This is a genomic window from Gudongella ferriphila (genome assembly GCF_046224405.1).
GTDB lineage: Bacteria > Bacillota > Clostridia > Tissierellales > Tissierellaceae > Gudongella.
The window spans coordinates 1-52,642 of sequence record NZ_JBJXRK010000014.1 but is presented as its reverse complement, the minus strand read 5'-3'; the positions used below and the strand labels follow the sequence as shown (position 1 = coordinate 52,642).

At 42.9% G+C, this 52,642-nt stretch carries 54 protein-coding genes, 2 tRNA genes, 1 pseudogene and 1 other annotated feature; of the genes and pseudogenes, 7 read left to right on the top strand and 50 right to left on the bottom strand.

The window, feature by feature from the left end:
• Nucleotides 1–123 precede the first annotated feature (123 nt).
• From ACKVDP_RS08875 to rpsF, 20 genes are all read right to left on the bottom strand, one after another.
• A tRNA-Ser gene (locus ACKVDP_RS08875) sits at nt 124–215 on the bottom strand.
• A 76-nt stretch (nt 216–291) separates the two neighbouring features.
• Nucleotides 292–2,283 carry a molybdopterin-containing oxidoreductase family protein gene (locus tag ACKVDP_RS08870; RefSeq protein ID WP_409228466.1) on the bottom strand — a complete coding sequence of 664 codons (1,992 nt, stop codon included), beginning with the start codon at nt 2,281–2,283 and terminating at the stop codon, nt 292–294.
• An 11-nt stretch (nt 2,284–2,294) separates the two neighbouring features.
• Complete coding sequence (gene tadA / locus ACKVDP_RS08865) at nt 2,295–2,741, bottom strand: tRNA adenosine(34) deaminase TadA (RefSeq protein WP_409228465.1); 447 nt, start codon at nt 2,739–2,741, stop codon at nt 2,295–2,297.
• A 21-nt stretch (nt 2,742–2,762) separates the two neighbouring features.
• A tRNA-Arg gene (locus tag ACKVDP_RS08860) sits at nt 2,763–2,838 on the bottom strand.
• Nucleotides 2,839–2,939: 101 nt separating this feature from the next.
• Complete coding sequence (locus ACKVDP_RS08855) at nt 2,940–5,021, bottom strand: TRAP transporter fused permease subunit (protein WP_409228464.1); 2,082 nt, start codon at nt 5,019–5,021, stop codon at nt 2,940–2,942.
• On the bottom strand, nt 5,018–5,575 hold the full coding sequence (locus ACKVDP_RS08850) for a DUF1850 domain-containing protein (protein WP_409228463.1): 558 nt from the start codon (nt 5,573–5,575) through the stop codon (nt 5,018–5,020). The genes ACKVDP_RS08855 and ACKVDP_RS08850 overlap by 4 nt, the downstream gene beginning before the upstream one ends.
• The gene (locus ACKVDP_RS08845) at nt 5,556–6,563 is read right to left on the bottom strand and encodes a TAXI family TRAP transporter solute-binding subunit (protein WP_409228462.1); all 1,008 of its coding nucleotides are present in this window, start codon (nt 6,561–6,563) and stop codon (nt 5,556–5,558) included. The genes ACKVDP_RS08850 and ACKVDP_RS08845 overlap by 20 nt, the downstream gene beginning before the upstream one ends.
• A 199-nt stretch (nt 6,564–6,762) precedes the next feature.
• Complete coding sequence (gene serS, locus ACKVDP_RS08840; RefSeq protein WP_409228461.1) at nt 6,763–8,037, bottom strand: serine--tRNA ligase; 1,275 nt, start codon at nt 8,035–8,037, stop codon at nt 6,763–6,765.
• A gap of 47 nt (nt 8,038–8,084) precedes the next feature.
• Nucleotides 8,085–8,252, bottom strand: a binding site (T-box leader).
• A gap of 44 nt (nt 8,253–8,296) precedes the next feature.
• Nucleotides 8,297–9,097 carry a glutamate racemase gene (gene murI / locus ACKVDP_RS08835; protein WP_409228460.1) on the bottom strand — a complete coding sequence of 267 codons (801 nt, stop codon included), beginning with the start codon at nt 9,095–9,097 and terminating at the stop codon, nt 8,297–8,299.
• A gap of 15 nt (nt 9,098–9,112) precedes the next feature.
• A complete protein-coding gene (locus ACKVDP_RS08830) occupies nt 9,113–10,132 on the bottom strand; it encodes a PTS transporter subunit IIC (protein ID WP_409228459.1) in 1,020 nt (339 codons plus the stop codon).
• 19 nt (nt 10,133–10,151) lie between these two features.
• Nucleotides 10,152–11,132 (bottom strand): ATP-binding protein, encoded by a 981-nt coding sequence (locus tag ACKVDP_RS08825; RefSeq protein ID WP_409228458.1) that lies wholly within the window; start codon nt 11,130–11,132, stop codon nt 10,152–10,154.
• Nucleotides 11,125–12,213, bottom strand: coding sequence for a DnaD domain protein (locus ACKVDP_RS08820; RefSeq protein WP_409228457.1), 1,089 nt, complete (start codon nt 12,211–12,213; stop codon nt 11,125–11,127). The genes ACKVDP_RS08825 and ACKVDP_RS08820 overlap by 8 nt, the downstream gene beginning before the upstream one ends.
• A complete protein-coding gene (locus tag ACKVDP_RS08815) occupies nt 12,210–12,827 on the bottom strand; it encodes a GNAT family N-acetyltransferase (RefSeq protein WP_409228456.1) in 618 nt (205 codons plus the stop codon). Before ACKVDP_RS08815 ends, ACKVDP_RS08820 begins: the two co-directional genes overlap by 4 nt.
• A 148-nt stretch (nt 12,828–12,975) precedes the next feature.
• Entirely contained in the window at nt 12,976–14,322 is a 1,347-nt protein-coding gene (gene dnaB, locus ACKVDP_RS08810) for a replicative DNA helicase (protein WP_409228455.1), read from the bottom strand.
• Nucleotides 14,323–14,334: 12 nt separating this feature from the next.
• Nucleotides 14,335–14,781, bottom strand: coding sequence for a 50S ribosomal protein L9 (gene rplI / locus ACKVDP_RS08805; RefSeq protein WP_409228454.1), 447 nt, complete (start codon nt 14,779–14,781; stop codon nt 14,335–14,337).
• Nucleotides 14,778–16,772, bottom strand: a complete 1,995-nt coding sequence (locus ACKVDP_RS08800) for a DHH family phosphoesterase (protein ID WP_409228453.1) — start codon at nt 16,770–16,772, stop codon at nt 14,778–14,780. The genes rplI and ACKVDP_RS08800 overlap by 4 nt, the downstream gene beginning before the upstream one ends.
• 10 nt (nt 16,773–16,782) lie before the next feature.
• On the bottom strand, nt 16,783–17,748 hold the full coding sequence (locus ACKVDP_RS08795; protein WP_409228452.1) for a DUF2232 domain-containing protein: 966 nt from the start codon (nt 17,746–17,748) through the stop codon (nt 16,783–16,785).
• A 139-nt stretch (nt 17,749–17,887) separates the two neighbouring features.
• Nucleotides 17,888–18,112, bottom strand: a complete 225-nt coding sequence (gene rpsR, locus ACKVDP_RS08790; protein WP_409228451.1) for a 30S ribosomal protein S18 — start codon at nt 18,110–18,112, stop codon at nt 17,888–17,890.
• A 17-nt stretch (nt 18,113–18,129) separates the two neighbouring features.
• Nucleotides 18,130–18,561, bottom strand: coding sequence for a single-stranded DNA-binding protein (locus ACKVDP_RS08785; RefSeq protein WP_409228450.1), 432 nt, complete (start codon nt 18,559–18,561; stop codon nt 18,130–18,132).
• Nucleotides 18,562–18,580: 19 nt separating this feature from the next.
• Nucleotides 18,581–18,865 (bottom strand): 30S ribosomal protein S6, encoded by a 285-nt coding sequence (rpsF, locus tag ACKVDP_RS08780; RefSeq protein ID WP_409228449.1) that lies wholly within the window; start codon nt 18,863–18,865, stop codon nt 18,581–18,583.
• A 227-nt stretch (nt 18,866–19,092) separates the two neighbouring features.
• On the opposite strand from rpsF, the gene phoU reads away from it, so the two are divergent.
• The 3 genes from phoU to ACKVDP_RS08765 are packed head-to-tail and all read left to right on the top strand — an operon-like array spanning nt 19,093 to nt 21,479.
• Nucleotides 19,093–19,743 carry a phosphate signaling complex protein PhoU gene (gene phoU / locus ACKVDP_RS08775; protein ID WP_409228448.1) on the top strand — a complete coding sequence of 217 codons (651 nt, stop codon included), beginning with the start codon at nt 19,093–19,095 and terminating at the stop codon, nt 19,741–19,743.
• Between the two features lie 5 nt (nt 19,744–19,748).
• Nucleotides 19,749–20,420: a winged helix-turn-helix domain-containing protein gene (locus ACKVDP_RS08770; protein WP_409228447.1), complete on the top strand. Its 672-nt coding sequence runs from the start codon at nt 19,749–19,751 to the stop codon at nt 20,418–20,420.
• The gene (locus ACKVDP_RS08765) at nt 20,421–21,479 is read left to right on the top strand and encodes a sensor histidine kinase (protein ID WP_409228446.1); all 1,059 of its coding nucleotides are present in this window, start codon (nt 20,421–20,423) and stop codon (nt 21,477–21,479) included.
• Nucleotides 21,480–21,528: 49 nt separating this feature from the next.
• On the opposite strand, the gene ACKVDP_RS08760 is transcribed toward ACKVDP_RS08765, so the two are convergent.
• The 3 genes from ACKVDP_RS08760 to ACKVDP_RS08750 form a co-directional block, all read right to left on the bottom strand.
• Complete coding sequence (locus ACKVDP_RS08760) at nt 21,529–22,422, bottom strand: glycine betaine ABC transporter substrate-binding protein (protein WP_409228445.1); 894 nt, start codon at nt 22,420–22,422, stop codon at nt 21,529–21,531.
• 65 nt (nt 22,423–22,487) lie between these two features.
• Nucleotides 22,488–23,327: an ABC transporter permease gene (locus ACKVDP_RS08755; RefSeq protein ID WP_409228444.1), complete on the bottom strand. Its 840-nt coding sequence runs from the start codon at nt 23,325–23,327 to the stop codon at nt 22,488–22,490.
• Nucleotides 23,320–24,513, bottom strand: coding sequence for a quaternary amine ABC transporter ATP-binding protein (locus tag ACKVDP_RS08750; RefSeq protein ID WP_409228443.1), 1,194 nt, complete (start codon nt 24,511–24,513; stop codon nt 23,320–23,322). Before ACKVDP_RS08750 ends, ACKVDP_RS08755 begins: the two co-directional genes overlap by 8 nt.
• Nucleotides 24,514–24,890: 377 nt before the next feature.
• Between ACKVDP_RS08750 and ACKVDP_RS08745 the strand changes: the two genes are divergently transcribed.
• Complete coding sequence (locus ACKVDP_RS08745; protein ID WP_409228442.1) at nt 24,891–25,433, top strand: GbsR/MarR family transcriptional regulator; 543 nt, start codon at nt 24,891–24,893, stop codon at nt 25,431–25,433.
• A gap of 2 nt (nt 25,434–25,435) precedes the next feature.
• Here ACKVDP_RS08745 and ACKVDP_RS08740 read toward each other — a convergent pair whose 3' ends face one another.
• The 14 genes from ACKVDP_RS08740 to ACKVDP_RS08675 all read right to left on the bottom strand — a co-directional run bounded on the left by ACKVDP_RS08740 (nt 25,436) and on the right by ACKVDP_RS08675 (nt 37,077).
• On the bottom strand, nt 25,436–25,867 hold the full coding sequence (locus tag ACKVDP_RS08740; RefSeq protein WP_409228441.1) for an HNH endonuclease: 432 nt from the start codon (nt 25,865–25,867) through the stop codon (nt 25,436–25,438).
• A gap of 49 nt (nt 25,868–25,916) precedes the next feature.
• Complete coding sequence (locus ACKVDP_RS08735) at nt 25,917–27,101, bottom strand: aminotransferase-like domain-containing protein (RefSeq protein WP_409228439.1); 1,185 nt, start codon at nt 27,099–27,101, stop codon at nt 25,917–25,919.
• Between the two features lie 84 nt (nt 27,102–27,185).
• Nucleotides 27,186–28,244 carry an S-methyl-5-thioribose-1-phosphate isomerase gene (locus ACKVDP_RS08730; RefSeq protein ID WP_409228438.1) on the bottom strand — a complete coding sequence of 353 codons (1,059 nt, stop codon included), beginning with the start codon at nt 28,242–28,244 and terminating at the stop codon, nt 27,186–27,188.
• 10 nt (nt 28,245–28,254) lie between these two features.
• Nucleotides 28,255–29,076 (bottom strand): purine-nucleoside phosphorylase, encoded by an 822-nt coding sequence (locus ACKVDP_RS08725; protein WP_409228437.1) that lies wholly within the window; start codon nt 29,074–29,076, stop codon nt 28,255–28,257.
• Between the two features lie 85 nt (nt 29,077–29,161).
• A complete protein-coding gene (locus ACKVDP_RS08720) occupies nt 29,162–30,325 on the bottom strand; it encodes an iron-containing alcohol dehydrogenase (RefSeq protein WP_409228436.1) in 1,164 nt (387 codons plus the stop codon).
• Nucleotides 30,326–30,389: 64 nt separating this feature from the next.
• Nucleotides 30,390–32,543 (bottom strand): hypothetical protein, encoded by a 2,154-nt coding sequence (locus ACKVDP_RS08715; protein WP_409228435.1) that lies wholly within the window; start codon nt 32,541–32,543, stop codon nt 30,390–30,392.
• A complete protein-coding gene (locus tag ACKVDP_RS08710) occupies nt 32,540–32,854 on the bottom strand; it encodes a hypothetical protein (protein WP_409228434.1) in 315 nt (104 codons plus the stop codon). The genes ACKVDP_RS08715 and ACKVDP_RS08710 overlap by 4 nt, the downstream gene beginning before the upstream one ends.
• Entirely contained in the window at nt 32,847–33,380 is a 534-nt protein-coding gene (locus ACKVDP_RS08705; RefSeq protein WP_409228433.1) for an RNA polymerase sigma factor, read from the bottom strand. The genes ACKVDP_RS08710 and ACKVDP_RS08705 overlap by 8 nt, the downstream gene beginning before the upstream one ends.
• A 91-nt stretch (nt 33,381–33,471) precedes the next feature.
• Nucleotides 33,472–33,702: a DUF951 domain-containing protein gene (locus ACKVDP_RS08700; protein WP_409228432.1), complete on the bottom strand. Its 231-nt coding sequence runs from the start codon at nt 33,700–33,702 to the stop codon at nt 33,472–33,474.
• The gene (locus ACKVDP_RS08695; RefSeq protein WP_409228431.1) at nt 33,702–34,577 is read right to left on the bottom strand and encodes a mechanosensitive ion channel family protein; all 876 of its coding nucleotides are present in this window, start codon (nt 34,575–34,577) and stop codon (nt 33,702–33,704) included. The genes ACKVDP_RS08700 and ACKVDP_RS08695 overlap by 1 nt, the downstream gene beginning before the upstream one ends.
• Before the next feature lie 9 nt (nt 34,578–34,586).
• A complete protein-coding gene (locus tag ACKVDP_RS08690) occupies nt 34,587–34,847 on the bottom strand; it encodes a DUF3343 domain-containing protein (RefSeq protein WP_409228430.1) in 261 nt (86 codons plus the stop codon).
• A gap of 5 nt (nt 34,848–34,852) precedes the next feature.
• Nucleotides 34,853–35,458, bottom strand: coding sequence for a sulfurtransferase-like selenium metabolism protein YedF (gene yedF / locus ACKVDP_RS08685; RefSeq protein WP_409228429.1), 606 nt, complete (start codon nt 35,456–35,458; stop codon nt 34,853–34,855).
• A complete protein-coding gene (locus ACKVDP_RS08680) occupies nt 35,455–36,534 on the bottom strand; it encodes a DUF5711 family protein (RefSeq protein ID WP_409228428.1) in 1,080 nt (359 codons plus the stop codon). Before ACKVDP_RS08680 ends, yedF begins: the two co-directional genes overlap by 4 nt.
• Before the next feature lie 54 nt (nt 36,535–36,588).
• Entirely contained in the window at nt 36,589–37,077 is a 489-nt protein-coding gene (locus tag ACKVDP_RS08675; RefSeq protein ID WP_409228427.1) for a Csac_0668 family 2Fe-2S cluster-binding (seleno)protein, read from the bottom strand.
• A 173-nt stretch (nt 37,078–37,250) separates the two neighbouring features.
• Between ACKVDP_RS08675 and ACKVDP_RS08670 the strand changes: the two genes are divergently transcribed.
• Nucleotides 37,251–38,171, top strand: coding sequence for a carbon-nitrogen hydrolase family protein (locus tag ACKVDP_RS08670; RefSeq protein ID WP_409228426.1), 921 nt, complete (start codon nt 37,251–37,253; stop codon nt 38,169–38,171).
• 2 nt (nt 38,172–38,173) lie between these two features.
• Here ACKVDP_RS08670 and ACKVDP_RS08665 read toward each other — a convergent pair whose 3' ends face one another.
• Both ACKVDP_RS08665 and ACKVDP_RS08660 read right to left on the bottom strand, forming a co-directional pair.
• Nucleotides 38,174–38,932, bottom strand: coding sequence for a hypothetical protein (locus ACKVDP_RS08665; protein WP_409228425.1), 759 nt, complete (start codon nt 38,930–38,932; stop codon nt 38,174–38,176).
• A gap of 20 nt (nt 38,933–38,952) precedes the next feature.
• A complete protein-coding gene (locus ACKVDP_RS08660) occupies nt 38,953–39,195 on the bottom strand; it encodes a hypothetical protein (RefSeq protein ID WP_409228424.1) in 243 nt (80 codons plus the stop codon).
• A 239-nt stretch (nt 39,196–39,434) separates the two neighbouring features.
• Between ACKVDP_RS08660 and pdxR the strand changes: the two genes are divergently transcribed.
• On the top strand, nt 39,435–40,889 hold the full coding sequence (gene pdxR, locus ACKVDP_RS08655; protein ID WP_409228422.1) for a MocR-like pyridoxine biosynthesis transcription factor PdxR: 1,455 nt from the start codon (nt 39,435–39,437) through the stop codon (nt 40,887–40,889).
• A gap of 28 nt (nt 40,890–40,917) precedes the next feature.
• On the opposite strand, the gene ACKVDP_RS08650 is transcribed toward pdxR, so the two are convergent.
• The 6 genes and pseudogenes from ACKVDP_RS08650 to ACKVDP_RS08625 all read right to left on the bottom strand — a co-directional run bounded on the left by ACKVDP_RS08650 (nt 40,918) and on the right by ACKVDP_RS08625 (nt 45,970).
• Entirely contained in the window at nt 40,918–41,739 is an 822-nt protein-coding gene (locus tag ACKVDP_RS08650; protein ID WP_409228420.1) for an alpha/beta fold hydrolase, read from the bottom strand.
• A gap of 26 nt (nt 41,740–41,765) precedes the next feature.
• Nucleotides 41,766–42,716 carry a glutaminase A gene (gene glsA / locus ACKVDP_RS08645; protein ID WP_409228419.1) on the bottom strand — a complete coding sequence of 317 codons (951 nt, stop codon included), beginning with the start codon at nt 42,714–42,716 and terminating at the stop codon, nt 41,766–41,768.
• A gap of 93 nt (nt 42,717–42,809) precedes the next feature.
• On the bottom strand, nt 42,810–43,457 hold the full coding sequence (locus tag ACKVDP_RS08640; RefSeq protein WP_409228468.1) for an agmatinase family protein: 648 nt from the start codon (nt 43,455–43,457) through the stop codon (nt 42,810–42,812).
• Between the two features lie 3 nt (nt 43,458–43,460).
• Nucleotides 43,461–43,787, bottom strand: coding sequence for an arginase family protein (locus ACKVDP_RS08635; RefSeq protein ID WP_409228417.1), 327 nt, complete (start codon nt 43,785–43,787; stop codon nt 43,461–43,463).
• Nucleotides 43,788–43,833: 46 nt separating this feature from the next.
• Nucleotides 43,834–45,018: pseudogene (locus ACKVDP_RS08630) on the bottom strand (Nramp family divalent metal transporter).
• A 274-nt stretch (nt 45,019–45,292) separates the two neighbouring features.
• Complete coding sequence (locus tag ACKVDP_RS08625; protein WP_409228415.1) at nt 45,293–45,970, bottom strand: maleate cis-trans isomerase family protein; 678 nt, start codon at nt 45,968–45,970, stop codon at nt 45,293–45,295.
• A 177-nt stretch (nt 45,971–46,147) separates the two neighbouring features.
• Between ACKVDP_RS08625 and ACKVDP_RS08620 the strand changes: the two genes are divergently transcribed.
• Entirely contained in the window at nt 46,148–46,930 is a 783-nt protein-coding gene (locus ACKVDP_RS08620; protein ID WP_409228414.1) for an IclR family transcriptional regulator, read from the top strand.
• A 69-nt stretch (nt 46,931–46,999) separates the two neighbouring features.
• On the opposite strand, the gene ACKVDP_RS08615 is transcribed toward ACKVDP_RS08620, so the two are convergent.
• The 5 genes from ACKVDP_RS08615 to ACKVDP_RS08595 form a co-directional block, all read right to left on the bottom strand.
• Nucleotides 47,000–47,950 (bottom strand): 3-hydroxyacyl-CoA dehydrogenase family protein, encoded by a 951-nt coding sequence (locus ACKVDP_RS08615; RefSeq protein WP_409228413.1) that lies wholly within the window; start codon nt 47,948–47,950, stop codon nt 47,000–47,002.
• Between the two features lie 64 nt (nt 47,951–48,014).
• A complete protein-coding gene (locus ACKVDP_RS08610) occupies nt 48,015–48,674 on the bottom strand; it encodes a 3-oxoacid CoA-transferase subunit B (protein WP_409228412.1) in 660 nt (219 codons plus the stop codon).
• Nucleotides 48,674–49,330: an acetate CoA-transferase subunit alpha gene (gene atoD / locus ACKVDP_RS08605; protein ID WP_409228411.1), complete on the bottom strand. Its 657-nt coding sequence runs from the start codon at nt 49,328–49,330 to the stop codon at nt 48,674–48,676. Before atoD ends, ACKVDP_RS08610 begins: the two co-directional genes overlap by 1 nt.
• A 28-nt stretch (nt 49,331–49,358) precedes the next feature.
• Complete coding sequence (locus ACKVDP_RS08600; RefSeq protein ID WP_409228410.1) at nt 49,359–50,537, bottom strand: acetyl-CoA C-acetyltransferase; 1,179 nt, start codon at nt 50,535–50,537, stop codon at nt 49,359–49,361.
• A 316-nt stretch (nt 50,538–50,853) separates the two neighbouring features.
• On the bottom strand, nt 50,854–52,557 hold the full coding sequence (locus ACKVDP_RS08595) for a sigma-54 interaction domain-containing protein (RefSeq protein ID WP_409228409.1): 1,704 nt from the start codon (nt 52,555–52,557) through the stop codon (nt 50,854–50,856).
• Between the last annotated feature and the right edge of the window lie 85 nt (nt 52,558–52,642).

Genomic DNA, 52,642 nt, shown 5'->3' with positions numbered 1-52,642 from the left:
TCCCAGTCCATTTAGTCCCAACTGATCTATTTGGAGGTAGAATATGTTGATCAAACTTGGTCAACAGTTGGTCAACATATCAAAAATGACACAAAAAAATCAACACCCTATAAGTGTTGATATTGGCGGAGAAGGAGGGATTTGAACCCTCGCGCCGGTTGTGCCGACCTACCGCTTTTCGAGAGCGGACCCTTCAGCCACTTGGGTACTTCTCCTATTCAGTTGACAAGTAATATTATACAGCCGATTTCATAAGTTTGCAAACAACTTTAGTGGAGCGTTTTAAGCTGCTTATGATTCCTTTTCAATTCTGCATACGATCTCATAGTAGGCTGCGTGCATCCCCATCCTTGAATATCGTTCAGGAATGATCCTATTTATTCCTCCACCCTTTCTGGCCCAACCTCCCTGGTATATCTTAACCCTGTCAGGCAGGATATCTCCATCCAGCTTTATGATGGCCTCTAAGGAGCCCTTCTCTGTGTATACCCTTACTGTTTCACCCTCATCAAGGCCCAACTCATTTGCCTTTGTGGTGTTTATATGGACTGTTGGGACATGGTCTCCTTCTTCAAGGGCGAAATGCTGTGAATGCAGTGAACCCCTTAGCTTTGGTGTTATCAGGTAAAAGGGATGGTCCTTGGAAATTTCAGTCTCAAGACTCCTGTATCCAGCTGTTGGAGAAAAACCCTCCTCCTCTGCTGTTTCCGAATAAAACTCAAATTTACCTGAAGGGGTCAAAAACCTACCATCTCTCCATGGTATATCCAGGACTTCAGGAACCTTGATGGGTTCCTCTTTCAGTTTCTCAAAATCAATCTTTTCCCTCATGGGCTCTGTGATTTTTTCAATCCACTCTTCCTGGGACATGATGGGAAAATCTTTTAGCTCCAATCTCATGGCTAGCTCATTTAGGATCTCAAGCTCGGAAAGAACCCCTTCAGGAGCCTCAACCACCCTATTGCAGTAGTTTATATAGCTGTGGTTTGCAGGTGGCATGACGATGTTATCCTCCTCAAGAGGATGCTTTACTGGAAGTACAACATCCGAGGCAGCTGCTGTATCAGTAAGGTACATATCCAGGGCAACCTTAAAATCCACTGAGTGGAATGCCTTAAGTATCTTCTCTGTGTCCATGCCCTGGTTTACAGGGTTTGCCCTTGCTGTATATATAAACCGTACTGGAGGATTCTTCTCTGTCAAGATAAAGTCTCCGAGAAGAGGCCTTTCGTAGGTCCTCTTTTCTTTTGCAAGCCCCGTTCCCTTCAGAAAGTCCTCATCTATAAGCCCCTCTGATACGCTGTTATTATAGCTTACCCCTCCTCCGGACTGTCCAATGTTTCCTGTTACGGCTCCCAGAGCATCAACTGCACGTACAGTATCTCCCCCGTTGGAGTATCTTTGGATTCCAAAGCCAAGTACTATGGCAGCGGGCTTAGTACTTCCATACTCCAGGGCAAGGCCTTCAATCTCTTTATGGTGAATTCCTGTTGTTTCTGAGACCTGATCCTTGTCCAGATCCATCACAGCCACTTTAAGACTTTCATAGCCAATTGTGTTCTTCTCTATGTAATCCTTATCCACAAGATTGTTCTCAATCAGGACCTTTATCATATACATTGCCATAAGTCCGTCAGATCCAGGCTTTGGTGCCAGGTGAAGATCTGACATGGCAGCTGTTTCAGATGGGAGTGGGTCTATTGTTACAAGCTTGGCGCCTTTCTCTTTGGCCATTTTGATAAAGGGTATCACATGGGGTCCTGTGGTCACAGGATTTCTTCCCCATATTATTATCATCATGCTGTTGAGATAATCCGTTGGCTCATGGGCAAGACACTTTCCGAAATCATACCTCTGTGCCTCCACTCCTGCCCCTGCACACAGGCTGCCCTTTGGCATGGTCACACCACCATAGGCATTGAAAAACCTCAGGTCTGCCTTTTTCAGGACCCCTGAATTCCCAAATTCACTTATGTATAGAAGGGCTGTTGTGGGATAATCCTTCCTCAGATGTTTCATCTTTTCTGCAACAAGGTCCAGAGCCTCCTGCCAGGTTGCTTCCCTAAGGACTCCAGCTTCCCGTATAAGAGGTTTTAACAGTCTTTCCTTGCCCTTCCTCATCTTGATGTGTTTATAGCCCTTCTCGCACAGAAAACGCCCTGTCACAGGATTATTGGGATTCCCCACAAGCTTTTTGACCTGTCCATCTTCAACTAGGGCCTTTATTGAGCACGAATCCCAGCAATCCAATGTGCAGGCAGTACTGATCCATTTCTTGTCCATTGTGGCCTCCTCTACTTTCTCCTTCTAAGCTCTCTGAAAAAATCCTTTAAGAGCTGTGCACAATCTTTTTCCAGAACCCCTGTCTTCATCTCCACCCTGTGATTAAGCCTTGGATGCCTAACAAGGTCCTCCACAGAGCCACAGCAGCCGTGTCTTGGGTCCATGGCGCCGATTACAAGCCTTGGTATCCTTGCGTTGACAATGGCACCTGCACACATGGCACAGGGCTCCAGGGTCACATAGAGGGTACAGTCCACAAGCCTCCATCCACCAAGATACCTGCTGGCTTCCTGTATGGCCATTATCTCAGCGTGGGCTGTGGGGTCATTTTTTGTCTCCCTTTTGTTGTAGCCTTTTCCTATGACCTTGTCATTGTATACAACAACAGCACCCACTGGTACTTCGTAGGTGCTGGTCTTAGCGATATCTAATGCAATTTTCATGTATTTTTCGTCCATATTAGATCACCTTTACATAAATGGTGCACCCGAGAGGAATCGAACCCCTGCTCATGCCTTAGGAGGGCACCGCTCTATCCTTCTGAGCTACGGGTGCAAGTCACAAAGATATTTTACAACTATTTTTGTCCTTTGTCAAACATTACAAACAATTTTTAAAACCGGATTGTGTATTTGCACAACCCGGTTCATTGTTTCCTATGCTGCCATCTCTTTCTTGTTCTGCATTCTCTGGATTAAATATGTTCCTACAAGTACCACAAGTCCGAATGCATCAGTCATAAGTCCTGGGTTCAACAGCATCAAGGCTGCGGCCGCCAGCAGAACTCTTTCTATTATGTTGGTCCTTCTGATCAGGTAGGCCTCGACGGCCGCTGCCAGACAGAGTATTCCTATTACCGCCGAAAGTATTACAGGAAGTGCCTTAATAAACGGCATAAACACAACTGTTGTGCCAACAATCTCCTCAACCATTATAAGCTCTGGGTTGATTGCGAAAATATAGGGTACTATGAAGGCGGCCAAGGCTATCTTCAAAGCCTGAAAACCTGTCTTCATGGAGTTGGACCCTGCTATTCCCGCACCGGCATATGCTGCCAATGCAACCGGTGGAGTTATGTCTGCAACCACGCCAAAGTAAAGAATGAAAAGGTGAGCTGCCAAAAGGTTCACTTCAAGCTTGATTAGTGCAGGCACTGCCATTGTAGCAAGTACGATGTACTTGGCAGTTGTGGGCAGTCCCATTCCAAGTATGATTGAAGCTACCATTGTAAAGAACAATGTAAGCAATAGATTTCCTTGAGCTACCGTTACAATTATCTCTGCGATTCTAAGTCCAAGCCCTGTAAGTGTTACAACCCCAACTATCATACCTGCAGTGGCGCAGGCACAGGCAACTCCAACTGAACCCTTGGCTCCTGCTTCTAGTGCTCCTAGAAAATCCTTGAAGGTAAAGGAACCGTCTCTTCTTATTAATGTTGCTATAACCGCTACGACCATACTGATTATTATTGCCTTGAAGGCGGCTAGAGTAGGTGTGTTTCCTGCTATGAGGAAGTACACAACACTCACAAGTGGAATCAGAAGGAAGCCTCTACTAAGGAGTAGCTTGCTTACCTTGGGAAGCTTTTCCCTTGGTATTCCCTTAAGTCCCAGCTTGGATGCCTCAAGGTGAACCATTGTTCCAACTGCGAAGTAGTACAATACTGCAGGTATTGCTGCTGCTATTATTATCTGAAGATAGGATATTCCTGTAAACTCAGCCATTATAAATGCTGCAGCTCCCATTACAGGAGGCATTATCTGACCGCCAGTTGAAGCTGCTGCCTCGACTGCGCCGGCGAAGTAAGGCTTGTATCCTGTCTTTTTCATCAAAGGTATTGTAAATGCACCTGTTGTTACAGTGTTTGCAACTGAACTACCAGAAATTGATCCCATGAACCCACTGGCTACTACAGCTGTCATTGCAGGACCACTCTTAAGGTGTCCGGTCATTCCAAACGCCATGTCAATAAAGAATTTTCCAACGCCAGTCTTGTCCAGGAAGGCACCAAACAATATAAACAGGAATACAAAGGTCGCTGATACACCGGTAGGTATACCCATGATACCCTCAAGACCCATGTACATGTGTGAAACTATCCTGGTTAGTGAGAATCCTCTATGAGCAAGAATCCCAGGCATTTGCGGTCCGAAGTATGCATAGCTAAGGAACACAATTGCAACGATTGGGAGCTCTGGACCCACTACCCTTCTTGTTACCTCCAGGGTAAGAAGAATTGCAGCTATACCAAACACAAGGTCCAATGTGGTAGCGTTTCCACCCTTGAGAGCCATCTGCTCTGGGAATAGGAATATGTAGCCGAACACCACAATTGCGACCCCCATCAATAGAAAGTCCAATATTGCAGGTTTCTCCCTGCTTGACTTCTTTCCTGCGGGATAAAGGAATAATCCAATTATAAATGCAAAAATAATATGTAGCGATCTCTGTCTATAGGATAGCAATGTTCCAAAGCCTGCTGTATAAAGGTGGAATGTTGACATTGCTATTGCAATTACAGTGACAACCGTTGAAAGCGCACCCTTCATTTTTCTTAGCTTTGACGCTTCCTTATCGTAGGATTCCATCAACAGGTCTACATCAAGGTTTTCATCTTCATCAATAATATCTTCAATTCCCTCTGCTTCTTTTTCTGCAGTTGTCTGTTCATCCACAGATTCTTCATTCTTTGTTTCTTCTTCCAGATTTTCATTGTCTAGTTTTTTGTCGTCATTCATTTAAACCCCTCCTTTGCCAAATAAACTATGATTGGAGTCCTTTGGGTTTCAAATTTTACTCCTTCGGTAGGCTCCGAGAATTCAACGAAAAGGTATGTTCTTTCCCCTACCATAAGCTCGTGATTTGCCCTTACTGCTCCAGTTCTGTAAACGAGGTTTGTCATTTTTTGGTCAATGTTGTACAGTCTAAACCCATCCTCAACAATATCAAAGTCATAGGGACTAGTTGCTGGAAGTCCAGCACCGTAGGACTGAAAAACGGTTTCCTTAAGTACAATCTCTCCCTCTTCAATCTTATACATCTCCCATACAGGTGTCCGTTCAACGGAATGTATATACTTGATTGTGAAGGACTTGTCCTCCCTCGGCCACCATGAACTCAGATACTCTCCGCTTCTTGCATCAGACGCCCTTAGAACCTCAATGGGATAAAGCATCATGCCAATCGCCATTAGAGACACGACCACTGCCAAAATCCTCTTTAATAAGGGAAAGGTACTGATACTATCAGTACCTTTTCCATTGAATTCTTTCCTACTGGATGCCCTGCTCATCGTAGTACTTCTGAGCACCTGCATGAAGGTCTATTGGCATACCTGCCAATGCAGTTTCAAGCTTAATGTCATTTCCTCTTGCATGTGTATCGATGATAACCTGTCTTTGCTCGAACATGCTCTTAGTCATGTTGTAAACCAAGTCCTCGCTAAGATCCTCTGGTACTATAAGCATTGCCATTACTGCTGCCGATGTAACATCTCCGGTCATACCCTTGTAGCTGTCTCCAGGAATTGATACTTCGGTGTAGAATGGATATTTCTCTGCCAATGAAGCTATTTTTGCAGAGTCCATTGCAACTACTACGATATCCGCAGTTTGAGTTACCTCAGTTACAGCTGATGTTGGAAGTGCACCTGTTACGAATGCAGCGTCTACCTGCTTGTTCTTAAGCTGGTCAGCAGCTTCATTGAATGAAAGGTAGTCAGCTTTTCCAAGATCACTATAAGTCATTCCGTATTCTGCAAGAATCTGTCTAGCATTTACCTCAGTTCCTGATCCAGGAGCTCCAACTGCAACCTTCATTCCTGCAAGGTCCTCGATGCTTGTGATGCCTGAGTCAGCTGTAGCAATAACCTGAATAACCTCAGGGTAAAGCATTGCCATTCCTCTGATGTTTGTTATTGGCTCCTGACCATCAAAGGTCTCTGTTCCCGTGAATGCATAATAAGTAACATCATTCTGTACAAAAGCAAGTTCCGCTTCGCCTTGAGCAACAAGGTTAACGTTCTCAGCTGATGCTCCAGTTGACTGTGCATTTGCATTTACTCCAGGAATATTCTCGTTGAAGATTTTAGCAATTGCTCCACCAAGTGGATAGTAAGTACCGCCTGTTCCTCCAGTAGCTACAGATATAAACACGTTCTCTGCTGGAGCTTCTCCACCAGGCTCTTCTCCGGCTGGTTCCTCTGCTGCTGGTGAGCAACCTACCATAAGTGATAGAGTCAGTATAAATACCAACCATAATGATAATGTCTTTTTGTTCATACTCATCCCCCTTTTTGATTTTCATCTTTTCCAATTGTCCGATTCTGACTATTTGGACAACTTGTAAATACATTATAACTCAATTTCAAGTGATAATCCACTAAAATTTTGTCTAATCGTTCTTGAATCTGATGTTTATAACATTTACAGATTCAAAAAGTGGAATAGTCCGAAGATTTCATCTTCGGACCATATCATTCTATTTCTCAAGTTTTTCCATCCCGCCCATGTATTTTCTAAGGACTTCAGGAATGATTACAGATCCGTCTCCCTGCTGGAAGTTCTCCAGTATGGCTGCAAAGGTTCTTCCCACTGCAAGACCTGAACCGTTTAGTGTATGAAGATATTCAACCTTTCCGCTGTCCTCTCTTCTAAATCGAAGATTGGCTCTTCTGGACTGGAAGTCCTCGAAGTTGCTGCAGCTTGAAATTTCAACATACCTGTTGTAGCTAGGCATCCATACCTCCACATCATATGTCTTTGCTGAAGAGAATCCAAGGTCTCCTGTACTAAGCATTACAACCCTGTATGGGATTCCCAGCCTCTTAAGGACCTCTTCGGCATTGTTGGTTAGTGTCTCAAGCTCGTCATAGGACTTGTCCGGATGGGCAAACTTTACCATCTCCACCTTGTCAAACTGGTGGTTCCTGATGAGTCCCCTGGTGTCCCTCCCTGCTGAACCGGCCTCCTGCCTGAAGCATGGTGTGTAGGCTGTGTAGTATACAGGCAGCTGATCCTCAGTGAGTATTTCATCTCTCAGGAGATTTGTCAGGGGAACCTCAGCTGTTGGCACAAGGAAGAAGTCCTTGCTTGGCACGTGGAACATGTCCTCTTCAAACTTTGGCAGCTGGCCCGTTCCTATCATGCTGTCCCTGTTCACCATAAAGGGTGTGGACATTTCAGTGTAGCCGTGTTCACCTGTATGAAGGTCCAGCATAAAACTGATTATAGCCCTTTCAAGTCTAGCACCTGCACCCTTGAAAACGCTGAATCTTGCTCCCGATATCTTCGAGGCCCTTTCAAAGTCCAGAACATCTAGCTCTGTTCCAATGTCCCAGTGAGCCTTTGGCTCAAAATCAAACTCCCTTGGAGTTCCATCCTTTCTCACTTCAACATTGTCCTCATCGGATTCACCCTCAACCACACTGTGATGTGGGGTGTTTGGAATCTGAAGAAGCAGTGTCTTTAGCTCTTCATCGACATCCTTTACCTGACCGTCGAATTCCTTGACCTTCTCTGAAAGCTCCTTCATCTGGGCAAATATGGGCTCTACATCCTTGCCTTCCTTTTTAAGCTTTGGTATCTCCTTTGACACCTTGTTCTGCTCAGCCTTCATTTCCTCAACATGAACAAGGATCTCCCGTCTCTTCTCATCCAGCTCAAGCACCCTGTCGATTGGGAAATCTCCATGCCTTTTTGCCAGTGCTTCCTTGACCTCCTGTGCATCCATTCGTATTCTCTTAATATCCAACATACTATTCCTCCTCCTGTTCGTAATAAAAAAACCCCCGTCCCCATAATAGTAGGGACGAGAGTATACCCGCGTTGCCACCCTAGTTAACCGCATCAGCGGTTCACTCGAATTTTCTAGGCTCAGGGTCGGATTCTGCAATTCCATCTGACGGTTTTCACCAGCCACCGACTCTCTAAAAGACTTTCCTGCATACTATTTCCCTTCACTGCCCTATTTAATTAAAATCCATTATAGCATATCTGAGTTCAATGTCAATACTTTACTCAAGGTATGGTGGGATTTCCACCGTTTTTATCTCTCCAACATCTCTCATTTCAAGCTTGTTGAGGACCATTTGATAAATTTCAGGTGATCCGGATGTGAGCACCTGGAGAGATCCTTTCCCTTCCTTTTTAAGGATACCCTTCTCGTGAAGGATCATCCTCATTGCCTTGGCTTGCTGGAAGCCTGGATTTATGTAGTTTAGTGTTGGATCCAGCTCAAGGAATATATCCTCCACTATTGGGTAGTGGGTGCATGCCAGGACAATATTATAGAAATTGCCCATCTGGGATATGCTTTCCAGATGTCCTCCTATGGTGTCATATATCTCCCTGGATTTGTAATCCCCTCTATCCACAAGCTCAGCAAGCCTTGGACTTCTTTCAGAGGATATCTCATAGTCCTTTCTTCTTTCTCTTAATAGTTTTTCATAGGCCTTTGTCCTGATTGTAAAGTCAGTCCCAAGTATGACCATTTTGTCTATGCCCATATTCTCTATATGGTTCACCGTTGGGGTGATTATATCTACTATGGGAAAATCGAACTTATCCCTGAATCTATCTGCTATTGTTGAAATGGTATTGCAGGCTATGGCCACCATTTTCACATTTCTCTTCTCAAAATACTTTAACATTGCCATTGTAAGTGTAAAAATCTCATCCTCTTCACGATTTCCGTAGGGAACATTCTTGCTGTCTCCAAAATATATGATGTCCTCGTGAGGCAGGATCTTTTGGATCGATTTTACAACTGTAAGACCTCCTACACCTGAATCCAGTACTCCAATAGGTTTCTCCATTTAATTCCTCCTAAATTATAGTGACATGTCCCCTCTTTTTATGTACCCTCTTTTTCTCATCCATTCGGATACGGAAAAGGATATGAGTCCGGGGAATACAAAGTGCATCATCAAAATCATCAAGAAAACATATACACTTGCACCCATGGTCTCAATCATTGCAAACTGCCCGACAAGGCCGCTTGTACCCATACCGGCTCCAAGGGAATTGCTTCTCATTTCAAGCAGGTAGGTGGATACAGGTCCAAGTATCGCCGAAGCAACAATTGATGGTATCCAGATCAGGGGATTCCTTACGATATTTGGAATTTGGAGCATGGAGGTTCCAAGTCCCTGAGCTACCAGTCCACCCATCCCATTCTCCCTGTAGGATGCTATTGCAAAGCCAACCATGTTGGCTGCACAGCCTACTGTTGCTGCTCCCGCTGCAAGTCCTGAAAGATTTAGGGATATTGCAAGGGCTGCGGAACTGATGGGAAGGGTTAGTGTTATTCCCATGATCACTGACACTATTATTCCCATAGGTATTCTGTGCATTTCAGTAGCCTGATTGATAATAGCACCAATTCCATTCATAAATGCTGCTATGTATGGTGAAATGTAGCTTCCTACCAAGCCTCCCACTAGGATTGTTATCATCGGAACCAGAATGATGTCAAACTTGGTCCTTCCCGCCACAACCTTGGACAACTCGGCACCTGCAAGGGCAGCGACAAAGGCACCAACCGGCTCACCAATCGCAATCACTGCTGTCGCTCCATCGAAGGAAACGCTTCCTGCGCCTATGGCTCCAGCCACCGCTGATGCAAATATCCCCAGGGGAGGAGCTCCCACGCTGTATGCCACTCCCACTCCAATTGCCGGCCCCATCATCCTCTGGGCCACATTACCGAAATATACAAGGGATGGGATGTCCCCATATAATCCAATCTGCCTGATGATAAGTCCTATCAGCAGAGATGAAAACAGCCCTAAAGCCATCCCGTTAAGTGTCTTTACAATGTAGTCCTGTATACCTGTTGCTTTTCTTGCCATTATTCGACTCCTTTTAAATTTATTCCCATCTAAGATCCTTTCCGAAGAATCTTAAGGGTATGAATTTATCAAATATCCTTGAGAATACCCTGTCGGTATATATCTCGGATATTTCATTAGGTGTAAGGTTTGTTGATATTATGGTCTTTTTACCTGCAAGTAGCCTTGTGTTGACTATGTTGAATATCTCAGCATTTGTAAATGTATTTGAAATTTCCGTTCCAAGATCATCTATTATCAGAAGGTCCGCCTGGAAAAGCAGGTCGTACTCATAGTCTGATATCTCACGGCTTCCCTTCCCAAATCTTCTTTTCTCCAAAATATCCAGGATTGTGAAGGCAGTCTGGTAGATCACTATCTTGTTCTTGTCCAGCAGGGCTTTTGCAATGCAGCTGCACAGGAAGGTCTTTCCCAGTCCTGTTGTTCCGTAGAAAAGAAGGTTCTCGCCGTTGTTCTCTTCAAAGTTTCCTATAAAGCCTTCCGCATAGCTTAATATGTCCAGCATATTCTCCCTGGGGGTAAGCTCTTCCCCATCAAAGGTCTCCTGGCTGAACAGGTCTATGTTGAAGTTCTGGAAATTTTCCTTGTGCAGAATGTTTTCCAGGTTTGACATCTTGTAGGATCTGTTGATAAGAAGCTGCTTCATGCAATTACACCTTTTGGAATCATCAACATACCCTGTGTCCTTACAGATGTTGCATGTATACCTTGGCTCAAGATAGTCTGCAGAGATATTCCCCTCTGTCAGGACAAATGCCTTCTCCATCTTAAGGGCTTCGATCTTTTCCCTAGCCTCCCTGGCTGCCTTTTCCGAATCATCTGGCTTTAGAAGTACCTTCTTGGCCATTTTAAGCCCGGTGCTTCTGATCTCGTCATCCAGTTCCCTGACCCTTGGCAGCTTTCTGTAGACCTCCTGCTGCCTCATTCTCAAATCCTTCTCGGCATTGTCCCTTCTCTTTTCGTATATTAGTTGTATCTCCTTCAATACAGGATTATTCATCAGAACCACCGTTTCCCTTCATTCTGTGGGCTTCACGTTTTCTCTTCGCCATTTTCTCAAGATCCTCAGGTGAGTATTTTGCGCTTCGCTGCTCAAAATTGTGGAATCTTGTCTTGTGAGGTGTGGCTTTCTTTCCTGAAGTCTTGTAGGACTTTCTTTCGGGCTTATCCTCTGGCTTGTCAAGAACCTGAATATCCTCAACCTTCCTTACTCCCTTTCTATACCAGTCGCTTATCACTCCGTCAATGTAGTTGACCGTTGGATACTGGACCTTGTTAGCGGCCTCACAACCCTTAAGCACAAGCTCCATTGAATAACCATACTGGTCAAACCACTTATTTATAAGGTTCAGGTCTCCGTCAGTTACGCCCTTGTGCTCCAGGCCGATTGACTTCATAACCTTCTGGTACCTGAAATACTTCTGGTCAACCTTGTTGAAGTATTCCATAACCGCATCCATATTCGTCAGACCTTGATCGTACCAGTTTCTAATTATACCCTCAATATACTTAATGCTCCTTTTATTTTTCATCTCAGCCCCATAGCTGAAGGCTTTCTCTATCACATCCGGATTCATATTGTAATCCTGAACCCATGACAGAATCTGCTTTTTCTCCATTGGAGCTGTCTGTCTCCTCATCATGAAATCTATGTTGTTGAACATCTTGTTTATAATGGGAATCTGATTTGCCTCTATCAGGTCCTTCTGACTTGAGGCGCGAGGCTTATCTGCCTTTGGTGCATTTCCCTGACTCATAAGGTTGTTCTTTATGAAAAGCTGCTTCAGATTTAGAAATACTACCTTGTAATCTACCTCATCCGCTCCTTCTTTTCTGATTATCCCCTTGTTCTCCCAAAAGTCCCATGCTCTGAGAACATCCTCCATGGGAATATCCAAATGCTTTGAAATGGTCTTGTTTGTAACCTCGATTCTATTGTCCCTGTCATGGGCATATTTATAGCCCAGCAAATAGACCTTGACATAGGTTCCATTGGCCATGGGCATGTAGTCGTTCAGAAATATATTCTCTATGGGAGTATCCCCTAGATCCATATCCGTAGTTTCAATTATAAAACTCATCCGTCAATCATCCCCTCAAGCCCATTTAATCTCTCTTCATACCTCTTCCTGGTAAGCTTCATTTTGTAGATATAATTATATATCTTTTCATCTTTAAATACAAAACAAGATTTTGATGCCATTATATCAGGGTGTTCCTTGGAAACCCCCTCAACAGGGAACAGGTCCGTGTAGTATTGGGTCTGAATGAATCCCAGCTTTTCATAAACCCTGATGGCTCTCCTATTGAACTCAGCCACCTCAAGATAAAGGGTCCTCATTCTCATATCCTTGAAGTAGTGAGGCAGGAATGCCTGGAGGCTTTCAGTTCCATAGCCCATGTCAAGGTAATCCGGATCAAATACTATTCCCAGATATGCACTTCTCTTGATGAATCTCTTGTTTTTTATTCCCAGGTATCCCACAAGCCTTCCTTCCTGGTTGTGAACACCGTAATACTTGTTCCAGATGGTAAATGTCTTGTATCTGAACCATTTTTTTATTTCAGAATCATTTTCATATGGAAAGTTGTAATCATCCAAGAGCACCGTTTCATGCACTCCCCAGCTTCTCATGGATTTTGCATCCTCCAGGGTCAGGGGGGATAGGGTAACCCTTTTTCCTTTTATTATCATTATTCTCACATCTCCAAAAAAATAACCTCGAGGTCTCCCCTCGAAGTTATTTTACACCATAATCCTAAGTTTATCAAAGACTAGTTTATTTATACACGCAGCGTCAAAATGTGTCAATTTAGGGTTTGATCTGGCTCTCTTTAGACTCCTAGCCATTTCCTGGCTCCATGTATCTCTCCATATTGAGAAACTTTGTGTACTCATGCTTGAAGACAAGGTCAACCTGCCCAGTTGGACCATTTCTATGCTTTGCGATTATTACCTCGCCGATGTTCTTCTTTTCTGATTCCTGGTCGTAATAATCGTCCCTGTACAGGAACATTACCACGTCTGCATCCTGCTCAATTGCACCGGACTCCCTAAGGTCAGAAAGGATAGGTCTGTGGTCTGAACGCAGCTCCGGAGCACGAGAAAGCTGGGATAGAGCAAGTACGGGACACTCCATCTCCTTGGCTATAGCTTTCAATCCCCTTGATATGGCTGAAATCTCCTGCTGTCTGTTCTCAACTCGTCCATCAGCCTGCATTAGCTGAAGATAGTCTATGACTATAAGGTCCAGCCCCTTCTCCACCTTCAATCTACGGCACTTTGCCTTCATTTCCATAAGTGAGATCCCAGCGGTATCGTCGATGTAGATATCCATCTTGGACAAGGGGGCCATTGCATTGACAACCTTTATCCACTCATCATCCGACAGGTTCCCGCTTATTATCTTCTGAAGGTCCACATGGGCCGTTGCACTGATTATCCTCTGGACAAGCTGCTCCTTGGACATCTCCAGTGAAAATACTGCAACCTTGCCGTTTCCCTTTAGGGATGCATTTGTAGCTATGTTTATTCCAAGGGCAGTCTTTCCCATGGACGGTCTTGCAGCAAGTAGGACAAGGTCTGATTTCTGGAGGCCTGACAGCTTATGGTCAAGGTCTGAAAACCCGGTGGTGAGCCCTGTTAGCTCTCCCTTGTTGGCAGCCCTCTCCTCAATTTGGGCAAAGCTTGAAAGGAGGACCTCGCTTATTGGATGGAAGCCCTGCTTGTGGGCTCCCTGGGTAATGTCGAATATGTTCTTTTCAGCTCTTTCTATTATTGCATTTACGCTGTCCGAGTTGTCATAGGCAAGCCCCATGATTTCATTGCTGGAGCCAATCAATCTTCTGAGTATTGACTTCTCCTGTACAATATCGCAGTAATACTTTGTATTAGCTGTAGTTGCAACGCTTCCAGAGAGGTTAGCAAGGTAGGTCACCCCACCGATTCCCTCAAGGGAGCCACGTCTTTTAAGCTCCTCGGAAAGGGTTACAAGGTCAACGGGCTCGTTCCTGTTGTTCAGAACAAGAACCGCCTCATATATCTCCTTGTTTGCATCCTTGTAGAAGTCATCTGCCCTAAGATGCTCTATTGCGGTATTTATTGCCTCCTTGTCAAGAAGCATGGCTCCTATTACCGACTGTTCAGCCTCCATGCTGTGTGGAGGTATTCTTCCAATACCTGTTTCCATGTGATTCACCTCTTATTCTGCAGCCACATCCACCTTTAAGGTAGCGGATACATCTGGATATACCTTCACTTCAACCTCAGTGACACCGGTTGTCTTTATGTTGTCCTTCAATTCTATCTTTCTCTTGTCGATGTCAATCTTATGCTGCTTCATCAGGTTGGTTGAAATATCCTGTGAAGTTACTGAACCAAAAAGTCTTCCTTCAGTTCCACCCTTTGCCTTAATGCTTACTGTCAGGCTTTCGATTTTTTCCTTAAGCTCCAAGGCCTCCTTCATTTCCTGCTCCTTCTGGGCAGCTTCCTTGGCCTTTGACTCCTCCCATTTCCGCAGGTTGTCAGAAGTTGCTTCAATCGCAATATTTCTTGGGATAAGGTAGTTTCTTGAATAACCGTCCTTGGCAGTAACAAGGTCACCTGCCTTTCCCATTCCCTTAACATCCTTCAAAAGTATGACTTTCATCGTTTTTCACCTTCCTTTAAATATTTATCTATGATATCTATAAGGAGCTTTTCAGCCTCCTCCATTGATAGCTTTTCTATCTGGGCACCTGCACTGGTCAAGTGTCCTCCTCCTCCCAGCTTTTCAAGGATCAGTTGAACACTTATGTTTCCCAGGGATCGTCCTGATATGTGAATCTTGTTCTCCAGCTGACTCAATACAAATGACGCCTCCACGTCGTTGATGTTAAGGAGCTCGTTTGCAGCCTGTGCAGCTATGAGTATGGAGTCATCCATCTTCTTCTGAAGCCTTCCGATAGCAATTCTGTCGAATAGGATCCTAGAGGATTTTATAACCTCAGCCTTGTTTACAAAGGTGCTGAAGTCGTCCCTGAAGAGCTGCTTGACCACCGTGGTATCAGCCCCTGCCCTTTTCAGTACAGATGCTGCTTCAAATGTCCTGACCCCTGTCTGGAAGCTGAAGTTCTTAGTATCTACAGTTATTCCTGCAAGAAGTGCCTCCGCCTCAAATTTTGTGAGGTTGGTCTCCTCACCCATGTATGTCAGTACCTCAGTAACAAGCTCTGATGTGGAGGATGCATACGGCTCCAGGTAAGTCAGAACAGGATTGTTAATAAACTCAGCACCTCTTCTGTGATGGTCGATAACAACTACCTTTTCTGTGAGTTCCAGCAGCTCAGGAGCTTCTGTAAGGCTTGGCTTGTGGTTGTCCACAACAATTAAAAGAGATTTTTCATCCATGAGACCTGCGGCATCTTCTCCAGCGATAACCCTCTTAAACATTTCAGGACTATCATTTCTCATCCTTTCCATAAGGTTTCTTATTGATGGGTTCTCTCCATTAAGTACAAGATAGGCTTCCTTGTTCCGATTTTTTATGGCTCTCATAATTCCCACACTGGAACCAATGGAATCCATGTCGGGATTCTTGTGTCCCATTACAAATACTCGTTCGTTCTGGTCAATAAGCTGCCTCAAGGCATCTCCAATGACCCTTGCCTTTACCTTGTTCCTCTTTTCCATGGCCTTGGACTTGCCACCGTAGTAATCAAATGTGTTGCCTACGTTTATAACCGCCTGGTCCCCCCCTCTACCCAGGGCAATGTCTATTGCTGCGCTGGCGTTCTCGTAGGATTCAAGCAGGGTTTTCCCGGCTTGGCAGACCCCAATACTAAGGGTAATTGGAATTGTATTTCCCATATCCATATCCCTGATCTGGTCCAGAAGGTCAAACTTCTTACCCTTTAAGGACTCAAGGGCACCATGGTTAAGTACAACCATATACTTGTCGTTCTCATACTTTCTGACAATTCCTCCATACTGGCCAAAATAGCTGTTGATAAGCTGGTCGATCTCAGCAAGTACAATCGGTCTGTGAATATCTGGAGTCGAGTTCTTAACATCGTCATAGTTGTCAACATCAACAAGGGCTACAACCGTCTTTTCCCTCTTATGCTCCTTCTCAAGCACCACATGGTCTGTATCATCAACCCAATAGAGGACCGTTATGCTTCCTTTTCCAGAGGTCTTCCTATCCTCCAAAAAGTTCGGGTATACCTCAAAATACCTGTCCATATAGCTTATTGACATTGGTTCGTTTTCCTTCTTCTTCATCAGCTCCGAAAGATTGAAATCCGGTACAAGCTCACTGATGGACTTGTTCACTATTTCCTCTTCTCCCAAGAGGGTCAGAAATGGCGTATTGTACCAGGTGATCTTGCCATTGTCGTCAATGAATACCATGGGAAATGGCATGTTGAATAGTGCATGTTTTGCGGCTGAGTCAAAATCATGGGAAAGTCCCTCGATATATTTTGCGATTTCCTTGTTCTTTTCATCAATCTTCCTGTGATTGTAGTACACAAGATAAGCCAGGACCAACCCCATTACAAATGCAACTATTGGTTGAAACAGAGCCATTATTAGTACACTAAGGGCTATTACCAGCAGATACAGCTTAGTATCAGACCATGTAAATATTTTATATTTCATATTCTTCCTCCTACTGGGGTTTTCTTCTTAGCTTCCTGAAATCCAAGACTATATCCAAGCCGCCAACAAGAGAAACGGCGGTCAATACGGGAGAAAATGCTATGGCCATGAAAATTACCAAGCCTCTGGCGAAAGCATTCATTTTCCACTTTATCAGATAGAAGCTTGTTACTGCAAGTCCCTGAAGTATGAAAACAACTCCTACGAGGACAAGCAGATTCAGAAATATTGTGTCATAATATGTCCCATCCAAGCTTCTGCCAATGAAAACTCCTATAAACATTACAATTACTCCCAGTGCAAAATTATTGGGCACTGTAAACCTGTGAAGCCATGGCATCTGAAGTATTCCAATGCTAAGCTTCCTTAGTATCCACACAGTTAGAACATAGTTTGCATAGCTTACAAAAAGAGCCAGAAACATAAGAATGGAAGGTAGGATCAAAATGATATACCTGTAGGCATCCTCAAGCATCCTCCTTGCGCTGTCTATCTCATAGTTGCTAAGGCCCATGCCCTTGAGCATATCAACTTGGATGAACAGGGTCTCCCTAAAGGTGTTCTCCAATTGATTTATAATGCTCAATCCCGTCAGTGAATCAGCCAGGTAGAATACCATAAGGGTGCTTGTGAAAAAAACCAGTGATCCGGTCACAAGAACCTGCAAAGGTCTTCTTCTCCTTTTCATTCCGTATGCAAGAGCTATGGTCAACGGTCCAAACAGTATCAACAGGATAATTCCATTTATGAAATCTCCAGTTCCCAAACCTATTATCAAGGATGCAATGGTCATTACAACTGCTGCTGGGTTGACACCATTCTTGATTCCATATACCACCGCACCTACTGGGTACAATGCAAGTACCAGAGGTGTAAAATATATTGACAGCAGTCCAACCAATACAACAACTGCAGCTGCTCCTGCTCCCTCTATTACCGGTTGAACCCATTTATTGTCTTCTTTCAAAAGTCTCACCTCGTGTCTGCTCCTAGTGTCATTACATGTCATTTCCAAAGTATGCTTACCCTTGATTATATATTAATTTCAAAACAAATAAAAGCCTGGTTATGGTGTTTGTGTCTCAGTAAAGAAAAAAGAGAGGTTTCCCTCTCTCTTAGTCAGCGCTATATGGCAATAGTGCAACTTGTCTTGCTCTCTTAACTGCAATTGTAAGTTGTCTTTGATGCTTTGAGCAGTTTCCGGAAATTCTTCTTGGAAGAATCTTTCCTCTTTCAGTTATATACTTCTTAAGCTTGCTCACATCTTTATAGTCGATATGTGTTGATTTGTCTGCACAAAAGCTACACACTTTTTTTCTAGGCTTAAACCTTCTTTGCATCCTTTTCCCCTCCTTGATTAGAATGGAATATCATCATTGTCGGTAGGGTGGAATCCGTCGATATCGGAGAAGTCCGAGCCGGTTGAACCTGATGATTTCTGGTTGTTGTCTCCCCATTCAAGGAACTCAACGCTGCTTGCCACAACATCGGTTGTGTAAACTCTCTTTCCATCCTTATCATCATAGCTTCCAGTCTGAATCCTGCCGTTTATTCCAACCAATTTTCCCTTGTTTAGGAAGTTGGCTACGTTCTCTGCCTGCTTTCCCCATACGACAATTCTTATGAAATCAGCGGTAGGCTGATTTTTTGATTCCATCTCCATTTTCTTTTCCTTCGAAAGATTTTTGTCTACAGCCAACGTGAATGTTGACACTGGAGTTCCTGAATTTGGTATATATCTAAGTTCAGGGTCCCTTGTCAGTCTTCCGATTAGAACAACATTATTCAAAATACTCACCGTCCTTAGATTATTCTTCGTCTCTAGTGATCATGTGTCTCATAATGCCGTCTGAAATCTTGGCAATTCTGTCGAATTCGTTGACTACATCCGCTCCTGATTCAAAGTTGATCAGTACGTAGTATCCTTCAGCCAAATCATCGATCAGATATGCAAGCTTTCTCATTCCCCATTCATCTACAGTTGTTACTGTACCGCCTGCCTCGATTATCTTCTTGAATCTCTCAAGCAGTGCATTTCTTTTTTCTTCCTCAAGATTAGGGTAAAAGATTACCATTGCTTCATATTTTCTCATTTATTTCACCTCCCTATGGACTATCGGCCCTATTTTCATTAATAGGGCAAGGAACACTAAAGTAGTATAACACAACTTAGGCTGAATTTCAAATGATTTGTTGTATTTTCAGGTGAAAATTCCACCCTATATAAATAAATTTAACACAAACTTTACATATTGCAAGAGGTATCTTTACAGTTGGGTATTATAATTATACCAGAAAATACTAATAAAGGATGGTTTTTATGAGAAGCAGATTTGATCACGAACTTGATATGCTCAACGAGGAGCTAGTATCCATGGGAAACCTTGTGGAAAGCTCCATTGAAGCTGCAGTGTCAGCATTGAAGACTCAGAATGTGGACCTTGCAAGAAGGGTTGTAGAAGGTGACAGGGAAGTAAACAACAAGGAAAGGGAAATCGAGGACCTTGCAATGAAGCTGATACTCCGCCAGCAGCCTGTGGCGGGTGACCTGAGGCTGATTTCCACTGCCCTTAGAATGATTACGGACATGGAAAGAATCGGGGACCAGGCGGCAGACATTTCAGAGATAACAATTATGCTTGCAGACCAGACCTACCTTAAGGAACTGATTCATATCCCTCAAATGGGTGATGCAACCATCAAGATGGTAAGGGAAAGCATTGACGCCTTTGTAAGGAAGGATGTGGAATTGGCCAAGCAGGTTATATTATATGACGATGTGGTGGACGATCTCTTTGATGTTATTAAGGAGGAGCTCATTGGGTATATTAGGGAAAACAAAGGCTCCAGTGAGCAGGCTATAGACTTTATGATGATTGCAAAATACTTTGAGCGAATCGGTGACCATGCTCAAAATATAGCAGAGTGGGTTTACTATGCCATAACAGGAGACCATTACAACGGGAGTTGATAGGAATGAGTCTTATATATTGTGTGGAGGATGACGAAAGCATAAGAGAGCTTATACTCTATGCCCTTAAAAATGCGGGTTTTGAGGCACAGGGCTTTGAAAGCGGTAAGGAGCTGGATTTCAGTACAATACCAGATATTTTGCTCCTTGATATTATGCTGCCTGGAGATGATGGATATGAAATACTTTCCAAGGTGAGAAAAAACCCTAGGACCTCAGACATGCCCGTCATAATGCTCACCTCCAAAACAAGTGAATTCGACAAGGTTCGGGCACTGGATATGGGTGCTGATGACTATATGGACAAGCCCTTTGGGGTGATGGAGCTTATTTCAAGAATAAGGGCAGTTCTCCGAAGGTCAGGGCAAAGAAAACCATTGGATCAGATCTGTCTCCATGGAATATGCCTTGACTCAAAGAAGCACAGGGTGATGGTGGATGATAAGGAAATTATATTAACCCCCAAGGAGTTTGACCTTCTTCAGTATCTGATGGAAAATCAGGGAATTGTACTTTCCAGGGATAAGATAATGAACCAGGTGTGGGGCTTTGATTTTGAGGGAGAGACCAGAACGGTGGATGTCCATATAAGAACCCTCCGAATGAAGCTGGGAGACAATGGCGAATCTGTCCAGACCGTACGTGGAATAGGCTACAGATTCGGAGGTGATTTCTAGATGGAAAAGAGGATTTACGTTTATCTTGCAGCCATAATGTCCATTACCATGCTTGTTACCCAGGTTGTGCTTTCATTTCTGATCAAGGACTATTACTCAGGCCTTGCAAACCCGGGAAGTGTATCAATTTGGGAGATTTTTATTGCAATGATACCTGCAATGATAGGTATTCTAGTATTCCTTTTGGTAATTCTGTTCGTTCTCTCCAGCAAGTTGACCCATATGATCCTTGCACCCATAAAGAGGGCAACGGACAATATTGAAAGTATCCTTTCCGGCAAAAAGGTCCAGGAAGCCTCCATATATCCCGAGGTGAGGCCATTTATACAAACCATTGACCATCAGAAGAGACAGATTGACATGGCCATAAATGAACTTAGGGAGGCGGAGAAAATCCGTCGGGAGTTTACCGCAAATGTATCCCATGAGCTAAAGACGCCCCTGACCAGCATAAATGGTTTTGCGGAGATGATAGCTTCAGGTTCAACATCCAAGGATGATACAATAAAATTTGCCGGAATAATACACAAGGAAGGCACAAGACTATTGAATCTAATCGAAGATATTATAAGCCTTTCAAGGCTTGACGGAGCTCCGAGGGGTCAGGTGTTTGAAGAGCTACAGCTGGATGGCATATCAGAAGGTATCATTCGCCAGCTTATGATAAGGGCACAGGATAAGGATATTGACCTCCAGTTCAGAGGAGAGCCGGTTCTGGTAAAGGGTGACAGCAGGATGATAGAGGATCTTATATACAACCTGGTGGACAATGGAATTAAGTACACAGAGAGTGGCGGAAAGGTTGCTTTGTCTGTATTTTCGTCATCAGGCGAAGCCATTATTGAGGTTTCTGATACTGGTATCGGAATTCCCAATGAGGATCAGTCACGGATTTTTGAACGGTTCTACCAAGTGGATAAGAGCCGTTCCAAGAAGGTTGGCGGCTCAGGGCTTGGACTTTCAATAGTCAAGCACATTGTCCAAAGCCATGGTGGTTCCATCAACCTTAAGAGCAGCCCGGGAAATGGTACAACCATAACTGTGAAGCTTCCAAAATAGTTTAAAAAAATGGTATTCCAATTAAGGAATACCATTTTAAATGTCTATATTATTCTACCAAATCTTCGATTGAATCTATTTCCATATATGCAGGAACTACAAGACCAATTCTAGCACCTTCAAGGTTTGCTCCAAGGTCTTCAAATTCACTTTCATATTTTTCATAGTGGTCTCCATGTGTTCCAGGCAACCATGCAGCTACTATTGCATCAGTCTGTCCAGAAGCTACCGCCTCCCACATAGGTCCATTTTCAACCTGGGTAAGACTTACATCAAAACCCATATCTGAAAGGACTGTACCAATTACGTTAGTTGAAGCGATTTCTGAATCCCAGGCTACATATGCAAGGTTGATTTCAACTCCATCAACTGCGTCCACTCCGTCAGTCCACTCTGCAACCTTGTCCTGATTTTCGTCAACCCATTGTCTTGCAACATCTTCAGGCTCTGCTCCCTCATTGACCTCTACCATAACATCTTCCATGTCTGAACCTTCCCAATAGAAATTGTCAAGTATTTGGAACGCCTCTGGCATATCTTCACTTAAACCCATTCTTGCAATTGTGTGAATATCTTCCGCTTCACCAAATGATCCCATTGGGTCATCAAGATACTTAAGATCATAGGCTGCGAATTTCCAGTGCGGGTTCCACCCTGTTACAATAATAGGCTCTTCGTTTGCAATCGCATCTCCCAGGGCCTGTGTCATTGCTGCTCCCGAGCTTGTCTGAACAGTGTAATCAAGTCCATAGTCTTCAACTGCCTGCTCTGCTGAACGTACAACTCCTGCTCCTGCATCAATTCCTGTAATGGTGTAGTTTAGTGATTCCCCAAGAGATTCCGCTTCTCCACCATTTCCTCCATCGCTTGCACAACCTGCTAAAGCAAGTGCAAAAACTGCTATGGCAATCAATGCAACCTTCTTAAAATTACTGTTAAACATAAATTTAATTCCTCCTTAGATATATCATTACTTATTTCCGTATTGAAATAAGTGTTGTCCTAGTTTTAGTACTTCTTCTTGTTCATTACCTGTATAAGTCTGTCCAGGATTATGGCAAGTATTACAATCGCAATACCTGAAGCAAATCCCTGACCTGCCTGGTTTCTACCAATGGCTCTGTAAACTTCCGTACCAAGACCTTCCGCACCGATCATTGATGCAATTACAACCATTGAAAGGGCTAGCATTATTGTCTGGTTTATACCTTGCATTATTGTGTTCTTTGCAAGGGGAAGTTGAACCTTGAACAGCTTCTGTCCTCCAGTCGCTCCAAAGGCATCCGATGCCTCAATAAGCTCAGTTGGCACTTCACGGATACCCAGGTTTGTAAGCCTTACCACTGGTGGCATTGCAAATATTACAGATGCAATTATTCCAGGTACCATTCCGATACCGAAGAAGGACACTGCCGGAATAAGATATACAAATGCCGGCATTGTCTGCATGAAGTCAAGAACGGGCTTCACTACGTTTTCAACCGTCTCGCTCTTAGCCATCCATATCCCCAGTGGAATTCCGAATACAATCGCCACGAGGCTGGCTGACAGTATCAATGCCAATGTCAGCATGGTTCCTTCCCAATAGTTCAGATTCCAGATTAGAAGCAAGCCCAGCAGTACAAATACCGGAAGTCCCCATATTTTTTTTGTGAGGTATATAGTTATAATCACCATCAAGGCTATGAATACCATTGGTGGAAAGAACATCAATACGTCACTTACTATATCTACAAAAGTACCCAGAAAATCACTTATGGGGTCAAAGAACCACCTTGCATTACTCCTAAGGTAGCTGACCATTGCATCAACCCAGCCTACCAAGGGTATTTGTGGTATATTATTCATCCAGATTCACCTCATTTCCTGATAGCGCAGCCAGTACTGCTCCGCGGACTATGATACCCTTTAAAATTTTCCCCTCTGTTACAGCTACGGGGATAGGTGTATCATAGATCACCTTAAACAGGTCATTCAAGGATATGTCTGGTGGCACTGTTGGAACATCCCTTTCAATAATATCCTCAAGGTCCTTTATACCATTGTCAACGGCCTGTGCTGCTTGCTCGGCTGTTACAATTCCATATAATTCATTGTTGTTCCTGGTGACATATACGCTGGATATTCCAGCCTTCTTCATTCTTTGAAGGGCAACCCTTGGACCATGCTTCTCGATCTGTATTGTTTCAGGTTTTATCATAACATGGGCAGCGGTAAATACCTTGGACCTGTCCACGTCCTCAACAAACTTCTCCACATAATCATTCGAAGGGTTGGTCATTATCTCCTCAGGAGTACCGATTTGAACTATTACACCATCCTTCATAAGAGCTATCCTGTCTCCGATCTTAAGTGCCTCATCAAGATCATGGGTTATAAACAGTATGGTCTTTTTCATTGACTGCTGCAATTCTAGAAGCTCATCCTGCATATCCTTCCTGATCAGTGGATCCAAAGCCGAGAATGCTTCATCCATCAAAAGAACGTCAGGGTCGTTTGCAAGAGCCCTTGCCAGACCAACCCTCTGTTGCATTCCTCCTGAAAGCTGGTTGGGATACTGGTCTTCATAACCTTTAAGCCCCACCATCTCCAAAGCCCTCTTGGATTTTTCCTCTATTTCTGATTTTTCATAGCCCTGAACTTCCAGTCCATAGCCTGTGTTCTGAATAATTGTCCTGTGAGGAAACAAACCGAAATTCTGGAATACCATACTCAGTTTTTTCCTTCTGGTTTCAATCAATTTTTTCTTGTCCATCTTTGACAGGTCTTCACCGTCAACCAATATACTTCCGTCGGAAGGTTCAATTAGTCTGTTAACCAGACGTATCAAGGTTGACTTTCCGCTTCCTGACAATCCCATGATTACAAATACCTCTCCGGCATTTACATCAAAGGATACCCTGTTGACCCCGACAGTCATGCCAGTCTTCTCAAGAATTTCAGCCTTTGACTTACCTTCCTTAAGTAGTTTAATCCCTAGTTTGGGATTTTTCCCGAAGACCTTGGTCAAATCTTCAACTACAATCTTTTTCATCCATTCACCCCGTTCTAACTAAATCTAATCTTTCCAATTATATATCAGTCTATTTCTTGTTGATTGCTCAATTTTTATCCCACAAACCTAATTATCCATGGGATTCCAATGCAAGATATCTGAATTTGGTCATAAAAAACCTCAACAGAATTTCTTTGAGGCTCCATTTAACTATTATACATGTTTTTTATAAAATGTCAAGGGATTATTCCGTTTGTATCGTTTGTTGCGTTTGTACAGTTTTTTCTGTACAATAGTTATTATATAGTATAGACCTTGAATAATCCATATTGATTTTGTGTGGGTATTAATCTATATTAGAAGTAAACAGTAGACTTTAGAATGTTGATAGAATAGAGAACAGGTAGGAGGAAAATATGTCAGATGATAGATTGAAGATAGCAAACCAGGTTGAGGATATAAAGAACAAGGCTACTGCAGCCCTGTCAAAGCAGATTAATTTCTATGGACTTAACCTTTCTGAATCGAGGTTGTTTTCATTGATGTTTCTTGAGGACTCCCCCATGACCCTGGATGATATGAGCAAACAGCTGGGAATGAGCAAGACCTCAATGAGTACGGGAATACACAGTCTTCAGGATGCCAAGATGGTTGAACAGACCTGGAAAAAGGGAGTTAGAAAGGATCTTTACAAGGCGGAGGAAAACCTTTATGCCAGCTTCTCAAATACCTATCTGGAAAAATGGTTTTCTGTCATTGGCAACAATAGAAAAATCTTCAACTCCATCTCCAGGGATATAGCCTCCCTGTTGGAAAAGGTCGAAGACGATGAATTAAGAGAGTCACTTATGAATTATTCACACAAGATAAAAGGGGTTCTTCAGTTCTACACCTGGCTTGAAGCTATGTTTAAGGATATGAAGGAAAGGATAGACAATATGGAATTTGAGAGGGAATAACCCTACAGAATGCCCATTCTGTCTCCATCCATCCTGATCACAATATTGTTTCTTATATAGAGGGTTATTTTATCTCCCCTGGCAAGGGAAATCTCGCCCCTGCAATGGACACTGGTTATTCGGGATAGGATCTCCTCGGATTCATTTCTTCCGATTCCCTTTACTGCCCATAGGACTTTTTTATCCTTCCATGCCCTGTGGAAAAGTTCCAAATGGATCTTTCCCTTATCCACAGGGATTTTGTTTTTTTTGTACTTGTTGCACAGTCTGCAGCAGGATACCAGATTGAAATAGTCATCAGACCCTCCTTCTGAGCGGGGTTCATAGTGGTCCAGGGTCATCTGGCCGGGCTTAAGATGTTTTCCACAATAGAAGCATCTCTGCCCATCCCTTAAATATATGTATCTTTTATCCAGAGCCTTTCGCTTTACCATACGGTTCACCCCAAAAAAAGTCCCCGGAAATTAATTTCCGGGGTTTATCCTACTTCATTTCTTCCTTTATTACATCAGCAAGCAGCTTCATTCCTTCTACTATCTTATCGTCCTCCATGGCAGAATAGTTAAGTCTCATGCTGTTCTCATGACCACCGTTGGCGTAGAATGAGCCTCCTGGAACAAAGGCTACCTTCTTCTCAAGAGCTTTTGCAGCCAGGTCTCTGGTGTTGATGTGGTCTGGCAGTGTTACCCATGTGAACAGCCCACCCTCAGGTATTGTATATTTTACTCCCTCTGGGAACTCTTCCTTCATAACATTGATCATCAGGTTTCTCCTTCTCAGATAAACCTCCTTGATCTTTTCTATGTGCTCCTCTATATCATATTTCTGGAGGAACATTGCAACTTCCATTTGTGATATTGTACTTGACTGTAGGTCTGCTCCCTGCTTCATAAGTACATACTTGTTAAGTATCTCAGGCGATGCGGCAATCCAACCAAGTCTGAATCCTGGACACAGGATCTTGGAGAATGTCCCAAGGTATATTACTCTTCCATCTGTATCAAAATGCTTTATTGACGGAAGCAATTCCCCTTCAAATCTAAGCTCTCCATAAGGATTATCCTCAATTATTGCAACATCATACTTGTTTCCAAGCTCCACAAGCTTCTTTCTCTTTTCCACAGACCATGTCTTTCCTGATGGATTCTGGAAATCCGGTATTACATAGATAAACTTTACATTTGAGCCTGTCTTAAGGGCATCTTCAAGCTGGTCCATATTCATTCCGTCATCCTCAAGCTCTATGTCCATAAAGTTTGGCTCGTATGCCTTGAAGGCATTAATTGCACCAAGGTAGCTAGGCTTTTCAAGGATTATTGTATCACCTGGGTTGATGAACAGCTTTGCTGAGAAATCCAGTCCCTGCTGTGAACCGCTTGTTACCAGGATGTCCTTCGCCTCCACAAATGCCTGCATCTTTTCCATTCTCTTTGCTATTGCTTCTCTAAGTGGTTGGTAGCCTTCTGTAGGTCCGTACTGAAGGGCTTGTGATCCCTTCTCTTCAATTACCTGCTTTGATACTGCTATCATTTCTTCCACCGGAAACAGCTCTGGAGCAGGAAAACCCCCACCAAATGATATGATTCCTGGTTGAGCAGCGACCTTTAAAAGCTCTCTTATTTCTGAAGCTTTCATATTGTCCATTCTTTTTGCGTATTGCAAATTCATAAGTAGCACCTCCGTTTTTCTTCGGAAAACCTTTTCCCCTATTACTATCAGTTTACACTTTCTTGATTAAATTGTCCAGAGCATTTAAAGAACCAGCTCCGCCTTTTCACCGTCCCTAAAGTACCTGTGAAGGTCATACGCTGAAAAAATGCCCCTGTCAGTTACAACTCCACTTACAAGATGGGGTGGCGTTGCATCAAAGGAAGGATAATATCCCTGTACACCCTCCATTGCAGTCCTCACTCCCATTGCCTGGAGAACAAATTCAGGGTCTCTCTCCTCAATTGTTACCGTGTCTATTGTCTCGTGTCCCTTGTCGGGAATCCCCGTTACAAAGTACGGAATCCCAAGATGCTTGGCCACAATTGCTATTTGGTAGGTACCAATCTTGTTTACTATGTATCCATCCATACATATTGCATCTGCCGCGGATGTGAAAATATCCACCTTTTTCTTCTCCATTACATAGGCTGGCATGTTGTCGGTTATGACGGTGGTATGGAAGCCCTGGTCCTGGGCAACGCTTGCAGTTAGCCTTGCTCCCTGAAAGTAGGGCCTGGTCTCAGGGCAGATCACCTTGATATCCTTGTTCCTCTCCTTTGCCTCCCTTAGCATCAGCCCAACAATAGTCTCCCCAAAGCACTGGGTCATTATTGTGCCCTTGTCCGGGAACATGTCAACAAGATTAACCGCAACCTTTCCAATTCTTCTATATCTGTTGTCGGTATGGTCAACCGTATGTAGAAATATTGCCTCATCGACCCTTCTGCCTTCCTTAAGTGCAGTCTGTGCAACTTCTAGACACCCCTCCACTATGATCCTCATCCTCTTCGTTGTGGTGGGCCTTGCAGTGGCAATTGTATCAGCTGCCTTTCCAAGGTACCTAAGCTGGTCCTCTTCCTTCATACCCTTGGCTTCATATGCAGCCAGGGCCATTCCCATTCCCGCCGCAGTGTAGGGTCCGGCACTTTGAGTAACCATATCCTTTATGGCTTTAGCCACCTCCTGGTGACTTTTGCAAACTTCATATCTTACTGTGGTGGGATAAACCCTTCTGTCAAGAATCTTTACCTTGCCTTCCTCATACCACGCCACATTTTCATAGCGAAGCATAAAAGCCAGGTCCCTGTCTTGTCTTTCCATCCTGCACCTCCTAGATTTCCTTGATTATTTGCTTTATCAGCCTTTCCACCTTCTCCTCGGATTTTTCTCCGACTTCGTTTACCTCCTGGGTGGTTACAGGATCTCCTGTTATTCCTGCTGCCATATTTGAAATCAGTGATATTCCCAGAACCTTGATTCCACAATGGGCAGCTGTTATTGCCTCGGTTACGGTGGACATTCCAACTGCATCACCACCTAGAATCCTCATTGCCCTTATCTCAGCAGGGGTCTCAAACTGAGGTCCTGATGCGTAGAAATAGACCCCTTCCTTCAGTTCTATGCTCTCCTTTTCTCCAACCCTCTTAGCAAGATCCCTCAGGTCTCTGGTGTACATATCCGAGACATCAAAGAATCTTGGTCCAAACTCAGGGATGTTCTGTCCCCTTACAGGACTCTGACCCTGAAGCTTGATATGGTCATTTATAAGCATTATGTCCCCGGGAGCCATATCCCTGTTTATTGCTCCAGCTGCGTTTGTAAGAATCAAGGTTTCAACTCCCAAAAGCCTGAACACCCTTATTGGTATCGCAAGTCTTTCAAACTCATAGCCTTCATAATGGTGGAAGCGCCCGCTCATGCAGATTACCCTTTTTTCCCCCAAATTCCCTACAATCAGCTTCCCAGCATGACTCTCCACTGTTGACAGCAGAAAGTTTGGAATCTCCTTGTAGTCTATAACTACGGGATCCTTGATTTTTTCAGCCAGTCCTCCCAGACTTGAACCTAGAATCAATCCAAACTGAACCTCTTCTCCTATTCTTTCCTTTATGTAGTCAGCTGCCTTCTTATAGTATCCGTATGCATACCTCATTATGTTTCCCCTCCCTGAATTCATCTACTTAAAGTATATCAGATTCACAATAGAAAAATAAGGGCCTAAAATAAGGCCCCTTGAACTATTCTGCCAGTTTGTAAATCTCTATGGCATCTGATCTGTCAATTTTCTTTAAAGCTCCAAAGCTACCCATGGATGTTGCAAGGTCAGCCATCCTTTCAAACTCATCAGTAGGCAGCCCCGCCTCTGAGAGGGTTCTGGGCAGACCTATCTTTTTCAGGAACTCCTCAAATCTCCTGATACCCTCCAGGGCAACGTGCTCCTTGGTATTTCCCGCAGCCGATACTCCAAATACATTTACCGCAAATTTGTTGAATATATCAAGGTTTTCCCTGTATACGTACTTCATCCAAGCAGGGAATATTATTCCCAGGGTCACCCCGTGGGTGGCACCGTAAAGGGCGCTTAGCTGGTGACCAAGCTGATGGCTTGCCCAGTCATCCTCCCTACCCATACCCAAGAGTCCGTTGTGGGCAATGGTTCCCGCCAGCATGATTTCAGCCCTTGCATTGTAATCATCAGGGTTTTTCACAAGCTTATAGGCATTGTTCATAACAGTTTTTATGGTTGCCTCAGCAAGCCTGTCGGTGAGTTCAACATTTTCCGTATGAGTGAAATACCTTTCAAAAATATGGGACAGTATATCCATTACCCCTGCAAAGGTCTGGTCTCTTGGAAGTGTCATGGTGTATTCCGGATCCATAATTGCAAACACAGGTCTCAACAGGTCGTGATTGACTGCCAGCTTTAGCTGTTCATCCTCATTTGTAATGACGCTGCCCATGCTGGCCTCGCTTCCCGTTGCAGGTATAGTAAGTACAACCCCCACAGGAAGTGCCCTCTCCACCTTTTCCTTTCCAAGGAAAAAGTCCCATATATCAGCATCCGTAACAGCTCCAAGTGCTATGGCCTTGGCGGAGTCAATAACACTTCCTCCCCCGACCGCAAGAATCAGGTCTATTTCATTCTCCTTTGCCAGCTTTATTCCCTCACGTACCATGGAAAGTGCGGGATTAGGCTTGACACCTCCTAGCTCGACCACCTGGACTCCAGACTTTTTAAGCTGATTAATAGTGTCCTCATAAATACCATTCTTTTTTATACTGCCTCCTCCGTAATGAAGGAGTATCTTTTTGTATTTTCCTTCCACAAGCTTGGGAAGCTTCTCTAAGCTACCCTTCCCAAACTTGATCATGGTCGGTGAGTAGAAACTGAAATTTTTCATAATAAATCTCCTCTCGTTCTGGATATTTATTCTATACCCAGAAGAGAGGAGTTTAGTTTGGAAATCAATAATTCCAATGCCTTTCATTGTATATTTCATCCACAATTGTCAGGATATCCTCGTTATCAACATTGTTAACAAGCCTGTTGTAGATTTCATTCCTGCGTTCGTAGGCTCCGCCCTTTACCATCTCAAGCAGAAACTCCTTTAGTACCTCCATTTCCTCATCTGGTGGAGGATTCTCTCCCAGTCCAAGAATGGCGCTTCTGAAGGCCTCTCCCTGGAGTCTTGATGGATAGAATCTATCATCAAGAAGCCTTTGGACTGCCAGGTCATAATCTCCCAAGTATATATGAAGGAATACAAGACTATCAGGGAGGAAATTTTCAAGATTCTCAAGAGCATTCCTGGCCTCTCTGTAATCTTCCTTGGCAAGGTATAGCTTGTACATATTGTAATGGCTGTTGTCATTGTCAACTTTTCCTAATACCTCTATCCCATAGCTTACCTGCTTCTCAAATTCCAGGATCTCATCTGTATCCATTTGCGATAGTGTACTATTTAGCAGATCCGCTTTCAACCTTTCATCACTTATTCCTTCTATTAGTCTAAAAGCTTTTTCCAGGTTCTTTTCACCCTTCTTCCAGCCTATTCCATATATCTTTACAAGGCTTGAAACAGCCTCCACGTTATCGGGGTCATCCTTTAGGACATTCTCATAGTACAGGATTGCCTCTGGATACATCATCTTAGCCACAAGCTCTTGTCCTTCTGAAAGCTCCCCTTCGATCATTATGCTTGGGATTTCATCGTAGTATGTTCTCATTGGAAAGCTGCTTGTAATGAGAAGATTCTCTGAATCATAGGCATTAACTATTATTGGGTATTCACCTCCTGGCAGGAACTTGCCAAGTACTGCCCCGGAGCCCAGAATCCATTCCTCTCCTTCAAAGGTCATCCCTCCGGTTTGGTTTCTGAAGTCTGATATCCTAAAATGTGCACTTGTTTCAACAAACCTGCCCTCGCCGTTGATATCCTCAATGGGACTTCTGAAGGATCCTCCGGATTTTGCCAGGGGATTTGAAAAGATAACAGGTTCAACTGTGTAGTATGCCGCCTCCGGTACGTTTTCCCAGGATACCGTAAACTCATCCTCTACCACAACTTGACCTGGCTGAGGTGAATAGACTTCGAAGGTGTCTCTGAAGGTGTACTCAACGTATGCATCACCACGGGACAATTCAACATAACCTGCCTTGTTCTTCTGGAAAACCTTGTCTGTTAAAAGACTCGAGTCAAGGCCCAGTCCTACATCATAGAGTCCATCAGCTAATCCCATTGTCTGGAAATATCCATTTTCATCGGTAATTGCCACATAGCTTTCTCCACCGATTCTTATTCCTCCATCTGCATTGAGAATATAAACCTCCACAAATGCCATGGGCTCACCTTCATATGTTACCCTACCTGTTATTTTGTTGCTTCCTGAAAGAAGCTGCTCGTTTTCCTGTAGCCAGAAATTTCTGCTGCCATATGCTCCTGAAGCAAAGTAATTGTATTCTACCTGTCTCCAATCCCTGTTCTGATACGATTTGTACTCCTTTTTTGCAGCCAGGATATTACCCTGTGCCAGGTGGATTTCCGCCTGCAGGATATCCAGTCTTGGATCATCAAGTCCTTCGCTTTTAAGTTTTATTATTATATTTTCAGCCACTTCAAACTCTCTGTTGACAAAGTGGAGATATGCATTGTAAATAAGTGATTTCTCACTTAGATTATCATCCCTTTCACCATGCTCGATAAGCTCCTTAAGTGCTTTTACATCACCTTTGGCAATTGAAATATCCATAAGCATCCTATACGCATCAATGTATAGCTTCTCTTCATTTCTTGATGGATCTTTTTCAAGAATTTCCTTCAGCAGCTGCTCAGCCTTTAACATGTCCTCCTGTGTGGTTTCCTCTCCTCCGCCCCAGCCTTGCTGGTAGATTGTAAACTTCTGAAAGCTCTTTACGAGACTTTTTGCATAGTCAAGTCTTCCCTCAATTGAATCATCCATTTGGATGAATCTTTCATAGAAAAGCTCCGCCCTTGGGGAATCCTTTCTGTCCAGGTATCTGGCAATTGCCAGAGTGCTTTGGGGAATGGCCCAAAGATAGCCCACCGAAAGCACAATAAGAACCATAAGGAGTGTCTTTACCTTTATCTTTATCTTCATTTCCTGGTCACCTCTTTATTTTCCTGAATCATAACCTGGGATCCTGCAATCTCAATTGTGGTGAATCGATAGTGCTTTTCCAGAATTCCCTCCGGCATGATTGAAACTGCAAGTAAGGCTGCCACCGCAACAGCTGCGGGTATGAGCGGTATCTGAAGCTCATAGTTTAGAATACTTCTTATCCTTCCATATCTGGACCTTGTTGTCTTATCCAAAATACTATCCATCATTTTATCCGTAAACTCCATCTCAGACACTTCTTCATCAAAAATTTTCTTTATGTCATCCTTGAAAATATCTTCCCTATTCATCTTCAGAACCTCCCCTCTTCATTTCTTCGCCAAGAATCCTTCTTGCTCGGGACAATCTACTCTTGATCGTTCCTTCCTTTTCCTTCAAAAGCTCTGATATCTGGGCAATGCTAAGGTCCTGATAATAGAACAGAACCAAAACCTCCCTATAAATTGGATTGAGTCTTTCCAATCCAATTTTTAGCTCCTCCAGATGGAGCTTTTGCTCCAGCTGGTTCAGTGAATCAGAATCATCAATCAGCTCTTCATTAAGACTTAAATCATAGCTTCTTTTCCTCAGCGTGTCCCTGGAAAGATTTATTGCAATTCTGTAGATCCAGGTATATAGGCTACTCTTCCTGTTAAAGCTCTTGATGCTCTTAAAAACCCTTACAAAGGTTTCCTGAACAACATCTTCAGCTTCCCCCCTGTCCCTGAGTATAAGGTAACAGGTACCAAGAAGCTTGTTTCCGTATAGCAGCATCATATGCCTAAAGGCATCCTCCTGCCCATTTATAAGTCCATCAATCATTTGGTTTTCTGTCACCTTCAACCCTCCTTACCCTTTAGACGCAAATTCCTTAAAAAGGTTGCACAAAAAAAGAGAGAAATCTTCTCCCTTTATTTTATGACACAGATCATTCAGCACTCTCTTCCGGCTTGTGATGTACAATACTTATCCACTTGTCACCCACTAAGATTTTTCTAACCCTTTTCTCAAACTCAATTCTGGTAAGCCAAATCTGTCTTTCACAGCCATTGCATTTAAGCTTGATATCAACACCTGTCCTTAGTATTTCCCAATTGTTTTCTCCACATGGGTGCCCCTTCTTCAATGTAACCTGGTCTCCAACCTTGTAGTATAGCATTACCTGTCTCCACCTCCATAGACTACAACCTTTGAATATGGTATCTCTATGCCTTCACGGTCAAAGGCCTGCTTGTACCTTTTTCTCATTTCCCTTTCAACTGCCCACTGCTCCATTGGCTTTGTCTTTGCAATGGTCCTTATGACAACATCTGAGCTTCCAAAGCTTGCAACTCCCAGGACTATAGGGCCTTCGATGATATTGTCGTTGGTCTCTGCGATTTCAGAACTTATTCTTTCCATTACCTCAAGGGCTCTGTCAATGTCAGCCTCAAAAGCAATTGATATATCTACAAGTGCTCTCATTGCACCTCTTGTTCTGTTGGTAACCACCGTAATGGAGCTGTTTGGTATGATGTGAAGCTCTCCTGTAAAGTCCCTGATTTTGGTTACCCTTACACCAAGCTCCTCAACTATCCCCTCCTTGGAATCAATCTGAACATAGTCCCCAACAGCATACTGGTCCTCCAGGAGAATGAAAAACCCAGTAATGATATCCTTCACTAGAGACTGGGCTCCAAATCCAATGGCAAGGCCTCCAATACCTGCAGTTGCGATTATTGATGCTGTGTTTATATTAAAAATCTCCAGGGACATAACTATGCCAATAAAGAACAGTGTATACTTGACCACCTTCTTAAGGATATTGGTCAGTGTATCCCTCCTTCTGTCCGATATCTGAAATTTACTGAAGCTCTTATAGGTTAGCGTTCTGTCTATGATTCTATTGGCAACTTTCACAATAACTCCTATGGCAATAAATATAAGGAGTATGGTAACAATTTTCCCAATTAGGTTTAGGTCCCCATCCGTGTTTTTTAGAAAAGAATTTATTGATTGCTGTACCCCGTCATAAAGGTTTTTCAATGATTCCATCCCCGCCTCCTAGTCAAGTTTCCTTAAAGCTCTTTTCCCATCAACTGTCTGCAAATGATGGAGCTCCTTGTATTCCAGCTTCCCAGACCTCTTTAGCTCCATAACCTTCTCCAGGTCATCGATTGCAATCCTTATGGCAAGTCCGCAGCTAAGTGTAATATCCCTGGGTGTCGGTATTGTCTTCGTTATTATTCCTTCCTCCGTCAATATCCTCTCCGCCCTCATTGCATGGTGGGTGGACTGGAAGGTCAATATCCCAAATTCGTTCATTTTAATCATCCTATCGTAATTGTGTTTGTTCCGGACTGCATCTTTTCATATATGGTGTACATGTTCGAAATGTCTCCGACCGCCAGGCTGTCCTTCAGGTTGTAGAAGTCCAGGCATGTACCGCAGGAGATAATCTCAACCCCCGCATCCAGCAGGTCTTGAAGGTCATCAAGAACAGGGCTGTCCTTAACTGTCAGCTTGACTCCCCCGTTATAGAAAAGGATGGCTTTTGGATGAGGTTTAGTTTCATTTACAGTATATATAAAGCTCTTCATAAGAAGTTTTCCCAGCTCTTCATCCCCCTTGCCCATCTGGTCGGATTGAATCACCAATACCATTCCGCCATCTGGTTTCTGAATGATTATATCTTCATCCCTTTCCTCTTCCTTCTCCCCGGACTTTAAAATCGTAACCGCAAACACAGTTCCTCCAAGCTCCTCCACGGAAAACTCAAGGCCCATGCTCCCTGCCAGCTTTGAAAGGTTCTCTCGGGCTGTCACGTTGTCCACAACAGTCCTTACGGATCCGCCCTCCATGCTGTCAAGCTCCTTTTTTGTCAAAATTACAGGCTTTGGACAGGCAAGACCCTTGGCATCTATTTCTCTAATCATTGTATATCCTCCTCAACTACTTCCTTATCCTCTATCCTAACTATATTTACGCCATTTTCAGTGGTTACAATCAAATCATTGAACTGACTTTGAAGGTCAACGATTTTCCAGTTGAAGCTATGGCTTGCAATTTGCTCCATATGTCTGAAAACAAGCAAGTCCTTCTCCCCTGCCAGAATTATATACTTCCCATGGGCATGGAGCTTTACATAGTCAATCCCAAAGGTCGCTTCATGGATTGTCTTTCCTTCCTTGTTTAGGATTCTCAAATTATCCCCATATATGGCATATATCTCATTACCGTCCACCAGAACATCCTTTAGAAGTGGAAGTTCCCTTCCCCAGACAACCTGACCGTTCATTTCAAGGTATATTCCTGCTTCTGTTACTATCAACCTGTCATTTCCAACGCTTAATACCTTTATTATAACCAGGTCTCGAAGGTCATAAAGCTCCGCTTCACCTTCGGAAGTATACTTGACCAACTTCGTGCCAATACCCTTATCCTGAAGCTCCAGAATGGTGACCTTGACACCGTCAGCTTCCAGGCTGTAGTCTATGGGGTAATTATTTGTGAAGATCAGGTTTTCCCTGTGTTCTCCATCCACACCATAGATTTTAAGCAGGTCTCTGCCTTCTTCCTTTATATGGACAATATGACCTTCCTTGCCCGGCCTGAAGGAAAATATCTGGGCTTTCTCCTTTATCTGAGTCAATATCTGCCCATTGAAGTTGATTACGACCCCTTCACCACCTACTCTATCGAACACCCCAATCAGATTATCATTTATGACTAGCCTGGGGTCATCCATAAGAAAGGTCCTTTCCCAAAGGATCTTTCCTGACTCATCTGAAACTGACATCTTCTCACCATTCCAGGCAAGGTATCTCCCATTGATGTATTTTATCCCTTCCCCTGGGATATGCCTGATTTCAACAACTTCCTTCTCAAGGGTTGAGAAGCTATCCAGATACCTTACAAACCATTTCTGATTCTCCTCGAAGGAAAAAAATATCATGGTTCCTGCAATTACAAGTATAAATATTGTAAGGATTACTCTCCCAAGACTTTTCATAGTATGTCCCCTCAAACACCAGGGACGGTTCTTTTTGTTTGTCCCTTGATGGATTTATTGCCTTTTCCTCAATGCCAGCTTGATAGTCTCAATAATCTGTGGACTGCAGCATTTTCCAAATGGATTGTTCTCTTCACACCTGCAGTTTTTCATGGCACCGGTTATTTTTACAACTTCCTTGAAAGATTTCGCCCCTTTGCTAACCACTGCATCAATGATCTGGTCTTCAGTTACCCTGGCGCAATAGCAAATGTACTTTGGATCAGCATCTTTCTTGTACCACACATCAACCGTAAGGTCATTTCTTTTAAATATTTGGTCCTCATCAAAATACACAATCTCACAATTCTCTTCAAGGCATATTCCATAATTCTCTTCCTTGATCTTATCCCTATTCTCAGGCTTTACCAAATGCTTCACTGTAGTATTGCCTACTGATTGAGCCCTTCCTCTACACAAAGGGCACTTAAGTTCTTTCTCCACCTTGCCTGTGGAGATTTCATTCCCTGATCAACATGACTTGACTCTATTATTCACATCCATGCAATCACTCCTCCCACATTTCAAGGCGGTTATTTCAGCCTATCCTGATCCAATATAAGTATATTTTAACATACTTTGAAGAAAATGACCTCAGTTTCCTATTTGGAATTTCATTGATACCTCAATGTGTTATAATTAAGTTGTTTCATTCCGCTAACAAGGAGGTTAAGCATATGGAAAAGAAATTGACGGTATCAATCATCCAGGATTCACCTGTAATTTTTGACCTTGAAAAGACCATGGAGAAGACAATCGAACTGACAAGAAAGGCTGCTTCCAAGGGATCAAAGCTGATAGTTTTTCCTGAAAGCTTTATTCCCTGCTATCCAAGAGGATTGACTTTTGGAATGGTCGTGGGAAGCAGAACCAAGGAGGCTAGAGAGGACTACAGAAGATATTATGAGAATTCAGTGGCTGTACCCGGACCGGAGATTGATCAGCTGGCTGAGCTTACAAAAGAGCTAGGGGTATACCTCTCCATTGGGGTAACTGAAAAAAATGGTGAAGGACTTGACGGAACACTTCATTGCACCAACCTGTTCTTTGGACCGGATGGATATATGGGCAGACACAGAAAACTTAAACCAACTGCAGCCGAGAGGGTCATTTGGGGAGAGGATGACGGGTCAACCATAACCGTTTTGGATACTCCCTATGGTAAAATGGGCTCCCTTATTTGCTGGGAAAACTATATGCCCCTTGCCAGGATGGCCATGTATATGAAGGGAGTCAACCTTTACATAGTTCCCACTGCAGATCAGAGGGAAGTATACCAGGCGACCCTGAGGCACATCGCCTTTGAGGGACGATGCTTTGTCCTTATGAGCAATCAATATGTGGAAAGGAGCATGTATCCCACAGATTTGAAATACTACAAAGACCTTGAAAAAGAACCTGAGGTGATGTCGCGGGGTGGCAGCTGTATAATAAATCCCTATGGAGAATATGTTGCAGGACCCTTATATGATGAGCCAGGTATTCTCACAGCTGAACTGGATCTGGACATGATTGTTGAGTCAAAGCTTGATTGGGATCCTGTGGGCCACTACAACAGACCCGAGATCTTCGACCTTAAGATAAATGAAAGGCCTTAGTATTATTGTATGGGGAGATATCCGATTATCTCCCTTTTTTCCATATCAAAAACAAGTCCTGCAAAATCGTGACCTTCCCTTGAGCCCAGCTCCACAAGTAGGTCAGATGAATCAATGGTTCCTGAAGGTGCTGGTCCATCATGTGTCCACAGGCTATCATAAATCTCACGAGGCACTTCTTCTATTCCAATCTCTGAAATATCGATCCTTAACCTGTTTTCCCAGGAAGATTCCATTAAATATTCGATGGCCTTTTCTACAGCCAGTCTGTGCTCTTTAGTAAATTTAAGACGGCCTTCAACCTTTGCTTCAATTTCATCAATCAGGACACCGATATGATCACTGGAGTAATCCAGGATCCTATTCTGCAGCTCAGTTGGAAAAATATCCTTTACATCCTGTGTAAACATGGACCCATCCCTTGGCATCCTGCTTCCAGTCACTGCAAATCCATCATTGCTTGTATCCACTTCAAGTACAAAGGGCAGGGATGCACCTGATTCAACCTCAGCGTCAAACTCGCCGAATGAGTACTCCTCAATCAGTGCCCATATATAGACCTCTTGTTTTCTCACATCGGAACCAAGGATATCAACAGCAACCAATGTGTTACCCAGGCTTCCCCCTGTTCTGTACTCAGACCTTATATAGTTTTCAATCACTGTTTTATCAATATCAGTAAGTTCCATATCACCTGGTGCGCAGCCTGAAATAAATATCGCCACCATAACCAACAGAAAAACTATTTTACTGATTTTCATCCTAACATCCTCTCCCTATCCTATGATGACATAAGTCTCCACAAAATTGCCAGAAAAACTCCTGCAGAAACCAACATCAGAGAAATTCCCCATAATTTGTTCTTCTCATACCGAATGAAACCCTCGTGAAATATTATCAATCCCACAATAGGCATCACAAATTCCTTTGCTCTTTCATCCAAAACGCCTGTGTAGGTTAATACCATTATTAAAAGTGCAGCTATGGATACTAGTCCCACAATAGCTGAAAAAATGTCCTTCACATTTTCTCCTCCTTTTCCCATTTATTCTTAAGCGATATTTACAACCGTAATCCGCCTATTACTCCACTTATTTCAACAGCCATCTGCAATAGGCCATCTTAATCATCAATAACCATTAACTCAATATTATATTCAATAAATCCATATGTCAACGAACCTGCTTGTACATTCTTATTTTCATCCATTTATGGGAAATAATATGATATACTAAGTGTATCCATACAGAAAGGACTGATCTTATGCTATCCCACCTGAGACTAGACAAGGATAAGGATTCACCTTTGTATATACAACTGTACGAGGCAATCAGAGATGCCATTGAATCGGATGCTCTCCAATCAGACAAGCTGCCCTCCATCAGAAATCTCGCCAAGCAGCTGGGTGTGAATAATGTAACTGTAGTAAATGCCTACAAGCAGCTTGAGCAGGACAATTACATATACACTGTCAAAGGTAGCGGCACATTCATAAAAAAACCCTCCTTCAGTCAAGAAAGCAGCCTGGTTGAAGAGGGTGATATGGAGCTTATGCTTTCAGGGATTTTTCCTCTTCTGAAGAACAGTATCGATTTCGCAAGCGTTTCACCCACTCCAGAGCTCTTTCCCATCGAGGAGTTCAAGAAATCCCTTGTGGAGGTTCTTGACAGGGATGGGGGCCAGGCATTTCTTTACCCTGAAATCACAGGCTTTGGGCCACTGAGGGAATCAATTTCCCAATTCCTTTTGGAGCATTACTCAATAACAGCCACCAAGGACCAGATTCTAATAACATCGGGAGGCCAGCAGGGGCTTGATATCATATCAAAGACTCTTATCCAGCAGGGCGATGTAATTCTTGTTGAGAATCCGACCTACCCTGGAGCCTTTGCAGCATTTCAGTCAAGGGGAGCCAGGATCCTTGGAATACCAATGGACCAAGAAGGGATTGACCTTGATGAGCTAAAGTCCTATGTAAAGCGGTACAGACCAAAATTTATATACCTTATGCCAAATTATCATAGCCCAACAACCATTTGCTACAGTGAAACCAGAAAAAAAGAGGTCCTGAGGCTTGCCAGGGAATATGAATTCTATGTCATTGAGGATGACTTTCTTACAGACCTTAGCTTTTCAGATGAAAAGAAACTGCCCTTAAAGACTTTGGACAGATTTGACCAGGTGATATTCATAAAGAGCTTTTCAAAGATCTTTATGCCAGGTGTCAGGATTGGCTTTATGACACTACCCAGGGCCTTGATGAAGGATATAATAAAGGCCAAGCACACAACTGACATTTCCTCATCTGGATACCTGCAAAGGGCCTTTGACCTTTATCTGAGAAAGGGCTTCTGGAGGGACCATATAGATATGATAACAGGCTTCTACAGGGAAAGGTACAGATTGATGGTATCCGGACTGGAAAATCTTAAACATTTGGGCATCTCCTACCTTGAGCCTCGAGGTGGATTGAGTGTTTGGGTTTCACTGCCCAAGGAATTCGATGCCATGGAGCTATACGAGGAGTGCGGAAGAAGGGGATTGGCAATTGTACCCGGAAAGGTATTCTTCACAGACGATAAAAATTCCGAGAAATATATAAGACTTAGCTTCAGTGCAGTAGGTGAAAAGGAGATTCATAAGGGACTTGAGATTCTCAAGGATATCCTTTCCCATTCAAAAGATGAACCTTCTGAAAGATATATGCCCTTTCTTTAAATAAGTAATCCTCCCAAGAGGGTTGTAGCTACTCATTTTCTTCAATCATAAATCTCTCAATGACCCTGTTGAACTCAACAGGGCTTTCTATTGGGGCCAGATGCCCTCCCTTGATTGCGATATGCTTTCCGTTCCTTACACTTTCCGCAATACTCTTTCCTGATTCATAACTGTAGAAGGTGCTATCTTCCCCGTTTAACACAAGGCATGGGACCTTAACACCACTAAGGGTGTCCCTGAAGTCGGAGCTGATTATGTCCTTCCAGACTTCATACATAAACTCAGGTCTATTCCCTTGCATGGTCTTTATAAGTATATCCTGATTGTCCTTATCCATATGAGGAGCCATCATCTTCATGAAGCTACTGGAAAATTCCATAAAATCATTTTTTATCTGAGATAAATCTGCCTTGGCCATTTCCAAGGTGTACTTTCCATTGAAAAGACCATGGCTCCAATCACCATCATTTACAACCTTGGGGGATGTCTCAACAAGAATAAGACTCCTAAGTCTTCCCTCTCCAAAAATTCTTATGTACTCCATAGCAACAGCCCCACCCATTGACCACCCCATAAGGGTGATCTCTGACAGGCCCAGATGCTCAAGAAGAGCCTCGACATCCCTTGCCATGGATTCAAAGCCTAGATTTTTCCCATCCACCACAGTCCGTCCATGGCCTCTAAGGTCCATGGTCACAACCATATATTTCCTTGAAAGTATCTTTTCAGTCAGTCTGTAGGCGCTGCTGTCAGCTCCAAATCCATGTATGCAAACCAATGGGTGCCCAGAACCCTTTACCCTATGGTAGAGCTCTGTACCATCCTCTATATTAAGATAACCACTAATCACAATATCACCAGCTTTTCAATTGACATCTAGTAGGCTTCAAGATCAGCCTGCAATTTTCTATCATCAAATATGTTTAAGTGCAATCTTCTGGACAGTTCCTTTATTATCCCTATTCCAGCCGAGGAGTTTCCATTTTCATCCAAAGCAGGTGAGAATATTCCAATACCCATACCATCCGGCAGTATTCCCATTATTCCTCCACCCACTCCTGATTTGGAAGGAATTCCAACCTCTATGGCATATCGTGCACTATAGTTGTACATTCCACAGGTGAACAGAAGCCCCTTTACCATAACTGACATATCCTTTCTGGAAATTCCCTTAATATCTATGCCCTCACACCCTGATGAAATGAACCTGCCGATTTTTGCAAGGTCCATTGTGTCAACCTGGATCGAGCATTGCTTGAAATATGTATCCAAGACCCCTTCTACATCTCCATCAAGGATTCCCTTGCTGTTCATAAGATAGGCCATTGATCTGTTTCTGCTGCCGGTTTCCTTTTCAGACAGATATACCTCCTCGTCGTAGCCAATATAGGGATTGTTGGCCATCCTTCTTGTAAGCTCAAGTATCTTTTGGAATCTCTCTTGGCTATCTCCCTTGATCATCCCTGTTGTTAGAATTGCACCTGAATTAATCATGGGATTTGCAGGCTTATGAATATTTGGAAGATCCAGCTTAGTAAATGCATTAAATGGCTCATCAGTACTGTCCAAACCAACCTTTTCAAAGATATGGTCCAGTCCGTTGTCCATTGCAGCCACCAGAAATGAAATCACCTTGGATATGCTCTGGAGGGTGAATTTTTCATTGTAGTCTCCTGCACTGTAAAGCAAGGATCCGGTTCTTCCGGCAACAGTTACTCCAATTTTCCTGTAGTCTGCCTTGGCAAGGGCCGGGATGTAGTTAGCAACCTTTCCATTTTCTATTAGGTGTCTGTTCCTATCAATTATCTCATTAAGTAGAATTTCCATATTTCCCTCCAAACTATGACGTTGTTGAAGCCAATAAGAGACCATAGAGATGGTCTCTTATTCTATAATATATCATTATTGGGCAGTTTAAAACTATAGATTGAATTTCCTTTTGGTGACACCTGATAAAAGGTAGATTGTCATCCAGCTTGCCACATGTGAGGAAACACCATTTGGATCCTGTGGAGGATATATTTCAACATAATCGAATGCCTCAGCCCCAGCTTTTCCACATTCATGCAATGCCATAGCCAGCTCGAATGTATTCAATCCACAAGGGTCAGGTGGACCTGCAGGATTATGGGCTACATCCAGAATATCCGAACAAACGGTTATATACAGTGCTTCTGTTCCGTCACTTGCAAGGTCAATGGCCTTCTTGATGGACTCGAATATCCCATTGATTTTTACTTCCATTCCTGTGATTACGTGAGCTCCAAACTTCTTGGCCTCCTTAAGACCTGATGGATTGTTCCTTGGACCTCTGATCCCGAAGTGAACCATATTTTTTGGATTCACATTCTCATCCTCATAGAGTCTGTGGAAGGGAGAGCACCTTGCATACTTATCTTCTCCATATGAGTCCATATTGTCCATATGAGAATCAAAGTGTATAACTCCGATTTTCCCATTGTGCTTTTTGGCAAATTCACTGATAAGAGGGTAGGATATGGAATGGTCCCCTCCAAACACTACAGGGAATTTCCCTGCATCTAGAATTTTCTTGTAATCCTTTCTTATGCTTTAGAAGGTAAAGTCATTGTCGCCATTTCTAACGGCAACATCCCCTATATCTCCTCCTGAAAAATGGTCAAATACGTCTATATCAAAGTCAGGAAGATACCCGCCGTATCTTGTTGATGCTTTTCTCACTGTCTTGGTTGCCATTTCCACACTGGTAAATGGTCCGTTTGTATTGACACCTTCCCAAGGGACTCCCATGAATACAATATCACTTTCTTCAAGATCCTTTTCTGTCCTTATAACCGGAAGTCCCAGAAAGCTTGGTACTCCACTGAATACCTCTGGAATCTCCCTTCCGGGTACGTAGCAAATTGGCTTGTTTTTCATTTATACACCCTCCTAAATTGTCAAACCGCTTTATACTATAAAGCAATTAAAATATTGATTTTATAACATCTATCACACTTCTACCGCCAATTACCAGGGTTATACCACTGATGATAATACCCAGTGCATTGGCAAATTTTGAATTTGAGTATTTTTTAAGCACCTTCTTGGATGCAGTGATATAAACCAGGAATATAACAATAAGTGGCAGGAATATACCATTTAGAGCCTGGGCCAAAATTATGATTGTCAAAGGATTGAAGCCAGTAGCTGATCCAATTATTCCCAGTATCAGTATTGCAACGTTTGTGTAGAAAAATCTCTTGTCGCTTTTGTCCTGCTTCCATCCAAGCAGTCCAGCCAAGACATATGAGACACCAAGAGGTGTTATGGTAGCTGAAGAGAATCCAGCTGCAAAAAGTCCAACACTCATGAAAATATTTGCAAACCTGCCCAAGGTAGGCTCCAGCTGAAGGGCCATATCGGCAGCTGAGTTTACAGTCATTCCCCTCATTACTGTTGCTGCAGTAATGAGAACGGCACTTGTTATGATTCCACCAATTATTATGGAAACTGTTGTATCCCATCTTGATAAAACAAGGTCCTCTGGTTTTTTCCAGTTGTCCCTAGCATTTGCACAATGGATAAAGAGATTATAGGGTACTATTGTAGTTCCGATTAGTGCAACAACATTCATCAATGCTCCCTCTGGAACTGTTGGAATAAGCCCCATGGCCATTTCTCCAAGGTCAGGCTTTACCACGACCATCGTAATGACAAAAACTGTCACCATTGTGAGAACAAGCACTCCCAGTATCTTTTCCAGCCATTTCACCGTACCCACATTCAGAAGAATCAGGATAATCACACCAATTGCCGGCGCTATGTAATTCGTTGGCAAGCCCGTAAGGTTGGAGATACCCAGAGAGGTTCAAATCAGATCCCCTGACATATAGGCAATACCTCCAAGGGTTATGGCACCTCCTACCAGTAGTATGGACAGATTCTTAAGAAACTTGTTATGTTCAAAGATGTCAACGATATGTTCCGCCAATCCCTTCTGGCTTATGATTCCCAGTCTTGCAGACATCTCCTGAAGTACTATGGTCGCGATAACAGAAAATATTACTGCCCAAAGTACGCTAAATCCAAATGTAGCACCTGTTCTTGTAGCGGTTGTTACTGTTCCAGGTCCCAAGAATGATCCAACAATTATAATTCCAGGACCCATAGCCTTCAACTTGTCCTTGAGAGTATACTTCTTTGGTACGGTTGCTAGTGTCTTATTCATAGCATTTCTCCTTTTCAGTTTATTATTTATAAATTCAAATGAAAACTAAAGACCTGAAGCAGAACCGGTATGGTTCTTTTATCTTCACCTAAGGAATTGAGCTCTCATTTCAACTTCTTCTGCAATACAGACAACCCTTGCAGGGGCTCATTTCAATATCTACAGCATTAAACACACAACATTATGACCACTACCTTCATTTGTAACCCTCCTTTTATCTATGTTCATTTAGCAGCCAACTGATTATGGATTGGTTGCTTGTTACAACTGGACTTTTTAGGATCAGGTTAAGGTCTTCCCGAATCTCAGTTGCCCTGAGATTTGTGCATGACACCAGCACTGTTCCATCAACTGATGTGATTCCATCTATATTATTCTTCACAAATTCAATTATCTCAACAGGCTCCACCCTTGCGATTTCAATATCATTCCGAAGTCCCATTCCGCAGCTATAATACACATTGAATCCAAATTCCCTAAGTACCTCCATCATAAAAGCATTTAATTCATCATCATAGGGTGTTACCAAAGCTATATTTTTGCTCCCTGTTCTTTTTAGCTGATCCAGTACGGCTCCTAAGGCACTTTTAGCAATGCACCCAAGTCTTTCAGAGACAAGTTTTTCAATTTGACCCACTCCCTCTCTTCCATACACCGCTGATGCTGATGTACATCCGAAAACCGCAAAATCAAAATCAGCGACTCCTTCAAGATTATCCAGAGCAGAGGGAAGGGATTCGCTTACCATCTTTTTTTCTGCTTCCAATCCAACCTCCATAAGAGGCAACCTTTGGGTATGTATGACATAGTTGTTTGGCAATTCCCTGTTTAGGTCAGTTTCCAAAGTGATATCAGTATTTGGTATAAGAAGTGCAACTCTTGAAAGACTCATATTAAACTCCCATCACGTATTGACTTTTTGGATATAAAACGATATTATCGTTTTATACACTATATAATCGTATTATGTTTAAATAATATATAATTCGGTTTAGTTTGTCAATGGAATAAAGTATAATATTTCGTGGACTTGATTATATTATTAAGACAAAACATTTTGGAGGAAGATATGAAAGGTAATTTGAGACTGATTCAATCCGTTCAGAGGGCAATTGACATAATAAACTGCTTTGATGAATCCAACAGCAAGCTCACGGTCAATCAAATCAGCAACAAGCTGGCCCTGCATGTAAACACCACAAGAGGTATTGTGAACACACTGGTTTATAATGGATATCTCATCCATAACATTGATGAAGGAAACTATTCTTTGGGGTATGTTTTTATTCCCAAGGCCGAACTGGTTGATAATAGCTATGTCGACAGGATGAAAAGCCTTGCAAGGCCACACCTGAGAGCCATAGCCAACAGTCACCAGGTTTCATCAAGACTTCAACTGGTATCCAACTACAATGTATTTACAGTGGATACCTTCAACCCTGAAAACTCAAGATACCTATTGTTGACTAAAATGAACACCAGCTTCCCTTTGAATGCAACTTCCTCGGGAAAGCTATTTCTAAGCTACCAGGACAATGAATTCCAGGAGAACTATTTAAGTACCAGTAAATTTGAAAAGTATACCAGCAAGACGATAGTTGACAGGGAATCCTTACAGGAAGAGATCAAGACCATAAGGTCCAAGGGATATTCCTTGGAGGACGAGGAGATAAGCATAGGAATGAGCAGCATTGCAGTCCCAATACTGTCAAATCCTTCAAAGATAATGGGGACCCTGAGCATAGTAGCTTCCAAGTCTTTCCTTGATGATATAAAGAACGAGGTGCTATCAGATCTTTTTACAGCAGCAGACGAGATAATTAGGGAATGGAAATCCCAGACAAGAACATAGAAGCCTTAGTGAATCGATCCAACATAAAGAAATCCCCTGAATATGACAAAGCATATTCAGGGGATTTTCCTATTCTTCTTCCATATGGATATGTTTAAGCATCTTAAGGAACATTCTGTCCCTACGCTTAATTGCTTCTTCATCTTTGCCATCTGAGTAATCGTAAAATCCCTCTTTTGATTTCACTCCATGTTTACCAGACTCCATCAGTTCGTTAAGCTTTTCCGTCGGTTCCTTGCAATCACTGAGTGACTTAAAAAGGTATGAGGAGATGTAGTAGAAAGTGTCTACTCCCCCAAGATCAGATGTTTCAAGGGGGCCCATAACCGGATATCTAAATCCAGGACCATACTTCATAGCCATGTCTATGTCCTCTGGTGTCCCGACTCCCTCCTGAAGAATATGCAAGGCTTCACGAAAAGCTGCAAACTGTATTCTGTTTCCAATGAATCCAGGAACATCCTTCTGAACAACAACTGGCTTCTTCTCTATCCTGTCCATCAAAGACTTAAGCACTTCAACAGTCTCATCAGAAGTAAAATTTCCTTTGATTAGCTCAACAAGTGGAACAATATGTGGAGGATTCCAAAAGTGCATCCCAATAAACCTTGTCTTGTCCTTAACCTTCTCAGAAATGCTGTTGATGCTAAGTCCAGATGTGTTTGTAGCAAAGTATGCATCAGGTTTTGCAATCTCCTCCACTTCCATCCAAAAGTCTTGCTTGATGTCCAGCTTTTCAACTATCGCCTCTACTATCAGGTCACAATCCTCAAATTCCGATTTCTCCAGGGTATAATGGATATTGTCCATCACCCTATCCTCTTCATCCTTTGTCATCAGGCCTTCCTTGAGAAGGGTCTGGTTGAAGATGTCCACAAGCCTTCTTGAATCCTCCAAGAGGGCTATGTTCAAGTCATTCACTAGAACCTCGTAGCCCTTTCTGGCAAATATCAGGGCAATTCCAGAACCCATTGTCCCTGCTCCGGCGATTCCTATTTTATTGATATTGTCCAATTTCATACTATACCTCCAAATAAAAGGCACCTGCCAGACCTACCTGGCGGTGCCCATTATGAATTCCAGGCTAAACCTGCATTTCTTTCAAATCATCTGCTATAATAAGCTTTGCTTCTGTTGCTTCCTGTACCTGCTCCACTGTGTACTCTGGATTAATCTCCCTAAGAACTATCCCTTCTTTGGTAACTTCCATCAAGCCCATTTCAGTTACTATATAGTCTACCTGTCCAGCTGCAGTAAGGGGAAGGGTACACTCCTTAAGAATCTTTTTGGCTCCCTTTGCTGTATGCTCCATTGCAATTGTCACCTTCTTGGCTCCAGTTACAAGGTCCATCGCTCCACCCATACCTGGAACCATTTTCCCTGGAATCATCCAGTTTGCAAGATTACCCTTTTCATCAACCTGAAGTGCTCCCAGAACTGTCATATCAACATGACCGCCTCTGATAATACCAAATGATGTTGAAGAGTCAAAGAAAACTCCACCAGGAAGAATTGTAACACATTGGCCTCCCGCATTTGTAATTCTGAAATCCTCCTGTCCTTCCTGAGGAACCGGGCCAAGTCCAATGAATCCATTCTCTGACTGCAGGAAGATATTTGCTCCTTCGGGAAGGTAGTTGGAAACCTTTGTCGGAAGTCCTATTCCAAGGTTTACAACGTCCCCGTCATGAAGCATATTAGCCACTCTTTTTGCTATATAATTCTTCATTTCATTTCTATCCATTATATTGCACCTCCGTTGACTAGGTGTGTTACAAAGATACCAGGAGTTACCACTTGGTTTGGATCCAGTTCCCCAACTTCAACAATTTCCTCAACCTCTGCTATTACAACTTCTGCTGCAGTTGCCATAAGCTGATTAAAGTTTCTGGTCGCTCCAAAATATTCAATGTTTCCGAATTTGTCTGCCGTCTGACCCGCTATAAGTGCAACGTCAGCCTTTAATGGAAGCTCTAAAAGGTATTCAACTCCATCAATTTCTATCTTCTGCTTGCCTTCCTCAACTACTGTACCCACACCAGTTGGGGTTAGGAAACCACCAAGGCCTGATCCTCCAGCCCTTACCTGCTCGGCAAGAGTTCCCTGTGGTACAAGAACAACCTCCATTTCCCCTTCGTTCATCTGTCTTCCAGTCTCTGGATTTGTACCTACGTGAGATGCAATCAGCTTCTTGATCTGCTTGTTTACAATTAGCTTTCCTACTCCATAATCTGGAAATGATGAGTCATTACAGATCAATGTAAGGTCCTTTGTTCCCTTTTCTACCAGCTTGTCCACCAATCTGTGAGGGTTTCCGCAACCAAGAAACCCTCCAACCATTATTGTCATGCCATCCTGGATCTTATCTATGGCTTCATCTATTGTAATTACTTTGTTCATATGGATACCTGCCTTTCATTATGATTTATTAGCGCTTAACCACCATTGAAATACCTTGTCCACCACCTATACAAAGTGTTGCCAATCCAAGCTTGTTGTCCCTCTTCTCCATTTCGTGAAGTAGAGTTACAAGTATTCTTGCACCACTTGCTCCGATTGGGTGTCCAATTGCAATAGCTCCACCATTTACATTGACCTTATCCATGTCAAAGTTAAGTTCCTTAGCTACCGAAAGCGCTTGTGCGGCAAATGCTTCATTGGCTTCTATTAGGTCCATGTCCTCGATTTTTAGACCCGCCTTGTCCAAAGCATTCTTGCTTGCAGGTATTGGTCCTGTTCCCATTATTGATGGGTCAACTCCACCTGATGCATAGCTTACTATTTCCGCCATTACCTCAAGACCCAGCTCTTTTGCCTTGTCCTCACTCATAACGACAAACGCCGCTGCTCCGTCATTGATACCTGATGCATTACCAGCAGTAACTGAACCATCCTTTTTGAATGCAGGTCTCAACTTTGCAAGAGTTTCCATTGTTGTACCAAACTTTGGATACTCGTCGGCATCCACAACAACGGGGTCACCCTTTCTTTGAGGGATCTCAACGTGTACGATCTCTTCCTTGAATCTGCCTTCCTTTATTGCCTTCTCCGCTCTAGTCTGTGAATTATATGCAAGCTCATCCTGCTCTTCTCTGGTCAGACCATACTTTTCTACAATATTCTCCGCAGTTACTCCCATATGATAATTATTGAATATGTCTGTAAGTCCATCAGCCACCATGTAGTCGATTACCTGTCCATTGCCCATTCTCTGTCCCCATCTGTTGTTTGGTAGCAGGTATGGAGCCATGCTCATGTTTTCAGTTCCACCTACAACCAACACTTCGGCATCTCCTGCCTTTATAGCCTGAGCTGCCAATGCAACAGTCTTCAGTCCTGATCCACAAACCTTGTTTACTGTATATGCTGTCACGTATTCTGGTATTCCAGCTCCAATTGCAACCTGTCTAGCAACATTCTGCCCTTGTCCAGCTTGGAGAACGTTCCCAAATATCACCTCATCGACCATCTCTGGTTTGACTCCAGCTCTTTCCATTGCAGCCTTAACAGCAACCTTACCAAGCTCAACCGCGCTTGTGTTCTTGAATACTCCTCCGTAACTACCTACAGGTGTTCTTACAGCACTAACTATTACAGCTTTTTTCATACTAAAACCCTCCTCATTGAAATTCTTAACCTAATAACTTGCAATTACCATGCCAATTTATGTTTAATTTTTTCTGATAAAATAGGAAATTATATGCATTAATGATTATGTTTGTTAAAATATAATCATTAATGCTCAGAAACTAGCTCCTTTTTGTCCCTTTACCCATAAAAATAACTCTTACTCTATATAATTGTAAAGTATTTCTTACATAATTGATTGTAGATTTAATGATATGTAAGTTTATCCGCACAGTATTGTATTCTCGTTTCTTGTTTTGTTCAGTTATTGTACAATATCTATTATTGTTATATTATTAACTATCTTTGATGGCGTACTTGTCCATTTTCTCATAGAGACTGGTTCTGCTTATTCCAAGAGCCTTGGATGCCTTGGACTTATTACCTTTTACATCAAGCAAGGTCCTGACAATAGCTTCCCTCTCTACCTCCTCCAGTGTTTCTCTTAAACTTCTGTTTACAAATATATCCTGGTTGCCTGTAATTCTATGTGGTAGATGCTTTGGAAGTATTCTTCTCTCATCTCCCAGGAAGTTGATTGCCCTTTCAAGTACATTCTCCAGCTCTCTGATGTTTCCTGGCCAACCATACCCCTTTAGCATTTCAAGGGATTCAGATGATATTCCGTCAACATACCTATTTTCCCTGATGCTTATCTTTTCAATAAGGTACTCGGAAAGTAACTGGATGTCATCCTTCCTCTGGTTTAGAGAGGGAATCCTTAAACTGACAACATTTAATCTGTAGTAAAGGTCCAGCCTAAATGTACCATCATTCACCATGCTCTCAAGATCCTTATTTGTTGCAGCAATAACCCTAACATCAACCTTCTCGGATGTATTGGAACCTATCCTTTCAATTTCTCTTTCCTGAAGAACTCTAAGAAGCTTCACCTGCATGTTCATGGGAAGATCTGCTATCTCATCCAAAAAAATCGTTCCTCCATCAGCGGCCTTGAACTTGCCGATTTTTCCACCCTTTTTGGCTCCTGTAAAAGCTCCCTCCTCGTAGCCAAATAACTCTGATTCAAGAAGCTCATATGGTATAGCACCACAGTTAACCTTGATGAATGGAGCATCCATCCTCTTGCTGTTGTTGTGTATGGCGTGAGCAAACAATTCCTTACCGGTTCCAGATTCCCCCAGTATTAGTACATTGGAATTTGTTGAGGCTATGTTTCTGGTAAGTTCCTTAATCCTCTTTATTTCAATGTTTTCACCTATTATACTATCTAAGGCATATTCTGCCTTGTTGGCCTTCTTGAACTCGTCACGGTAAAGATTCAATTCCTTTTCAATATTGTTGATCTTCATGTATAGGTTGTTAAGTTCATCTACATCCCGAAATAGAATCTTTCCAATTGCTCCCACTACCTTTCCCTTGGCGTATACAGGAATCCTTGTGGCGATTATCTTCTTTCCCTTAACAATCTGAATTTGTGCTATCTCGGCCTTCCCAGTCTTAAGTACAACATCAAGCCTGGTATTATCAACAACATTCACTACATTAAGTCCTATAAGGTCCTCCTTTTTTCTGTTCAAAAACTCTGCATAGCTTTCACTTATCATCTCGATTATGCCTTCGCTGTTGACGTAGATGAAGGATTCGTTGGATGAATCAAGCACTGTTCTTAGAAGGGAGGAGGCTTGTACCTCATAATCAAAGGCTTTGAGTTCCTCCTTGTGCTTGCTAAGGGGATTGAACTCAACAAATATTCCTTTAAAATCTTGCGCTTCAAACAATCCAGTATAGAGAAGAAGTTCTTTTCCCTTGTATTTCATAAGATTCCTGGACACTTCTCCACCATTGATGTGCTCGTGTATCCTAAGCTCAGAAAGTATGTCAGTGATTATATCCTCTGCATCATTATCACTCTCTGTTTCCAGCAGCTCCCTTCCCTTGCTGTTTATCAGGAAAAGATTGTAATCCTCATCAAGAATTATAAAACCCGAATCGTATATGTTTATTATATCTTCAACTGAAATCATGTTGTTTGACATCCTAACACCCCATTAATATTCCGACTGTCTTAATTATATCATTAGTGTCAATTTTTTGAACACAAAAAACTGCTACAAAAAAAGA

Excerpts from the sequence above, each read along its gene's own strand:
- atoD (WP_409228411.1), bottom strand. The coding sequence starts at position 49,330 with ATGAACAAAGTAATTACAATAGATGAAGCCATAGATAAGATCCAGGAT.
- ACKVDP_RS08800 (WP_409228453.1), bottom strand. The coding sequence starts at position 16,772 with ATGAAATATAAAATATTTACATGGTCTGATACTAAGCTGTATCTGCTG.
- ACKVDP_RS08625 (WP_409228415.1), bottom strand. The coding sequence starts at position 45,970 with ATGAGTCTTTCAAGAGTTGCACTTCTTATACCAAATACTGATATCACT.
- ACKVDP_RS08855 (WP_409228464.1), bottom strand. The coding sequence starts at position 5,021 with ATGAATGACGACAAAAAACTAGACAATGAAAATCTGGAAGAAGAAACA.
- ACKVDP_RS08765 (WP_409228446.1), top strand. The coding sequence starts at position 20,421 with ATGGAAAAGAGGATTTACGTTTATCTTGCAGCCATAATGTCCATTACC.
- pdxR (WP_409228422.1), top strand. The coding sequence starts at position 39,435 with ATGCTATCCCACCTGAGACTAGACAAGGATAAGGATTCACCTTTGTAT.
- ACKVDP_RS08815 (WP_409228456.1), bottom strand. The coding sequence starts at position 12,827 with ATGATAATAAAAGGAAAAAGGGTTACCCTATCCCCCCTGACCCTGGAG.
- ACKVDP_RS08680 (WP_409228428.1), bottom strand. The coding sequence starts at position 36,534 with ATGAAAAGTCTTGGGAGAGTAATCCTTACAATATTTATACTTGTAATT.
- ACKVDP_RS08725 (WP_409228437.1), bottom strand. The coding sequence starts at position 29,076 with ATGAGGTATGCATACGGATACTATAAGAAGGCAGCTGACTACATAAAG.
- ACKVDP_RS08820 (WP_409228457.1), bottom strand. The coding sequence starts at position 12,213 with ATGAGTTTTATAATTGAAACTACGGATATGGATCTAGGGGATACTCCC.
- ACKVDP_RS08825 (WP_409228458.1), bottom strand. The coding sequence starts at position 11,132 with ATGAATAATCCTGTATTGAAGGAGATACAACTAATATACGAAAAGAGA.
- rplI (WP_409228454.1), bottom strand. The coding sequence starts at position 14,781 with ATGAAAGTCATACTTTTGAAGGATGTTAAGGGAATGGGAAAGGCAGGT.
- ACKVDP_RS08750 (WP_409228443.1), bottom strand. The coding sequence starts at position 24,513 with ATGAAAAAGATTGTAGTTGAAGATTTGACCAAGGTCTTCGGGAAAAAT.
- ACKVDP_RS08690 (WP_409228430.1), bottom strand. The coding sequence starts at position 34,847 with ATGAACGAATTTGGGATATTGACCTTCCAGTCCACCCACCATGCAATG.
- ACKVDP_RS08710 (WP_409228434.1), bottom strand. The coding sequence starts at position 32,854 with ATGAATAGGGAAGATATTTTCAAGGATGACATAAAGAAAATTTTTGAT.
- ACKVDP_RS08715 (WP_409228435.1), bottom strand. The coding sequence starts at position 32,543 with ATGAAGATAAAGATAAAGGTAAAGACACTCCTTATGGTTCTTATTGTG.
- ACKVDP_RS08760 (WP_409228445.1), bottom strand. The coding sequence starts at position 22,422 with ATGTTTAACAGTAATTTTAAGAAGGTTGCATTGATTGCCATAGCAGTT.
- ACKVDP_RS08740 (WP_409228441.1), bottom strand. The coding sequence starts at position 25,867 with ATGGTAAAGCGAAAGGCTCTGGATAAAAGATACATATATTTAAGGGAT.
- dnaB (WP_409228455.1), bottom strand. The coding sequence starts at position 14,322 with ATGGAAACAGGTATTGGAAGAATACCTCCACACAGCATGGAGGCTGAA.
- ACKVDP_RS08830 (WP_409228459.1), bottom strand. The coding sequence starts at position 10,132 with ATGGCAAGAAAAGCAACAGGTATACAGGACTACATTGTAAAGACACTT.
- ACKVDP_RS08600 (WP_409228410.1), bottom strand. The coding sequence starts at position 50,537 with ATGAAAAAAGCTGTAATAGTTAGTGCTGTAAGAACACCTGTAGGTAGT.
- rpsR (WP_409228451.1), bottom strand. The coding sequence starts at position 18,112 with ATGCAAAGAAGGTTTAAGCCTAGAAAAAAAGTGTGTAGCTTTTGTGCA.
- ACKVDP_RS08745 (WP_409228442.1), top strand. The coding sequence starts at position 24,891 with ATGTCAGATGATAGATTGAAGATAGCAAACCAGGTTGAGGATATAAAG.
- ACKVDP_RS08735 (WP_409228439.1), bottom strand. The coding sequence starts at position 27,101 with ATGAATTTGCAATACGCAAAAAGAATGGACAATATGAAAGCTTCAGAA.
- ACKVDP_RS08845 (WP_409228462.1), bottom strand. The coding sequence starts at position 6,563 with ATGAACAAAAAGACATTATCATTATGGTTGGTATTTATACTGACTCTA.
- ACKVDP_RS08615 (WP_409228413.1), bottom strand. The coding sequence starts at position 47,950 with ATGAAATTGGACAATATCAATAAAATAGGAATCGCCGGAGCAGGGACA.
- ACKVDP_RS08620 (WP_409228414.1), top strand. The coding sequence starts at position 46,148 with ATGAAAGGTAATTTGAGACTGATTCAATCCGTTCAGAGGGCAATTGAC.
- ACKVDP_RS08870 (WP_409228466.1), bottom strand. The coding sequence starts at position 2,283 with ATGGACAAGAAATGGATCAGTACTGCCTGCACATTGGATTGCTGGGAT.
- ACKVDP_RS08850 (WP_409228463.1), bottom strand. The coding sequence starts at position 5,575 with ATGAGCAGGGCATCCAGTAGGAAAGAATTCAATGGAAAAGGTACTGAT.
- ACKVDP_RS08670 (WP_409228426.1), top strand. The coding sequence starts at position 37,251 with ATGGAAAAGAAATTGACGGTATCAATCATCCAGGATTCACCTGTAATT.
- murI (WP_409228460.1), bottom strand. The coding sequence starts at position 9,097 with ATGGAGAAACCTATTGGAGTACTGGATTCAGGTGTAGGAGGTCTTACA.
- ACKVDP_RS08595 (WP_409228409.1), bottom strand. The coding sequence starts at position 52,557 with ATGTCAAACAACATGATTTCAGTTGAAGATATAATAAACATATACGAT.
- yedF (WP_409228429.1), bottom strand. The coding sequence starts at position 35,458 with ATGATTAGAGAAATAGATGCCAAGGGTCTTGCCTGTCCAAAGCCTGTA.
- ACKVDP_RS08695 (WP_409228431.1), bottom strand. The coding sequence starts at position 34,577 with ATGGAATCATTGAAAAACCTTTATGACGGGGTACAGCAATCAATAAAT.
- phoU (WP_409228448.1), top strand. The coding sequence starts at position 19,093 with ATGAGAAGCAGATTTGATCACGAACTTGATATGCTCAACGAGGAGCTA.
- ACKVDP_RS08770 (WP_409228447.1), top strand. The coding sequence starts at position 19,749 with ATGAGTCTTATATATTGTGTGGAGGATGACGAAAGCATAAGAGAGCTT.
- tadA (WP_409228465.1), bottom strand. The coding sequence starts at position 2,741 with ATGGACGAAAAATACATGAAAATTGCATTAGATATCGCTAAGACCAGC.
- rpsF (WP_409228449.1), bottom strand. The coding sequence starts at position 18,865 with ATGAGAAAATATGAAGCAATGGTAATCTTTTACCCTAATCTTGAGGAA.
- ACKVDP_RS08635 (WP_409228417.1), bottom strand. The coding sequence starts at position 43,787 with ATGAAAAACAAGCCAATTTGCTACGTACCCGGAAGGGAGATTCCAGAG.
- ACKVDP_RS08720 (WP_409228436.1), bottom strand. The coding sequence starts at position 30,325 with ATGAAAAATTTCAGTTTCTACTCACCGACCATGATCAAGTTTGGGAAG.
- ACKVDP_RS08665 (WP_409228425.1), bottom strand. The coding sequence starts at position 38,932 with ATGAAAATCAGTAAAATAGTTTTTCTGTTGGTTATGGTGGCGATATTT.
- ACKVDP_RS08755 (WP_409228444.1), bottom strand. The coding sequence starts at position 23,327 with ATGAATAATATACCACAAATACCCTTGGTAGGCTGGGTTGATGCAATG.
- glsA (WP_409228419.1), bottom strand. The coding sequence starts at position 42,716 with ATGGAAATTCTACTTAATGAGATAATTGATAGGAACAGACACCTAATA.
- ACKVDP_RS08700 (WP_409228432.1), bottom strand. The coding sequence starts at position 33,702 with ATGCTATACTACAAGGTTGGAGACCAGGTTACATTGAAGAAGGGGCAC.
- serS (WP_409228461.1), bottom strand. The coding sequence starts at position 8,037 with ATGTTGGATATTAAGAGAATACGAATGGATGCACAGGAGGTCAAGGAA.
- ACKVDP_RS08730 (WP_409228438.1), bottom strand. The coding sequence starts at position 28,244 with ATGGAAAGACAAGACAGGGACCTGGCTTTTATGCTTCGCTATGAAAAT.
- ACKVDP_RS08610 (WP_409228412.1), bottom strand. The coding sequence starts at position 48,674 with ATGGATAGAAATGAAATGAAGAATTATATAGCAAAAAGAGTGGCTAAT.